The sequence below is a fragment of the uncultured Lactobacillus sp. genome (genome assembly GCF_946477725.1).
Taxonomy (GTDB): Bacteria; Bacillota; Bacilli; order Lactobacillales; family Lactobacillaceae; genus Lactobacillus.
Window position 1 is genome coordinate 230,045 of record NZ_CAMKZC010000001.1, and the last position, 41,417, is coordinate 271,461.

At 36.3% G+C, this 41,417-nt stretch carries 32 protein-coding genes and 1 CRISPR repeat array (1 of these 33 cut by a window edge); of the genes, 27 read left to right on the forward strand and 5 right to left on the reverse strand.

The window, feature by feature from the left end; translation table 11 throughout:
* Positions 1–408: the beginning of an aldo/keto reductase family oxidoreductase gene (locus Q0R51_RS01145; protein ID WP_294756100.1), read on the reverse strand. It extends 534 nt beyond the left edge of the window; only the first 408 of its 942 coding nucleotides appear in the window; it begins with the start codon at positions 406–408; the stop codon falls past the left edge of the window.
* A 193-nt stretch (positions 409–601) separates the two neighbouring features.
* On the opposite strand from Q0R51_RS01145, the gene Q0R51_RS01150 reads away from it, so the two are divergent.
* The 6 genes from Q0R51_RS01150 to Q0R51_RS01175 all read left to right on the forward strand — a co-directional run bounded on the left by Q0R51_RS01150 (position 602) and on the right by Q0R51_RS01175 (position 11,970).
* Complete coding sequence (locus Q0R51_RS01150) at positions 602–1,510, forward strand: L-lactate dehydrogenase (RefSeq protein WP_294756101.1); 909 nt, start codon at positions 602–604, stop codon at positions 1,508–1,510.
* A 167-nt stretch (positions 1,511–1,677) separates the two neighbouring features.
* Entirely contained in the window at positions 1,678–5,865 is a 4,188-nt protein-coding gene (cas9, locus tag Q0R51_RS01155) for a type II CRISPR RNA-guided endonuclease Cas9 (protein ID WP_294756102.1), read from the forward strand.
* 224 nt (positions 5,866–6,089) lie between these two features.
* Complete coding sequence (gene cas1 / locus Q0R51_RS01160) at positions 6,090–7,001, forward strand: type II CRISPR-associated endonuclease Cas1 (protein ID WP_294756103.1); 912 nt, start codon at positions 6,090–6,092, stop codon at positions 6,999–7,001.
* Entirely contained in the window at positions 6,979–7,284 is a 306-nt protein-coding gene (gene cas2, locus Q0R51_RS01165; protein ID WP_110445604.1) for a CRISPR-associated endonuclease Cas2, read from the forward strand. Before cas1 ends, cas2 begins: the two co-directional genes overlap by 23 nt.
* A complete protein-coding gene (gene csn2, locus Q0R51_RS01170; protein ID WP_294756104.1) occupies positions 7,281–7,949 on the forward strand; it encodes a type II-A CRISPR-associated protein Csn2 in 669 nt (222 codons plus the stop codon). Before cas2 ends, csn2 begins: the two co-directional genes overlap by 4 nt.
* A gap of 32 nt (positions 7,950–7,981) precedes the next feature.
* Positions 7,982–10,129: direct repeats of the CRISPR family, unit length 36 nt; unit sequence GTTTTAGATGATTGTTAGATCAATGATGATTAGAAC.
* A 605-nt stretch (positions 10,130–10,734) separates the two neighbouring features.
* The gene (locus Q0R51_RS01175; RefSeq protein ID WP_294756105.1) at positions 10,735–11,970 is read left to right on the forward strand and encodes an MFS transporter; all 1,236 of its coding nucleotides are present in this window, start codon (positions 10,735–10,737) and stop codon (positions 11,968–11,970) included.
* Positions 11,971–12,067: 97 nt separating this feature from the next.
* Here the strand turns inward: Q0R51_RS01175 and Q0R51_RS01180 are convergent, their stop codons facing one another.
* Both Q0R51_RS01180 and Q0R51_RS01185 read right to left on the reverse strand, forming a co-directional pair.
* Positions 12,068–13,315, reverse strand: a complete 1,248-nt coding sequence (locus tag Q0R51_RS01180; RefSeq protein ID WP_294756107.1) for a glycosyltransferase family 2 protein — start codon at positions 13,313–13,315, stop codon at positions 12,068–12,070.
* Between the two features lie 459 nt (positions 13,316–13,774).
* On the reverse strand, positions 13,775–14,689 hold the full coding sequence (locus tag Q0R51_RS01185) for a proline-specific peptidase family protein (RefSeq protein WP_294756108.1): 915 nt from the start codon (positions 14,687–14,689) through the stop codon (positions 13,775–13,777).
* A 164-nt stretch (positions 14,690–14,853) separates the two neighbouring features.
* Between Q0R51_RS01185 and Q0R51_RS01190 the strand changes: the two genes are divergently transcribed.
* From Q0R51_RS01190 to Q0R51_RS01275, 18 genes are all read left to right on the forward strand, one after another.
* Positions 14,854–15,606: a PAS domain-containing protein gene (locus tag Q0R51_RS01190; RefSeq protein WP_294756110.1), complete on the forward strand. Its 753-nt coding sequence runs from the start codon at positions 14,854–14,856 to the stop codon at positions 15,604–15,606.
* A 225-nt stretch (positions 15,607–15,831) separates the two neighbouring features.
* Complete coding sequence (locus Q0R51_RS01195; RefSeq protein ID WP_294756111.1) at positions 15,832–16,281, forward strand: DUF3290 domain-containing protein; 450 nt, start codon at positions 15,832–15,834, stop codon at positions 16,279–16,281.
* A gap of 12 nt (positions 16,282–16,293) precedes the next feature.
* Entirely contained in the window at positions 16,294–16,929 is a 636-nt protein-coding gene (locus tag Q0R51_RS01200) for a DUF421 domain-containing protein (RefSeq protein WP_294756113.1), read from the forward strand.
* A 13-nt stretch (positions 16,930–16,942) separates the two neighbouring features.
* Positions 16,943–17,764: a Sir2 family NAD-dependent protein deacetylase gene (locus Q0R51_RS01205; protein WP_294756114.1), complete on the forward strand. Its 822-nt coding sequence runs from the start codon at positions 16,943–16,945 to the stop codon at positions 17,762–17,764.
* A gap of 10 nt (positions 17,765–17,774) precedes the next feature.
* Positions 17,775–18,728 (forward strand): exonuclease domain-containing protein, encoded by a 954-nt coding sequence (locus tag Q0R51_RS01210; RefSeq protein WP_294756115.1) that lies wholly within the window; start codon positions 17,775–17,777, stop codon positions 18,726–18,728.
* A 105-nt stretch (positions 18,729–18,833) separates the two neighbouring features.
* Positions 18,834–19,706 carry a DNA/RNA non-specific endonuclease gene (locus Q0R51_RS01215; protein ID WP_294756116.1) on the forward strand — a complete coding sequence of 291 codons (873 nt, stop codon included), beginning with the start codon at positions 18,834–18,836 and terminating at the stop codon, positions 19,704–19,706.
* Between the two features lie 332 nt (positions 19,707–20,038).
* The gene (locus tag Q0R51_RS01220) at positions 20,039–21,124 is read left to right on the forward strand and encodes an ABC transporter ATP-binding protein (RefSeq protein WP_294756117.1); all 1,086 of its coding nucleotides are present in this window, start codon (positions 20,039–20,041) and stop codon (positions 21,122–21,124) included.
* Positions 21,124–21,990, forward strand: a complete 867-nt coding sequence (locus Q0R51_RS01225) for a carbohydrate ABC transporter permease (protein WP_046324309.1) — start codon at positions 21,124–21,126, stop codon at positions 21,988–21,990. The genes Q0R51_RS01220 and Q0R51_RS01225 overlap by 1 nt, the downstream gene beginning before the upstream one ends.
* Entirely contained in the window at positions 21,990–22,814 is an 825-nt protein-coding gene (locus Q0R51_RS01230) for a carbohydrate ABC transporter permease (protein ID WP_294756119.1), read from the forward strand. Before Q0R51_RS01225 ends, Q0R51_RS01230 begins: the two co-directional genes overlap by 1 nt.
* Complete coding sequence (locus Q0R51_RS01235; RefSeq protein WP_294756121.1) at positions 22,798–24,093, forward strand: MBL fold metallo-hydrolase; 1,296 nt, start codon at positions 22,798–22,800, stop codon at positions 24,091–24,093. The genes Q0R51_RS01230 and Q0R51_RS01235 overlap by 17 nt, the downstream gene beginning before the upstream one ends.
* 50 nt (positions 24,094–24,143) lie before the next feature.
* Positions 24,144–25,454, forward strand: coding sequence for an extracellular solute-binding protein (locus Q0R51_RS01240; RefSeq protein WP_294756123.1), 1,311 nt, complete (start codon positions 24,144–24,146; stop codon positions 25,452–25,454).
* Positions 25,455–25,720: 266 nt separating this feature from the next.
* Entirely contained in the window at positions 25,721–27,025 is a 1,305-nt protein-coding gene (locus Q0R51_RS01245; protein WP_294756124.1) for an extracellular solute-binding protein, read from the forward strand.
* Positions 27,026–27,161: 136 nt separating this feature from the next.
* Positions 27,162–28,079, forward strand: a complete 918-nt coding sequence (locus tag Q0R51_RS01250) for a magnesium transporter CorA family protein (RefSeq protein WP_294756125.1) — start codon at positions 27,162–27,164, stop codon at positions 28,077–28,079.
* 14 nt (positions 28,080–28,093) lie between these two features.
* Positions 28,094–29,017: a serine hydrolase gene (locus Q0R51_RS01255; protein WP_294756126.1), complete on the forward strand. Its 924-nt coding sequence runs from the start codon at positions 28,094–28,096 to the stop codon at positions 29,015–29,017.
* A gap of 161 nt (positions 29,018–29,178) precedes the next feature.
* Positions 29,179–29,766 (forward strand): TetR/AcrR family transcriptional regulator, encoded by a 588-nt coding sequence (locus Q0R51_RS01260; protein WP_294756127.1) that lies wholly within the window; start codon positions 29,179–29,181, stop codon positions 29,764–29,766.
* Positions 29,759–32,791: an MMPL family transporter gene (locus Q0R51_RS01265; RefSeq protein WP_294756130.1), complete on the forward strand. Its 3,033-nt coding sequence runs from the start codon at positions 29,759–29,761 to the stop codon at positions 32,789–32,791. Before Q0R51_RS01260 ends, Q0R51_RS01265 begins: the two co-directional genes overlap by 8 nt.
* A 293-nt stretch (positions 32,792–33,084) precedes the next feature.
* Positions 33,085–34,644 (forward strand): ATP-binding cassette domain-containing protein, encoded by a 1,560-nt coding sequence (locus tag Q0R51_RS01270; RefSeq protein ID WP_294756131.1) that lies wholly within the window; start codon positions 33,085–33,087, stop codon positions 34,642–34,644.
* Positions 34,645–34,742: 98 nt separating this feature from the next.
* Positions 34,743–35,753 (forward strand): zinc ribbon domain-containing protein, encoded by a 1,011-nt coding sequence (locus Q0R51_RS01275; RefSeq protein WP_294756132.1) that lies wholly within the window; start codon positions 34,743–34,745, stop codon positions 35,751–35,753.
* A gap of 83 nt (positions 35,754–35,836) precedes the next feature.
* Here the strand turns inward: Q0R51_RS01275 and Q0R51_RS01280 are convergent, their stop codons facing one another.
* Complete coding sequence (locus Q0R51_RS01280) at positions 35,837–37,213, reverse strand: NAD-dependent succinate-semialdehyde dehydrogenase (protein WP_294756133.1); 1,377 nt, start codon at positions 37,211–37,213, stop codon at positions 35,837–35,839.
* A gap of 119 nt (positions 37,214–37,332) precedes the next feature.
* Entirely contained in the window at positions 37,333–38,112 is a 780-nt protein-coding gene (locus tag Q0R51_RS01285; protein WP_294756134.1) for an alpha/beta hydrolase, read from the reverse strand.
* Between the two features lie 195 nt (positions 38,113–38,307).
* On the opposite strand from Q0R51_RS01285, the gene Q0R51_RS01290 reads away from it, so the two are divergent.
* The 3 genes from Q0R51_RS01290 (at position 38,308) to serS (ending at position 41,085) form a co-directional block, all read left to right on the forward strand.
* A complete protein-coding gene (locus tag Q0R51_RS01290; protein WP_110445626.1) occupies positions 38,308–38,913 on the forward strand; it encodes a TVP38/TMEM64 family protein in 606 nt (201 codons plus the stop codon).
* Positions 38,913–39,455: a GNAT family N-acetyltransferase gene (locus tag Q0R51_RS01295; protein ID WP_294756135.1), complete on the forward strand. Its 543-nt coding sequence runs from the start codon at positions 38,913–38,915 to the stop codon at positions 39,453–39,455. Before Q0R51_RS01290 ends, Q0R51_RS01295 begins: the two co-directional genes overlap by 1 nt.
* Before the next feature lie 322 nt (positions 39,456–39,777).
* Positions 39,778–41,085 carry a serine--tRNA ligase gene (serS, locus tag Q0R51_RS01300; protein ID WP_294756136.1) on the forward strand — a complete coding sequence of 436 codons (1,308 nt, stop codon included), beginning with the start codon at positions 39,778–39,780 and terminating at the stop codon, positions 41,083–41,085.
* The last annotated feature ends 332 nt before the right edge of the window (positions 41,086–41,417 follow it).

A 41,417-nucleotide genomic window follows, 5' to 3' on the forward strand; every position in this document is an offset into this window, starting at 1 on the left:
AACTTCAGCTGGATCCATTAAAGCATCTGGTCTGTGGAGCAGCAAGCTGTCTAAATAGTCAATTTTCATCCGGGAAAGAATACCATCTACGGCGTTAATCAAATACTTTTTAGAAAAATCATACCTGGTAGTCTTGTAGTCCAATTTAGGATTTTCATAAATACCGGTCTTAGATTGAATATAAAAATCGTCTCGAGTTAACGCTGACTTTTGAAAGGCAGCTCCGAAGATTTCTTCAGATTTGCCATGACCATAAATATCAGCTGAATCGATATAATTAATTCCTGCTTCGTGAGCAGTTTCCAACGTTTTAGCAGCTTCATCAACGCTCAGTTTGTTCATGCGCATAATTCCCAATGCAATGGCCGAACCGGTGAAATTAGTATTACCTATTTTAATTTGTCTCATAATGTACCTCCTTTCTTTAGTATACGCTTTCTTTACCTATAATTATCAAAAAGTGTGGTTTTAATTTACGTTTAGCTATGATAACTAAAAACTAATATTTTTTTAAAAAATATTTTATTTTTATCATAATTTTGTATATAATAGATATTACATAATTTTTTAATATCTTTAAAAACAGTAGGAGGGAAAAATTATGAGTAATAAGATTGGAATTATCGGAGATGGCCACGTTGGCAGTACGGTAGCGCAACAGCTGATATTAACGGGATTGGTTGATGATCTTGTTATGATTGATGTTAATGAAGCAAAAGTTAGAGCAGATCAGCTTGATTTTCAAGATGCCATGGCAAATTTGAAGCACCACACTACCATTACTATCAATGATTATTCGGCCCTCAAAGATGCAGACATTGTAATTAGTGCTTTTGGAAATATTGAGTTGGAAGCAGGCGGTGAACGGTTTGCGGAATTGAACTATAACCGTGAGCGGATTGGAGCTATTGCGGAGGCAATTAAGAAGAGTGGCTTCAACGGTATCTTGCTCGCCATTACCAATCCAGTAGATGCAATTACTAATATGTATCAGGAATTAACTGGCTTGCCGCGTAAGCATGTCATTGGCACCGGTACTCTTTTAGACACAGCCCGCATGAAACGTGCTGTTGGTGAACTCATGAATGTCGATCCTCGTTCAGTGGAAGGCTTTAACTTGGGCGAACATGGCAATTCACAATTTACTGCTTGGTCAACAGTCAAAGTTTTAGAAAAACCAGTTACCGAAGTAGCTGAAGCAAAGCACTTAAAGCTTGAAGACTTAAATGATGAGATTAAGTTTGGTGGTCAAACAGTATATAAGGGTAAGCAATATACTAACTATGGAATTTCAGCGGCTGTGACTCGTTTGGTAGAAACCATTCAAAGCGATGCCCATACTGAAATGCCAGTTTCAAATTATCAAGAAAAATATGGTACTTACCTGTCTTATCCTGCAATTGTTGGTCGTGACGGTATTATCCAAACTGTTGAATTGACACTGACAGATGAGGAAGAAAAGAAGTTACAGGCTTCTGCTGCAACAATTAAAGAAAAAGCCAATAAATAATGAAATAAGTCCCAGGGATTACATATCTTCTGGGACTATTTTTGATTTATTTATTAAAAATTATGGTCAAAATAGTCAACATTTTTATATTATTTTAAAAATTGTAGTGAATTCTGTGGTTATAAGGGGTATTCTTATAGTAATGAAAAGATTTAAGGAGAAAGAATATGACGAAAAGAATAGATGATTATATTCTGGGTCTCGATATCGGGACCAATTCTTGCGGCTGGGCCGTGACAGATAAGAAAAATAACTTATTAAAACTTAGGGGAAAAACTGCAATAGGTTCACACTTATTTGAGGAAGGACATACTGCGGCTGATCGTCGCGGTTTTAGAACTACCAGAAGACGCCTTAAGCGCAGAAAGTGGCGCTTAAGACTTTTGGAAGAGATTTTTGCGGAGCCGATGGCTGAAGTGGATCCAGGCTTTTTCGTGCGCCTGCACCAATCATGGGTGTCACCATTAGATAAAAGCAGAAAAAAATACCAGGCAATTGTATTTCCAACAGCTAAGGCAGATCAGGAATTTTATGAAAAATATCCGACTATCTATCATTTGCGTGACGCACTGATGAAGGAAGACCGTCAATTTGATTTACGTGAAATATTTTTAGCTATCCACCACATCGTTAAGTATCGTGGTAATTTTTTGCAGGATACACCTGTTAAAGACTTTGAAGCTTCCAAAATTGAAGTAGGTCCTATATTAACAAATATCAACAACGCTTTTGCGGAAAAGATAGTTGAAGAGCAAGTTCCGATTGAATTAAATGTCGCAAACGCTGCCGAGATCGAGGCTGTTATACGCGGTAAAGATGCAGAAAAGACCGTTTATAAGATGGACAAGGTCAAAAAAATTGCCAAGTTATTAACCGATTCAACTGCTAAGGAAGAGAAAAATGTAGCCAAGCAGATTGCTAACGCTATTATGGGCTATAAAACGCAATTTGAAACTATCTTAGGCAAAGAAATCGATAAAAGTGATAAGGCACAATGGGAATTCAAACTTTCGGATGCAGATGCAGATGATAAGCTGGATGCCTTATTACCGGATCTTGATGAAAGTGATCAGACTGTTGTCGCTGAAGTCGAAAAATTGTTTAGCGCGATTACCTTAAGTACTATTGTTGATGAAAATAAGAGTTTATCACAATCTATGGTAGAAAAATATAATAAACACCATCAAGACTATAAGTTGTTAAAAGCTTATATTGAAAGCTTACCAGATCGCGCTCAGGCCAAGAAATTGCTTTTAGCCTATGATCTATACGTTAATAATCGTCATGGACGTTTGCTGGAAGCCAAAACCGAATTTAAGCAGGATGGCACTTTAACTAAAGAAGATTTTTATAAAACGGTTAAAGATAACCTTAATGATTCTGAGCTAGCTCGCAAGATTGCGCAAGAAATAGCTGCAGATAACTTTATGCCTAAACAGCGGACGAATAGTAATGGCGTAATTCCGTTTCAACTGCATCAAATTGAGCTGGATAAGATTATTGCTAATCAAAGTAAGTATTACCCCTTCTTAGCTGCAGAAAACCCGGTAGAAGATCATCGTAAACAAGCACCGTACAAATTAGATGAACTGGTCAGATTCAGAGTGCCTTATTATGTGGGACCGATGATTACAGCTGATGAACAGGAAAAAACATCCGGTAAGAACTTTGCTTGGATGGTCAGAAAAGAAGATGGTCAAATCACCCCGTGGAATTTTGAACAAAAAGTAGACCGCCAAGAATCTGCCAACAAGTTTATTAAGCGGATGACTATCAAGGATACCTACCTATTAGGTGAAGATGTTTTGCCTGCTAATAGTTTGCTTTATCAAAAATACGAAGTATTAAATGAGCTTAATAATATTAAGGTTAATGGTGGAAAAATCAGCATAGGCCTCAAGCAACGAATTTTTAACGATCTTTTTAAAAAAAATAAAAACGTTAAAAGTGATCAATTAATCAATTATTTAAAGGATAATAGGCATTTACCGACTGTGGAACTTAAGGGATTAGCAGATCCAACCAAATTTAATTCAAGTCTGTCGAGTTATTATCATCTCAAAAACTTACATGTGTTTGATAAGGAATTAGCAGATCCCCAATATCAAAAAGATTTTGAAAAAATAATTGAATATTCATCTATTTTTGAGGATAAAAAGATTTTTCAAGAAAAATTAAGGGACGAATTTAAGTGGCTAACTCCTAAGCAGTTTAAAGCAATTTCAACGTGGCGCTTGCAAGGTTGGGGCAGATTATCGCGTAAGCTCCTAGTTGAATTACATGACACAAAAGGTCATAATATTATGAATAAACTATGGACTAGCCAAAAGAATTTTATGCAAATTGTGACGGAGCCCGAGTTTAAAGAAGCAATTGCTAAAGAAAACCAGGACGTTACTCAGGAAAATGGTGTTGAGGCAATTTTGGCAGATGCCTATACTTCTCCTGCTAATAAAAAGGCGATTAGACAGGTAATTAAGGTTGTTAACGATATTGTTAAAGCTGCTGGCGGAAAGACTCCAGACCAATTTGCAATTGAATTTACACGAGAACCACAGAGAAATTTAAAGCTATCTCATATACGTGGCACTAAGTTGCTTAAAATCTATGAAGAAACTGCTAGCGAATTGGTAGACCAGAATCTAACTGACAAATTAGAAGAATATACAGTTAACCGTAAATTACTTAAAGATGAATATTTCTTATATTTCATGCAGGCAGGTAGAGATGCATATTCAGGTGAAAAAATAGATATAGATGATATTCCTAAAAATTATCAAATAGATCATATCTTGCCACAGACAATTATTAAAGATGATTCATTTAATAATCGTGTACTAACTAGAACTCAATTAAATCAAGAAAAAGGTAACCGGTATGCTCTTAAAGTGTTTGGAACTAAAGTTGCAGTTGGTTCAAAAATGCTTATTCCAGAAATGTGGAAAATGTGGTATGCAGACGGACTAATTAATGAACAAAAATTAAATAATTTGCTATTTAATCCAGGAAAGGATATTGATAAGCAGAAAAAACATTTTATTAATAGGCAGCTGGTAGAAACAAGTCAAATTATTAAGTTAGTATCAGTTATTCTACAGAATAAATATCCAGATGCAGAAATTATTACGGTTAAAGCTGGTGACAACTCCGCTCTGCGTCAGCGCCTAGATTTATATAAGAGTCGTGAAGTTAATGATTATCATCATGCTATTGATGCCTATTTAACTATAGTTTGTGGGAATTTTTTATATCAGGTGTATCCTAAACTTCGGCCGTATTTTGTATATGGTCAGTTTAAAAAATTTAGTCAAGACAAAAATTTGGAAAAAGATATTCTTACAAATCTAAAGTTACAAAATTTCTTGTGGCCTTTACTGCAAAAAGATAATTCTGAGCGTAAAGCCCTAGAAGAAATTAGGGAAAATGTTACTCATCAGATAGTCTTTTACAAGCATCCAGACATTTTTGACAAATTACGTAAAGCATATAATTATAAATACATGCTAGTCTCAAGAGAAACTACGACTGAAGATAGTAGTATGTTTAACATGACTGTTTATCCTCGCGGGGAGCGTGATCGTAAGAAAACTAGAAAGCTAATTCCTAAAGGTAATCGGCTCGATACCAAAATTTATGGTGGCTATAGCGGCAACACTGATGCATATATGGTAATTGTCAAGATTGAGAAAGCAAAAGAATCTATCTATAAAGTTATTGGAATCCCGATGCGCGTTCTTGCAAGCTTAAACCAGGCCAAAAAGCAAGGAAATTATCAGGAAGAACTTCGCAAAGTGCTAGAACCCCAGATTATGTTTGATAAAAATGGTAAACCTAAGCGGGGAGTTAAAGGTTTCAGAATAGTAAAAGACCATGTTCACTTTAAGCAAGTCGTCTTGGACGGCGATAAAAAATTTATGTTGTACTCTGCGCGTTATTTTGCCAATGCTAAGCAATTAACACTTTCTCATAAAACTATGAAAGTAGTGACTGATAATCTAAAAAAGGAGGATTATAAAGATGAAAAACAACTTCTTATAAATGCTTATGATGAGATATTACAAAAAGTCGATCAATATTTGCCATTGTTTGATGCCAATAAGTTTAGAGCAAGCCTTCATAATGGTAGAACTAAATTTATTGATTTGACTGTTAAGGATAAAAAAATTGTTTTAAGTAAAGTATTAGATGGGTTACATGATAATATGGTTAATCCAGATTTGAAGAACTTGGGAATTAAAACTCCATTTGGTAAAATGCAATCGTCTTCTGGTATAACTTTGTCACCCAATGCAGTATTAATTTTTCAGTCACCAACAGGACTTTTTGAAAAACGGGTTAGGATAGCCGATTTGTAAACTAAAATAGGGAAGCGCAATAATCCGATTCCCTATTTTTGTGCATAAAAAAACCTCCGCTATAGAGCTGAGGCAGGACGGTAATAACCGCGTTGAAACTTAGTATCTCAAAGATACATTGTTTGATTTTAAATCTGGTTGTTAGATCAATAATGATTAGATCGTTGGTAGCTAACCAACAACTATAGTATAACATTTATTTTTAAAAATACAAGGAGGAAAATATGGGATGGAGATCAGTAATCATCACGCAGCATGCGAAATTAACATATTCAATGCAAATGATGATTGTCCAAACTCGTGATGGCATTAATCAGATTCCAATTGAGGATATTAATCTGTTGCTTGTCTCAACTACACAGGCAGTGATTACCAGCGCACTCATTAGTAAATTGGCGCAAAATCAAACCAAAGTTATATTTGTTGATGAAAAGGACAATCCGGTGGTTGAAACGGCTGTTTATTATCCGGGAGCCAGAAATATGGCCAAGCTAAAAAAGCAGTTTAATTGGGATGAACATTTAAAAGAAGTATTGTGGACAAGAATTGTTAGTCAAAAGATCAAAAATCAGATTGCGGTTTTAGCTAATTATCATTTGAATAAAGATGAGGTTCAAAGTGAACTGGACCAGCTAGAAATTAATGATGAAAGCAATCGAGAAGCAATTGCGGCCCGTAAATATTTTATGCTTTTATTCGATAAGAATTTTGTTAGACGTGATACTAGCGCCATTAATGCAGCACTAGATTATGGTTATGCCATTTTGCTTTCAAGCTTTAATAGAGAAATTGTAATGAATGGCTATTTGACTTATTTTGGTATTCATCATTGCTCACAGGAAAATCAATTTAACTTGGCTTCGGATTTAATGGAACCATTTCGACCGTTTGTAGATTATTGGGTTAAGGCCCACGAAAAGATTAAGGAATTAACGCCTGATATTAAGTATGGCTTAGTTGAACTTTTAAGCTTGGAAATAAAGTTTAACGGTAAAAAGACACTTTTAACAAATGCCATTACAGTTTACGTACGAGAATGTTTAAAATTTCTTAGTGGAGAAAGTAAAAAATTACCAGAAATGGAGATGAGTTTGACAAATGAGGTACCGAATAATGCGCTTAATGATAATGTTTGATTTGCCAACGGAAACAGCTGAAGAACGAAAAGAATATCGCCAATTTCATAAAAAGTTGATTAATGAAGGTTTTTTAATGGTGCAATTTTCAGTATATGTGCGAGTCTGTGTTACTAGACAAACGGCTAAGTTTTTGGAAAATCGTATCAGAAAATTCTTGCCTCGCGGAGGCCTAGTCCAGTCATTAATGGTTACTGAAAAGCAATATAATGACATGCATTTTTTACTTGGCAAGCCAATTGATGATGTGCGTAATACTTCAGATAGGACGATTATCTTATGATTTTAACTTATACAACTCATAAAAAATGGGTGTTCAAAGATCCTGGTATAAAAATCATTGGCTTGCAAAGTCCAATAGCTTACTGTGATATAATTCAAGGATTTCAAGGAAAAAATAAAATGTTGCTTTGCTCAGAGGATGATTATAATCCTCTTGATATCGGCAAGACGTTTGATTTCATTGGCGATCCATTACTTAGTGGCGATATCACTAAAAAGTATATGCCGCACATTGTAAATAGCTATTTGACAAATTTAGACGAAGAAAATCGTAACAAGATGATTAAATCATTTTATAGTTTAGAGACGATTTTACAGGATTCACTTTTATTTGAAGATTTACCTTTAGCAATTAATTTTGATGAAGATTTAAAGAAGCTACTTAAATTGACAGAGATACATTTGGATAAATCAATGTTGCTTAGTCCGTATGGTATAATAGAAACAGTTTTAAAAATTCACCAAACGTGTAATTTAAAAACTATTCCTGTTATTTGTAATGTAGCTCATTACTTGGAAGAACGGGAGTGGCAAGAGTTAGCTAGTCTTGTCACAGAAATGAATTTGATTTTGGTTGTAATTGAATTCACCACAAAAGAAAATTTGGCAATATCTAAAGACATACCTTTTTACTATATTGATAAGGATCTAATCGATTGGTACTAGCAACAATATTAAAATCGGATTATAAAATATCAGTTTTAGATGATTGTTAGATCAATGATGATTAGAACGCCGCCCCGACCGATCACGATCAGGTATTTGTTTTAGATGATTGTTAGATCAATGATGATTAGAACTACACAGCTTCTAATTGTACCGTTAGTTTTGTTTTAGATGATTGTTAGATCAATGATGATTAGAACTTAGTTTTATTTTAGAAAGTGTGAACATAAGTTTTAGATGATTGTTAGATCAATGATGATTAGAACAAAAGAACTTAACAGAAAGTGCTAATGACAGTTTTAGATGATTGTTAGATCAATGATGATTAGAACAGATTAATTCAGAAAGTAGGTTTCGAACCAGTTTTAGATGATTGTTAGATCAATGATGATTAGAACGAATACCGCCAAATTCAGTTGCGACAGTTAGTTTTAGATGATTGTTAGATCAATGATGATTAGAACTGGAACAAGTTGATTTGAAAATTCCGATAAGTTTTAGATGATTGTTAGATCAATGATGATTAGAACATTGTAATAAGCCAAAGTTTGAATGGACGAGTTTTAGATGATTGTTAGATCAATGATGATTAGAACCATTGATAATGTTTGAATAGCATTAGCTTCGTTTTAGATGATTGTTAGATCAATGATGATTAGAACTTTCTTATTATAAATGTTGTCTAATTGTGCGTTTTAGATGATTGTTAGATCAATGATGATTAGAACACCAAAGGCTGGCAAAAGAACAAGCCACCTGTTTTAGATGATTGTTAGATCAATGATGATTAGAACTTGGATATTTTGCAGGGTATCCAACTTCAAGTTTTAGATGATTGTTAGATCAATGATGATTAGAACGAAAAGAAAAAAGAATCGGTTACAGATCAAGTTTTAGATGATTGTTAGATCAATGATGATTAGAACTGGGGAAACTTATAAGCGTAATGCGGAAACGTTTTAGATGATTGTTAGATCAATGATGATTAGAACATACTGTAATTGGGAAGACAGGTATTCATCGTTTTAGATGATTGTTAGATCAATGATGATTAGAACTAGGCAGGCACAATGGGGATGCACTATGTCGTTTTAGATGATTGTTAGATCAATGATGATTAGAACTATTTTCTGTATTGTCTATCGTCTCTCTGTGTTTTAGATGATTGTTAGATCAATGATGATTAGAACGGCACCTTCATCATCAAAAACATTACCGGCGTTTTAGATGATTGTTAGATCAATGATGATTAGAACTTGAGATTAGTAAAAACGCAAAAAAAGTTGGTTTTAGATGATTGTTAGATCAATGATGATTAGAACCAAAAGACGTAACGGTAAGCTTCCCTTTTGGTTTTAGATGATTGTTAGATCAATGATGATTAGAACTTATGGCTACAAAAAAATCAGAAAATGTTAGTTTTAGATGATTGTTAGATCAATGATGATTAGAACTATGGCAGTTGCAGTTCAACTAGTATACGGGTTTTAGATGATTGTTAGATCAATGATGATTAGAACGTCCTATACATCATGAGCACCTAGTTTACTGTTTTAGATGATTGTTAGATCAATGATGATTAGAACACCTCTGGCCAGAAATGTTTAGGATTATCAGTTTTAGATGATTGTTAGATCAATGATGATTAGAACTAATTAGTGGTGAAGAAGATGGTTTAGTTGGTTTTAGATGATTGTTAGATCAATGATGATTAGAACTTGTCACCGCCGTTTAGATTATCAGGATTGGTTTTAGATGATTGTTAGATCAATGATGATTAGAACAGCTGATAAAGTCTGCATCTCTCTTACCTTGTTTTAGATGATTGTTAGATCAATGATGATTAGAACTACAAAAACCTAAAAAAAGTAACGTTAAACGTTTTAGATGATTGTTAGATCAATGATGATTAGAACTTGTCACCGCCGTTTAGATTATCAGGATTGGTTTTAGATGATTGTTAGATCAATGATGATTAGAACATGAGGGCGATAAGATTGTCATTGGTGATAGTTTTAGATGATTGTTAGATCAATGATGATTAGAACGGTGGGATGATCCGGATGGAGAATGGTGGTGTTTTAGATGATTGTTAGATCAATGATGATTAGAACCTATCTTTTAAATAAACAATGTTATTAACTGTTTTAGATGATTGTTAGACCAATGACAGCCCAAGTATTTACTACCACTATGAATGCAGCTATATAAAAATGGATAAAATAACAAGCATTTTCTCATAGACTATTTTATAAAGATGGCAGAAGCTTATTGTCAGTAAACCTAGTCTTTATTATTTGAACTAGAATGAAATTTATATATTTTTCTGCTTGTATCAAATCAAGGCAAGATTAACAATCATCTAGTTGGCTATTACTACAAATCAAAAGAGCCACCATATTCCAAAAAATGATTTGGTAGCTCAAATAGCCTGCGTTAACCATTTAAATCGTACAATCATGCATTTGGTTCACACAAATCAAAGCTATGATTATCAACAAGCTGTACGTCAATAAAGGTTAACTGTTAAACAAATATTTAACTTGCAAAAAGGCGCTTTTTTGAAGTATCTTTAGTATACCCATTTTTAAATCTTTTTAATACTTGAAATTCTATAAGAAATCATATTGATAATGAAAAGATAAGTATTAACAGACAGTAAATCTGCTAATTAATCACACATGATAATAGCGACAAAATAGACAGGTATATTTTATTTCCTTATATGTGACTTCCACTATGCAGATATAAACTAAACTCCGATTAAAAAGGTAAGCTTATTCACATGAAAAACATACTAAAAAGTAGAAACAACAGACTATATCTTTTGTCAGTAATTACTGATAACTTCGGCAGTGCGTTAATGGCATTTGTATTACCATTGATGGTACTTGATATCACTAAAAATGGCATTCATTTGTCAATAATCTCTGTAATTCAAACCCTGCCCTTTTTGGTTCTTGGCCTGCCTGCAGGTGCGCTCACAGATAAATTCGATGTCAAAAAAATTCTAATTTTTAGTGATTTAATTCGACTTATCAGTTATCTAGTTTTTGCTACCGCGATTGCATTGCATTTAACAATAGATTGCACGATTTTTATTATCTATGCAGTTTCACTCTTTGTCAGCGTCACCAATACACTTAATACAGTATCAGAAATTACCTTTGTTTCTTTTTTGGTTGAAAAGAAAGATTTCTCTGAATTAAACAGTCTGGTTTATGGCATACAATATGCAGCTAATTTCTCACTGCCTATCGTAGGCGGCGTCTTATATCAATTTGTTTCGCACAGTATTTTAATTCTTATTTGTGCCGTTTTCTATTTAATTAGTCTTTTACTGGAAAAAATGATAAATCTGCGCTCCCAGAACACTTCCTTTACTGGACTAGCAGACCTGAAGCCAGCACTTAAAACAGTAAAAATGGATATAAAAGAGGGCTTGAATTATACTCTTAGTCTTCACTCTGTTTTATATCCATTAATACTGGCCGCATTAGTTAATATTGCTTCAGCAAATTTTGATAACGATAGTCTCATAATATTACGCACGCAAATAGGCCTTTCCTCTGGAAATATCGGAATTGTTTCCGCAATTGCAGCTATTAGTGCCTTAATAGGTACTTTGGTTGTTAATTGGTTAAATAAACGAGTTAGTTTTAATTTGTTGTTTACACTGTTAATTTTTACAGGCGCTCTTGTTCGTGCTGTTTTTGCCTTGTCTAAGAACGTATTGGTATTAGTTTTAGCTATTGCAGTTATTGCAATTATTGAATCCATCATCAATATTAGTATAATCACGAATAGGCAACAGCAAGTTGAGCAAAGATATCTTGGACGGGTAACAAGTATCTATAAAACAGTATTAATCGGAGTAAATTCTTTAGGCTATCTTTTAGGAGGGCTTATTGCTAAGAAAATAGGCTCAAGATGTGGCGTAGGCGTTTCTGCAGTTGCACTCTTGGCAGTCACAGCGATTAGTGCTTGTCTGCTTGCGCTTAAAAAGAAACGTAATGAGTAAAACTTAATAAGAAACTGTTAAGCAGTTCTTTTGAGCTAATTATATCAACAAAGAGAATGTAATCATTCGCAGTTAGGACAAATTACTAGGATAAATATTAATCATGAGCAGTTTTTGACCATGATTCATCTCCAGACATAGCCCGTATTATAGCTTTATACGGTACTATTGCCAGAGACCATCTATAGACATCAAACATGATAATGATTCTGAGCAAATAAGAGAATCTTAATGGGAAGTCAAGTCTAGCTTGTCGCCATTGTTTTATAATTAACAAAAAGTTTGTCAAGACTTCAATGAAAAGCAAACCGCCAATAACTGCTAAACTAGCCCAGACGTTAGTTTTCATATAAATTAGTAATATTATTAGTGAAATTCCTGCGGCTGGCGTAACTAAAAGGGAAATTGCGGGAATAGTCAAAAACGCTATTACAAAGACTTTAAACATTGATGGAATGGCAGATGATTTAATTATCTGCTTGCCATATTTGTTCAAGCATTGAAATCCGCCCTGGCACCAACGTGTGCGCTGGCGAACTAACTTCTTATATCCAGTAACGCCTTCTTGTGCAATACTTACTTTATTTATAAAAGTACCACGATAGCCTTTAAATAGACCTTTTATTGAAAATTCGCAATCTTCGAGTAGTGATGATGACCAACCAACGTCATTAGTCATTTTTAAAGTCATAAATTGGCCATTACCTGAAGCTAAAGATGAGCCCCAGCTAGTTCTTGCCATTTGTAAAAGAGAATTATAAACAGTGAATTCAAAATTTTGCATCACCGCAATATTTTGTTGCAAATTGTAAATATTCACGCGTGTTTGCACTAAATCATAGTGGGAATGATTAAAGGCATATACAACTTCCTTTAAGTACTTTTTTCCTGGAATACTGTCAGCATCGATAACACCAATAATTGTTTTGTCTTCGGGGTAGTTCATCTTAGCAATGCGCTTGACTGTATATTCTAGTGCTGGCCCCTTTCCTTGTTGCGCATTAGGTTTAGTGCGATGTACAACCATGACATCAGGATGGTAGGCATACTTTTGCAGTAGAGTAGTGGTCCCATCGCTTGAATCATCATCAATAAATACCAGCTTAAGTTTGATAAAATCGTCACATTGTTTTTGTACATCTAATAATTTTGGTATATTTTTGCTTAGAGTTTGAAATTCATTCATCGCAGGGATTAACAAAAACATAGTATCAAAATCGCGGCAGCGCTCGCCATACCTATCCTGTCGAACACGACTGCTAAATGTCAGACACAGCGTCCAGATTAAATCAAGAATGTATGAACAACCACCTATAATTAGTATGATGGCTATCAATAATTTCATTTTATTATCCTCCAGTTATTTTTTTGATACTATCAATAACTATAAGTTTATAATAACATGAATTGGTCTATACTTAAAATATTATTTTTATATGTTTGTTAAAAATAATATATTTATAAAGCAATACGTATACCTTTATTATAAAAGCCCATGGTTAAAGCTTTTAGCTTAATTAAAATAAAAATTTAGTTATTATTTTTTTGTCTAATTACTTTCCCTAATCAACTTATTAATAATAATATAATAAGTGGATTAGACAATTGTATTGTTATTTAAAAATATATTTTTTCTTTACATTGTTATTTTATTTTAATTATAAGCATAATGAAATGAATCGCTAAAATTTTCAAAACATGATTTTTTAAAATTAATGTAATTTAAATTTTTATTGCTGCATGTAAAAAGCAAGCAGTCATTTGCTTGCTTTTTTGTGTTTATTCTTGATTCGGGAAAATAATATTATTCTCCTTTAAAGGTGTTTTCTTCTACTTGACGAATAAAGTCAGCTAAATGTTTGTAATAAACAGCAGGATTATCAACCATATGGTGATGACCGCTATCAGGAGTTGTTACTAGGCGAGAATTAGGAATCTCTTTTTGCATAATTTTGGCGGTGGCAATCGGCATTGTTTCATTTTCACCAAAGGTTAGCAGTGTCGGCACCTTAATATTTTTAAGTTGATCCCTAAAATGCCAGTCTTTTAGTTTTCCAGTAATGACAAATTCATTGTCACCTTGAAATGCCTGGTAAACGGCAGTACCGCCAATATCTTTTAGATGGTATAGCTTAGAAGGTTGTTTACGATCAACGAAGTTAATGTTTAGAATATTAACGTCTTCTTGATAGCGTTCATTGTCGTAATCATTATTCTTTTCGCATTCATGCATAAAGTCAATTTCGGTTTGGGGCAAAACCTCTTGGCGCCGGCGATTAACGGCCTTAACGTAGTCATCAATATCATCAACCATTGAAGAAATAATTGCGCCTTTTAAGTGTTGACCGTATTTAACGGCATATTCTTGTACCAAAAGTCCGCCCCAGCTTTGACCGATGAGGTAAAAATTGTCTAAACCTAGCTTTTGCCGTACCTCATCAACTTCATCTAGGAAATACTCATAAGTCAAATATTTTTTAGCAATAGCAGGGTCAGAATAATCCGGTTGATCGGAATAAAGAGAACCCAGTTGATCATACATGGTTACTTGTACGTCCAATCCCTGTTTTTTCAGTTGTTCAGCAGTATCCTCCCAGTATTCATGGTTACCTCCGGGGCCACCGTGTAAAGCTAATAAATGGATATTTCCGTGGCCTTGAGTGTTCGTCCACAAATGATATCCATTATCTAATGTAATAATCTTTGTGCCAGTTTTCATATTTCTCTCCTTTAAACTTTATCTATTACTATCTATTTTAGCTCATTATGATAGAAAGAAAAATAAATCTCAGATAAAGGATAATTTAAAAAGATGCCTAAAAATAAGCGCTTCCGTGATACAATTGGTTTACTATTGTAAATAATGATAAAGGAGAATGAAAAATGGCTGAACCCAAATGGTTAAAAGATATGAACTCTGATGAATATTTAAAAGAAGACTTTGCTGCTACAGGCAAAAGCCGTTATACAGTAGAGGGGCTTAAAAAAGAAGATCCAGATTGGCTTGATAAAGCAGCAGAAAAGACTCATGCTGCCACAGGAGACGATTATGTTAAGCTTGACAGTGGATTATTAACAGTCAATCAAATTAACTGGATGTTGCGTAACACAATTGGCGAACTAACTTTTGTAGATGATAATAACCAATTCTTATGGTATAACCGTCCGGTTGATCCTAACGCCAAGATGAAGGCTAAGAGAGTTCCCGCACAAGTAGGAAATACCATGGGAGAAGTTCATCCTGATGTTCGCGATGTCATTCCCGAAGCTAAAAAAGTCGTTCATGCTTTGCGAACCAAAGAAGGCGGACACGACGCTGTTTATATGCCTGTACCAACGGGAAACCTTAAGCAACTTGTTTTACATTATTACAAGCGTGTTGAAGATGATGAAGGTAACTATGCCGGTATTTATGAATGGGTACAGGATCTATACCCACTAGTAAAATATTTCTGTGAAACAACCGGACAAAAGTTGGTAGTTGATCCGGATGCTACAACGGGAGCTACATACAGGCGTAATTCTGATCCTGATGCTCAAACTGGAGCTTCAACTAAAGCTGAAGCAGCCGCTGCAGAAGAAAAGGTCAAAAAAGACACTGAGCCGGATACAGCAACAGGTGCATCCCAAAACTAAGTTTAAATTAAATATTTATAAGTAGTAGTTAGACAGGTTCTAACTACTTTTTTGTTATACTGATAATATATAGGCTTATAAACACAGTTTAAGTAAGCTGACAGGGAGGAAGCGAACACTTTTAGCTATATTTGGTAATGTTTAATTTAGTTAATATGTGATTTTGCTATTGCTATTAACTTATAAAAACTAGAATAAATTATTTTTGATAGAGGTAATTATGTTATGACTTTTTACACACTTAAATATATTGAGCAAAATCAAAATACTAGTAAAACCATTCTCTACATCCTGATTGCAGTTGCGGCTTTAACAATGATCGCGTTCACAGTTTTGTATCTCAGGCACAGATTCGATACCCGCTACCGGGATTTAGGGATCATTGCACTTTTATTTTTACTTTTATTTATGGGCACACAATACGAAAAATACGTGCAAACAAACGTAGTGAAATCTCAGTCTGAGCAAATTGCACCATTTATAAAATCAGTTGCTAAAGATCACAAAGTACCGGTTTCAGATGTGATGGTCAGTTCTACTACACTGCAAAACGGTTTAATCGTCAGGGTTGACTCAAAAGATGTTGACTATCAGCTGGAATTAAATGATGACAACAATTCATATTCTTTAAAGCAGGCTCATGTGATTAACCACACGGTCGACGTCAAGAATTAGGAGGAAATAATAATGAATTATACGCAGCTTTTTATTAAATTCGTATTAGGTGTGTTAACTTTAATTTTTCAAATAAATGTGTTTGGCAAAAGCAACATCGCTCCCACGACTGCTTTGGATCAACTGCAAAACTATGTTCTAGGTGGTATTATCGGCGGCGTTATTTACAATGCCAACATTTCCGTCTTGCAATTTCTGCTCGTTTTGATCGTTTGGACTCTGGTTGTCTTTATCTTGAAATTTGCGCGGGAGCACAGCAACTTTATTCGCGGCCTGATTGATGGCAAACCAATTCAAATAGTTAAAAACGGTCAGGTTTTACCACGTAATTGCTTGTCTGCCGGGCTGTCAGCTAATGAATTAATGTTCAAGTTACGCAGTCAAGGCATTTATTCTGTTGATCAGGTGAAAAACTGTATCTTTGAAAAGAACGGTCAACTAACGGTTATTAAAAAAGATGAGAAAAATGTCCGTTTTCCTTTAATTAATGATGGTCAAATTAACCAAGATGTGCTTGAATCTATTAATAAGGATGAAAATTGGTTAAAAGAGCAGCTCAAACAAGCCGGCTATAATGACCCTAGTGATGTTTTCTTAGGAGAATTTGAGGATGGCCAGGTTTCGTTTACTGGCTATAGTCAAAAATAGGAAAGAGAATTAAATGGAAAATTTGAATAAGGCAAAGCAGTTAGTCCAAGAGGCGGAGGCTGTGGTTGTAGTTGCTGGTAATGGTTTGGCAAAAGTTGAGGGACTTGATCTTTTAGGTCAAGCAGATTTTGAACGTGATTTTCCCAGCATTGTCCAAAAATACGATGTTCATTCAGTCGGATATGCACTGGATCAACATATTCCTTCATGGTCTGAAAAATGGCAACTGTGGTCAAGCCTTATTCAAAAATACTCCTTTGATTACCGCCCAAGTAGTACATTAAAAAATCTGTTGCAACTAATTAGTCATAGACAGTATTTTGTTGCTACCTCAGCATTTGGTCACTTTTTCGAAACTGCCGGCTTTGACGAAAACCGCATTTTTAATGTATTTGGCGATTGGACTAAAGCACAATGTGCGAGTGGGATCAATCATGGCCTTGCAAGCATTCAGACTGTCGCTGAAAAAATTATAACGGCCAAGCCAGGTACTGATCTTGCAAAATTAGTACCAAAATGTGAGCTATGTGGTCAGCCATTGGAAATTCATCTGCCGCTTAATGACCATTTTTATCCCGACACTGTTGCCAATTCCCGTTTTCGCTGGTTTTTAACAGGCAATGAAGAGAAAAAGACTGTCTTTTTGGAACTGGGAGTTGATGAAACCAGTCCGCAACTGCGCGAACCAATTGAACATCTGGTTGCAGAATACCCGCAATGGTCTTATGTCGCTGCAGATTATCCGCAGGAGACATTGTTACCGGAAATTCAGGAGCGCAGTGCCGGTACAAATGCAGATACAGTTAGTTTAATTAATCATCTTGTAACGGAGTAACTGATTCTCAATGAGTATTTATGTAAAAAATGGCGTGCTCCATGTTTCTGGCGTTCAGAATAAAATACGGGGCAAAGGTCAGGAATGGCCTGACTTTATTTCCGACTACACTATGCTGGATATTGAAACCACAGGCTTAAATCCCTACCGTGATCATGTAACTGAACTTGGCGCAGTTAAAGTCCGTAATAACAAAGTAGTGGCTGAGTTTAGCCAATTGGTTGTTTATCCGCGGTCGAACCGGGTACCCAGTTTTATCACCAAGTTAAATGGCATTACTGAAGAGCTGCTTCTTAAAGAGGGAATACCGGTAAAAGAAGCAATGACTGCTTTTCGCTCATTTATTGGCACGGATACTATCATTGGCTATAACGTCAATTTTGACTTAAATTTCTTGTATGATTTGGCCAAAAAGTTTCATTTACCAGAATTAAATAACGACTATGTCGATGTGTTGCGTCTGGCTCGAGTTTACTACCCCATGCAACATAATCGACTACTTGACTGCATTCAGCGAGCTGGTATTGCACAAATTGAACAGCACCACGGCTTAGATGATTCCCTTGATACTAAAAAGGTTTATGATGATTTTCGTCAGCATTTTACACCTGCGCTTTTGCAAGAAGCACAAGGCAAGCTCAAAAACCTGGATTTACTGCATGCGGAACTGGAAGCCTGGGAATTGGGCTTTCATAATCCGGTAAATAACAAAAAAATTGCCTTCGCTCCTGAAGTAGAGATGAATAGCGTAGAAGCCGCGCAAATGGTAAATAATATGAACGGAATAGCCCAAACTGGTGTTAAGCCTGATACAGATTATTTAATTATGAGCGATGACGGCTTTTTTAGTAAAAGTAATCCGGAAACTCTGAAGGCCAAAGAATATAACCATGCTGGCAGCAAGATTAAGCGGCTGTCTGAAAGTTATTTTTTAAATATGCTTGATGAATGGGCCCGAAGTTAGAATTTAAGCAAGGAAATGGTTCAACCATGCTTTTTTATTGTTCCCTATTGCAAACAACAGTTCGATTAGCTATACTTAATTATTATTAACTAAGGAGCAATGTGAATGGCACGCAGGAGGAGCAGACGAAATACCAAGACAGCTAACGCGGATTTTTGGGCAATTGTCATTATTATCTTGTTTTTATTCTGGTTTGTTTCAACTAGAGGTGGATCAGATCCGAGTGGCCAGCAAACTAGGGATAGAATAACTCGCAATGACCAGCAAAAGGATAACAAAATAGAAAAGGCCAGGCCCGCTGCAAAAGTTTATGGTGGCTTATCACATGAGGACTATCAAAAATTGGCTGATTTAGATTTTAAAAGCGGCAGTTCTTCTTATATTACTGTTAATAATGACCATTCAACCTTAATTAAAAATGCCTGGCGTGTTAACCGGGTAATATATTCTGACTTGGACAGCTTAAACCGTACTTCCCACTCCAATACGGCTTTTTTGCAAAAGCGTAATGTGGCCAATGACAGTTTAAGAGAGCGGCAGTTTATCGAGCCTACGGGTTGGCATTATAACAGGCGTAATGGTACCCAAATTTATAATCGCGGCCACCTCATAGCTTATTCTGTTTCGGCAGGTATTGATCTTGATGGCAATTTTAACCCGCGTAATCTTTCTGGTGACCAAAATAACCCTAAAAATCTGTTCACTCAGTCTGCTTTTTCAAATCAGAGGATTCAGACGATGTTTGAAAGCCGTATTCGTGTGGCGCTAAGGCAGAATAAAAAAGTAATTTACCAGGCCACGCCCATCTTTCGCGGCAATGAATTAATGGCACGGGGTATTAATTTACAGGCTGTGTCAACTGATGGCACACTGGATTTTAACGTTTATTTATTTAACGTCCAGCCAGGTTATTCCTTTAACTATAATAATGGTCGGGCTAAAGTCAATCATGAAATTTATGTGAAAGAAAACTATTAATTTAGCTTTCAAGGCAAAATTTCCCCACTAAAAATAGCCAAATGTTCGGATAAATTAATAATTAATATATACAGAGATTAACTAAAGCGGCAGCAAGATTTACTGCCGCTTATTCTGTCTTGAGCAAAGTTATTAAAAGAGAACAATAAAAGCTATTTGTTAATAATAATTAGTAATTTGTGCAATAATTACGAATATTTAGCTCTTATGCGGTGGTATGATAAGAAAATTACGAATTTTAATCAAGCAAATTAGGTTGTGTTCTCAAGCTTTTTATCTTAAAATTAGGAGAGTAGTAAAAGAAAAAATGAAGATGATAGTGGTGCGAGTTAATGGATAACAATAAATTTGTTGAAGTGAAAAACCTGCGGAAAGTTTATGACAACGGTCATGAAGCGATTAAAAATGTTAGTTTTTCTGTTAAAAAGGGCGATTTGGTGTGTCTGTTAGGACCATCTGGGTGTGGTAAAACAACTATTTTAAATATCTTGGCCGGTTTACTAAATCCCACAGAGGGAGATATTTTATTTAACGGTAAGTCGGTTGTCAAAGTAGCACCTAAGGACCGCCATATTGGCTATGTTTTTCAAAACTATGCATTATATCCTCATATGACTGTTTTACAAAACGTCATGTTTCCGCTAATTGTAGGAGCTAATAAAAAGCCTAAGGCGGAAGCCAAAAAGATTGCTACCAAATATATGGAGTTAACCCAAATTACTGAATTAGCTGATCAAAAACCGGGTAATTTATCTGGTGGTCAGCAGCAGCGTGTGGCAATTGCACGTGCTTTGGTACAAGAACCTCAAATTTTACTGATGGACGAACCACTGAGCAATTTGGATGCCAGATTGCGCCTTAAAATTCGCGAAGAAATTCGTTCTTTAGTTAAGTCTGTTGGTATTACTACCTTATTTGTTACCCATGATCAGGAAGAAGCATTATCTATCGGAGATAAAATCATTCTCTTTAATGACGGTGTTATTCAACAAGATGATTTAGGGCAAAACTTTTACTTGGAGCCTAATAATTATTTTGTAGCCAATTTTGTTGGCAATCCTGTGATTGATAACTTTAAAATAACTAAAACTGCAAATGAAATAAAGTCAAGCCAATTTACGATTAATCTTGCTGATCTGGAACAGTCCCGCTTTAAACGCGAAATTCCAGACGGTGAGTATATCTTGTCTGTGCGACCCGAAAATATTGTGCCCGACCCTGATGGTCTATTTGAGACCAAGGTCGACGATATTGAATTAATTGGACGTGAACGTATTTTGAAATTTACATTTGATAATCAGCAAGTCCGTTCACTAATTAATCTGGAGACTCCAATTAAGAGGGGCGATCAAATTAAACTCAAAATGCGGTTTAATAGGATATTTCTATTTACGCCTGAAGGAGAGCGAGTTTACTAATGAAGACTAATCAAAAGAAGGCTTGGCTTTTTTTAGCACCAACTATTATCTTTGTCACGTTATTTAGTATTTATCCCATTTTGCGCGCTTTTGGGATGAGCTTTCAGAGTGGTTCGCTAATTGACCTGCGCTGGAATGGCTTTAGCAACTATCAATATATTTTTAAAGACCCGGAGTTCTGGTTAGCGATTAAAAATACTGTGCTCTATGCCATTATTTCTGTACCAGTTGGTCTAGCTATTTCGATCATGCTGGCGTGGATTATTTTTGACAAAGTAAAACATAAATCATTCTTTGAAACTACGTTTTTTATGCCTTATGTCACCTCGACTATTGCCATTGGGATAGTTTTTCGCTATATCTTTAACGGTGATTACGGTATGTTGAACTTCGTGCTCAGATGTCTGCATTTACCAGCTCCAGACTGGATTGATGATCCGGCAATGTCGTTAACGACCATCATTATCTTTGGTATTTGGTCATCTTTAGCTTTTAATATCGTCATATTAATGGGAGCGTTGCGTAATATTGATCCTAATTTTTACACCATAGCGGATATGTTTGGCGCCAGTGGTCGTGACAAATTTTGGCGGATTACCATGCCCGAGCTTGTTCCAACAATAGCTTTTTTGTTAACAATGAATGTTATTGGAGCCTTTAAGATTTATACTTCTGTCTATGCCCTCTTTAACGGTCAGGCCGGAGTAGGTAATTCGGGAACGACTGCAGTGTTCTATATTTACAATAAGTTCCAAATTGTCGGTACTCCTGGTGTTGCGATGGCGGCAACAGTAATCTTATTCCTGATAATTCTGTTTGCGACATTCCTGCAACGCAAGATGATGAAGAAGATAGGAGAATATTAATGAAACGAATTCGTATTGGGGTTTTATTCAGTTACATTATTTTATTTATCTTTGCCATCATTACCGTTTTTCCTTTTATTTATATGATTTTGGGTGGCTTAATGAGTTTTCAGGAAACCACTTCGATTCCGCCAACTTTAATTCCACACCATTTTGAATGGTCCAACTACGTCAAAGTTTTTGCACGTGCCCCATTTGGGCGCTACTTTTTCAACACGGTTTTAACAGCCAGCGTGACCACGATTGTTAGTTTGTTTAACTCTTTACTGGGAGCTTTTGCCATGGTCAATCTGCGCTTTAAAGGTAAAGGTTTAATTCAACTGGTGCTATTGTCTTTATTGATGGTACCAGGTGAAGCAATTATTTTTACTAACTACAACACAATTGCTCATATGGGTTTACTCAACACTTATGTAGGATTGGTTTTGCCATTCTTGACTTCCATTTTCTACATGTATTACTTGCAGAGCTACTTTGGTTCAATTTCGGATACGATTTATAAAGCAGCCATGATTGACGGTGCCAGCGACTGGGACTACATTTGGAAAATTTTAGTCCCGATGTCAAAGGGCGGTTTGTTTACCGTCGGCTTACTTAGCTTTATTTCTGGCTGGAATTCATTTCTCTGGCCATTGCTGGTTACCAATGAAGATACGATGCGCCTTCTAAATAATGGTTTGTCAGCCTTTGCTTCTGACGCCGGCAGTGAAACGCAATTGCAATTAGCTGCTGCAACTTTAACTGTTTTACCAATTTTAATCTTGTACTTAATCTTTAGAAAGCAAATCATCAAGGGGGTAGTGCGCAATGACCTTAAAGGCTAAAACCACCATCACTTTTTACAACGGTTTAAATACCATTGGCGGACCAATGATTGAAGTAGCTTATAACAAGTCTCATGTCCTGTTTGACTTGGGTGAAGTCTACAGACCGGAATTGAATCTACCTGATGAAAAATACCAGACTTTAGTTGATAACCAGTTAATTGGGGCTGTGCCTAATTTTTATGATCCTGAGCTAACTGGTAAGCCGCTTGATCATGAACGTTGGGAACACGCGGCTGCTTATATTTCGCACCTTCATCTGGATCACAGCAAGGCCATGAATTTTTTGGCACCAGAAATACCTTTATATGCTGGACCGCTGACCGCTAAGATGCTGCCGGCTTTAGACGAAAACGGGGACTTTCTGCTCCCAGCTGCTGGTCATGAGCCGAGCTACACGCGGCCAATTATTGCAGCACAATTTCAAAAGCCAATAGTAGTAGGTGATATTACGATGACTGTTTGGCCCAGTGACCATGATGCTTATGGTGCCACTGGCCTTATTGTTAAGACACCGGATATAGCAATTGCTTATACCGGTGACATCCGCTTGCATGGTTATCATCCTGACTGGGTCAAAGAATTCTTGACAGCTGCAAAGAACTGCGATGTTTTGATTACTGAGGCAACCGGCTTTTCCTGGCCGGAAGAAAAGCACGATGAAAATAGTGAAGAATTCACTGGTCCTAAAAATGAGGATGAGTTAACCGCAAAATTTGTTCAGTTGCAAAAAGATAATCCTAACCGGCAAATTACTTTCAATACTTATCCGACCAATGTAGAGCGATTATTACGCATTATCTCTGATTCACCGCGCCGAGTAATTTTACATGCCGCAAGAGCTCATTTGCTCAAGGAAAGCATTAATCAGGATTTGCCGTATTACTACTTGCCAGGGGAGCAAAAATTCGCTGATCTGAAACCAGAATTGGCTGTTCAGTATGAAGATCTGCTAAATGATGATCACGAATTCCTCTGGCAGGCAGTTGCTGATTTTGAACATTTGCAAAAAGGAGGCTTGTATATTCATTCAAATGCTGAGCCATTAGGAGATTTTGATCCAGCCTATCAGCCATTTTTGCAAAAGTTGGAGAAGCAAAATATTGAAGTTCAAATGTTGCGTTGTTCTGGTCACGCTGACGAAAAAGAACTAAGACAAATTATTGATTGGGTTCAACCACCAACACTGATTCCCGTGCACACATTGCATCCGGAGCTGGTAGAGAACCCTTATGGTAACAGGATTTTACCAAAGCGCAATCAAACAGTTACGCTTTGATTAATCATAAAAATGTTGTTTAGTTTTTATATTTGGGAGGTTTTAACCAAATGAAGTTTAGTAAAAAGTTGGCCGCTGCATTTGCTATTGGCTTAACTCTTGTTGGTACTGCAGCTTGTTCAAATGGCGGAAGAAATTCTAATTCTTCCTCATCTTCAAGTTCAGAAAAAATTGCTAAAGTTAAAAAGACAACTAATATTGTCTTTTGGCATGGTATGCCTGGTGTGCAACAAACTACATTAAAGAAGTTGACACGTGAATTTGAAAGCAAATATCCTAAGATCAAGGTTAAATTGGAAAGTCAAGGTGCTTATAACGACTTACAAGCTAAAATTAATTCAACTTTGCAGTCACCTAATAACTTGCCCACCATTACTCAGGCCTATCCTGACTGGCTCTTTAATGCTGCCAACAAAAACATGCTGGTTGATTTAACGCCATACATTAATAGTAAAGAAGTTGGCTGGGGCAGCAGCAAGGCCTCAGATATTAAATCTACACTTCTTGATGGTGCTAAGATTAATGGTAAACAATATGGTATTCCTTTCAACAAGTCAATTGAAGTTTTGACCTATAACGCTGATTTGCTTAAGAAATATGGTATTAAAAAAGCCCCAGCCACTATGGATGAATTGAAGAAAGATTCACAAATCATCTACAAAAAGAGTAATCATAAAGTCGTTGGTGCTGGTTTTGACTCATTATCAAACTACTATACTTTAGGTATGAAGAATGAAGGCGTTGACTTCTCAAGTAAAATTGACTTTGCTGGCGACACTTCAAAGAAAGTTATTAATTTTTATGCAGATGGCATCAAAGATGGCTACTTCAGAGTTGCTGGTTCAGAGCACTATTTATCCGGACCATTTGCTAACCAAAAGGTAGCAATGTACATTGGTACTTCTGCTGGTGAAGGCTTTGTTAAACAAGGAGTAGGCAATAAGTTTACTTATGATGTTGCTCCTCGTCCTGGTAAATACACCATGTCACAAGGTACTGACATTTACATGTTTAAGCATGCTTCAGCTGACCAAAAATCTGCTGCATTTACCTACATCAAGTTCTTAACTTCAAAAGCTAGTCAACTTACATGGGCTAATGCAACTGGCTATGTTCCAGTTAATCAAGCTGCTGCCGATTCTGCCGAGTACAAGGACTCTAAGAGGCTTAAGCTGCCAGCTAAACTTGAAGATGCAATGGCTAACCTGTACAGTGTGCCAATTATCAAGGATGCCGGTGCAGCTTACGGTAGCTTAAATCCAATTATGCAAAACATTTTAGCTGCTGCACAAAAGAAGCAAAACGTTAATGATGCAATTAAAGCAGGTAAAACAAAATTTGATGCTGCTTGGAAACAATAAAAACTAAATAGCAATTTTTATCATAAAGCTTGTCTTTTTAAGGCAAGCTTTTTTTGTCCGCAATAAAAGCAAGAGAGTAACTACCTGATAAATGTTCGTAATGTAGTGAACTATATAATTAAATAAAGTAAAATATACAAATAAAGCCGAATTTTTTTGGTTAATTTATTGTAATTAATCTATATTTGCTATACAATTAATGGGAATTAATGCTCACAGTATCACTAGTGAGCGCGTAAAAATGTTCTGGAGGAAAAAATAATATTATGAATTTCGGTAAAAAGCTGGCGGCTCTAGCAGTCGCGGGCTTGGCTTTAGTTGGAACTGCTGCTTGTTCGAATAACAGTAATTCGTCGTCATCAAGTTCAAGCAAAATTCCTAAAGTAACTAAGAAAACCACAGTTGTCTTTTGGCACGGGATGCAGGGTGCTCAGGAAAAAACTCTGAAAAGTTTAGCTCAGGACTTTGAGAATAAAAATCCTAAAATTAAGATTAAGCTTGAGCAACAAGGTGATTATGATAATCTGCAATCAAAAATTACTTCAACTTTACAATCACCTAAGAATTTGCCAACGATCACTCAGGCATATCCGGGTTGGCTTGAAAGTGCAGCCAAGAATAAGATGCTGGTAGACCTTAAGCCATACATTAATAATAAAGATGTCGGTTGGGGCAGCGTTGCCGCATCAGGCATTAAACAGGATATGTTGAACAGTGCCCAAATTAAAGGCACCCAATATGGTATTCCGTTTAACAAGTCAATTGAAGTTTTAATTTATAACCCCAAGATGTTTAAGGAGTATGGTATCGCCAAAGTGCCTACAACTATGATTGAGGTTAAAAAGGCAGCGCAAACTATTTACCAAAAGAGTAATCACAAGGTAGTTGGTGCCGGCTTTGATGACTTAGACAACTACTACGTTTTAGGAATGAAAAATCAAGGTGAGAATTTCTCCAGTAAAATTGATTTTACCGGTACTAAATCAAGAAAGTTGCTTAACTACTTTATAAATGGAGAAAAAGCGGGCTACTTCAGAATGCCTGGTTCAGATAAATATCTTTATATTCCATTTACCAACCAAAAATTGGCTATGTTTGTGACCTCTTCTTCAACAGAGACTTGGATTAAACAAGCGGCTAAGAAGGGCTTCACTTATGAAGTTGCAGCTCGTCCAAGTAAATACACCATGTCGCAAGGAACCGATATTTATATGTTCAGCCACGCCAGTGCTATGCAAAAGGCAGCTGCTTTCAAATTTATGAAATACTTGTCTTCTAAAGACGGACAGATTAAATGGGCAAAAGAAACTGGTTATATTCCAGTTAATGAAGCTGCTACTAAGTCTGACGACTATAAGGCAAACAAGGACTTTAAGCTGCCGGCAAAATTAGAGGATATTCTCAACTCCAATTCACTCTACAGCGTTCCTGTAATCAAGGATTCCAGTGCTACATATAGTCAATTGACTCCTATTATGCAATCGATTTTGTCAGCTGCACAAAAGAACCGTAATGTAGAAAAAGCTATTACAACAGGTAAAAACAAATTTGATGCTGCGTGGAAACAATAGTTAAGTGCTAAAATATTAAAAAAACGGGCCGAGGCCTGTTTTTTTATTTGTCGTTTTTCACTTGAATGGTAAGATAATAATGGCATAAGAAAGCTGGTAGTAATATCAACTAAATATAGCGGCCAGGGGTGAAAAAGTGATTAGAGAGCAAAAGTTTCCGGTGGAAACCAATTACAAATGGTATGACATCAGTAATTTGAGTGAAGAGGACAGCAACAAGCTACAAGTGGATTTTAATTTCACTCCTGATATGATTACATATATTTCAGACAGACATGAACGGCCGCACTATGACTATGATACACACACGCATATTAATTTGCTTGTTTACGATGTACCTATTTGGCCTACTAAAGCGATTAAGCATTTTACAGCACATCCTGTAACTTTTTTAATATCTGGGCAGAACATCTTTACTTTTCATACGCAATCAACCAGCTATGTCTTTGATGAATTCAATGACACGACAACAAGACGGGAATTATCACTTGCACAAGATGTCACGGAATTATTAATGAAGTTTTTGTTGTATTTATCACAGTATTTTCAACGGGCGGTTACGCAGCTTGATACGGAACGCAACAGTTTGGACCAAAAGCTATCTGGTGATATTAACAATAAAGATTTAGTGGAGTTGTCCAATATTGAAAAAAGTCTGGTGTATTTATCTAGCTCAATTCAGACCAATTTGATGATGTTGCACAGTTTAAAAATGTCTAAACTAGATTTTACTAAGCCCAGTCGTGAACGTCTTGATGATGTCCTGATTGAATCGAATCAGTCAGCAGAAATGGTGAAAATTTCGCAACAGGTTACGCAAACCTTATCAGCAACTTCCAATAATATGATGAACAATAACTTGAATGATACTATGAAGTTCCTAACTGTTTGGTCTTTGGTTCTAACTGTGCCCACTATCTTAACTGGTTTTTACGGTATGAATGTCAGTCTGCCAGTTGGTCATAGTTCATCTGACTGGATTGCAATCACCGTGATCACAATTTTTCTGATGGTCTGGCTAATTGTATTAATGAAACGACATCATTTCTTTTAAACTGAGGCATTTATATGAAAAACAAAGTTTTGTTAGGCTCATTAATTTCGGCTTTAATTGCTTTTATGTTATATTCTGCTAACCTCAAAAGAGTGGAGAATAGCAGCTTAAAAATTGTGGGCGAAAAGCAAGAACAAGTTGTGAGAAATAAAAAAGGGCAAAAGTCAGTTCGTGAACCCAAAGTTGCTAACGTTGAATATCCTAATCATATTAAAATTGCTTCTGGTAGTGAGAAAAAATGGGCAGAAAGTATTGCCCAGGTAATGGGAAAAGAACAGAGTTATCAGGTTTGCGTTCAAGATCTAACTAATAACAAGTTTGCCCGCGTTTCTAATACTACTCAACATCATGGGGTAAATTCTATTAGCCGTTTATTTTTGCTGATTGCAATGACTTATCAAGAACAACACGGCAAGTCTATTGCCAATAAAGCCATCAAAATAAAAAAAGCTGATCGCGTTAAAGGAGAGAAACTCTTGCAAAAGGGAATTGCTTACAATGCGACTTATTTAAAGCAATTAATGATGCAAGGCGACCAAACAGCCGCTAATGCCCTTCTTCGTACTGTTAACTCCAAAAAGGTAAATGCAGTTATTAAGAAAACAGGTATTAAGGATACAGTAATAAAAAATAAATATTCTAAGTCACCGGCTGCTTTAACTACTGCCAATGATTTAAATAAAGTCATGGTGAGTCTTTATCATGATCAAATTTTAAGCAGACAATATTCCAATCAGGTTTTGGGGACGCTAAACGCTGCTAAAATTAAGCCCAAGATTGTCCGTGATCATAAAGGTCTGATATATGCCATCGGTGACAGTAAAGCAAACGTAGCGCTGGTCCAATCTAATGGCAATGCCTACTGCGTCAGTGTGTGGAGTAGTAATGACCATAATTTTGTTAAATTAGGTAAAGTAGTTAATAACTTTTTTAAATAACAATATTGCCGCGAGCTTTACTAAATCTTTAACTTTTAAGTCCCGTTAACTAAAGGTTTGGGGGCTTTTTTAATAATATAAAATAATTTACAGCTTGTAGATTGTATTCTTCACATTGTAGTGCTATATTATTCACTATGCTGTCAAAAGGAGGGGTGAAATTGGTTAAAAAAAGAAGCCTTGATTTGGATAAGGTAATTGCGAAGGCGACGGAGCTGATTGGACGAAAGGGACTTTCCGCGACCACTCTGCCGAACCTAGCTAAGGAGTTAGGCGTTCGTTCGCAGTCACTCTATCACTATGTTTCAGGCCGAAAGCAATTGTTGTCGCTTGTAGGTGCAAGCAGAATTAAAATTTTAGGTAAAAAATTAGTTGATAATTTGATTGGAATTTCAGGTGAAGAGGCTTTACTTAAATTTGCTGATATTGTCCGCGACTTTATTCTGGACGATCCCGCATTAATTAGTATTCTTTATCATTTGAACGAATACAAGAAAGACGATGCTATTACTCAAGAAATTTTAAAGATAATAGCTTTGGCTGACAAACTAAATTTAAGAAGTGACAGCACGGTTTCGCTCCATTCCTTAATTGGGGCAGTATTAGGATACGTTTTCTTAGATGTATCAGATTCTTTTACAGAAGAAACTAGTGAAGAGGCTGACCAGGGTTATCATGAATTAATTATTCAATTGGTTCAGCCCAATAAATTATTGCAAAAAAATAGAAAGGAAAATCAGAGTGCATAAACTAGTAAAAAATCATATTTTTTCGTTAATTGCATGGATTTTAATTTTAATCATTTCTGTTGTGGCTTTGCCGGACGTTACAGGGTTAACCCGTGAGCACTCAAATATTTCCTTACCATCAGATGTTCAAAGTGAAGTTGCAAAGTCAATTCAAAATGACTGGGGTCCTAAACAAAAGGATACCTATCAAATTGCCGTAGTCTTTAATAAGCAAAAAGGCAAATTGACTGCTGATGATAAAGATGCTATTAACGAAACGGTTAGCCGATTAAAAGATGATAAGGATCAGTATGGTATCAAAATGGTATTGGGTCCAGACGATAATATTGCTACTAAGAAAAAGCTGCAATCAAAGGATAATACTACTTGGATTATGCAGTTAAACGTGGCCAAAAAGCACGGACCGATTAATGATGTTGAATCACAGCTAACTAAAGCAGTTAAAACAGCTGGTATTAGAACTTATGTCACTGGTGCAGATGTTTTACAAAATGCCTTTTCAAATGCAATTCAAGAAGGAATCAAGAAAACTGAAGTAATAACAGTTATCTTTATTTTCATCGTGTTAGTGATTGTCTTCAGGTCACCAATTGTGCCTTTGATCTCATTACTAACAGTCGGCGTTTCCTTTATTACATCATTTGCGATTGTTACTAACTTGGTTAAATACCAGAACTTCCCATTTTCTAACTTTACACAGGTCTTTATGATTATTGTCCTGTTCGGTATTGGAACAGACTATAACATTCTCTTGTATGATAAATTTAAAGAAGATCTGGGTAAGGGAATGGGTCGCTACGAAGCGATGAACAGTGCCTTGAAGGTGGCTGGTAAAACAATTCTTTATTCCGGTTCTTCCATTTTAATTGGTTTCTCAGCGCTAAGCCTGGCTAACTTTTCAATTTACCAATCAGCTGTGGGCGTTGCAGTCGGCGTTGCTGTTTTATTAATAGTACTCCTGACACTCAACCCGTTCTTCATGGCTGTTTTGGGCGAAAAAATGTTCTGGCCGGTAAAGAAATTTACTGGTGAGCATGAAGACAAATTGTGGCATGGCATTTCAAAAGGTACACTTGCCCACCCAATTATTTACTTAATTGTGTTAGCAGTAGTTGTCCTTCCTTTTGGTCTGATGTACACCGGTCATTTGAATTATGATGATACGGATGAGATTGATAACAGTGTGCCGGCTAAAGCGGGGATGCTCGTTGTTGAAGATCACTTTTCAAAAGGAATGGCAGAACCATCAACTCTTTATATTAAGAGTGATCACAAACTTGATAATGAAGCCGACCTACGTCTAATTGATCAATTAACCAGACAGCTTCAGGCATCAGACGATGTAGCATTTGTTACCTCTGTTACTCAGCCTTATGGTGAAAGCATTGATCAACTTTACGTTAAAAATCAGCTGGATACTGTCAATCAAGGAGTTGATCAGGCACGTGCCGGTTTAGGCAAATTAAGCAGTGCAAGTAAGAAACTTACTGCAGGTGCAAGTAAATTAGCTGATGGTACTAGTCAACTGCAAAGTGGTACTGGCAAGTTAGCTGACGGTGCCAGTCAATTACAAAGCGGAACTGGCAGACTGCAAAATGGAGCCAGCCAATTGCAAAATGGTACTGGTCAATTGCAAGGTGGTGCCAGTCGCTTGCAAAACGGTACAGAGCAAATGACTAGTGGCTTAAAACAATTAAATTCTCAGCTTAAAAGTGGTAGTGCCGGTATTGCAAATGCGCAGAAAAATACCAAGGCTGCTTTAGAAAAGAGTTATAAAGCTAATTTAGCAAAGAGTATTGGTAGTATTCCGGGCTTAACCCAGCAGCAGAAGATGGCCGCAATGCAAGCTGCAGGAGCTGCTTTAGAAAAATCTTGGGCAGAAGCTTCTGCTTCAATGCCAGATGTATCTGGTCAAATGGGTCAGCTGCAATCCAGCGTCGGCAGATTAGCCACTGCTTCTGGCCAGTTAAACAATGGGGCTGCTACTTTGAATGGCGGCATTGGTCAGCTTAATTCCAGCGCAGGTCAATTAAGTTCGGGTATTGGTCAAGTTAATTCCAGTACAGGCCAATTGAGTTCTGGTATCGGCCAGCTGAATTCTAGCGTTGGTCAACTGAACTCTGGCGCTGGCAAGTTGGCTTCAAGCACACCTAAGATTACTGATGGTGTGGATCAAGTAAATAACGGACTTGGTCAAGGAGCCGCTTACCTTAATGGCTTAGCAAGTTCTTCAGCGGCAGATACTTTCTATATCCCACAAGAATTTATTAAAAACGATACTTTCCAAACTTCGATTAAGAATTATTTGAGTCCTGACAAGAAGTCAGCCATGCTCATGATTGTCTTCAAATCAAACCCAAGTAGTCTTAAAGCAACTAAGAAGGCGCAGGATCTGAGCTTAATGGCTAAAAAGTCTTTTGCAGGTACTCGTCTTAAAAAAGCTACGGTAGCAATGGGCGGCGAAAGTTCTAACATCGCTGACATTAAGGATATTGCCAACAGAGACTTTATTAGAACTGCTGCCATAATGCTGATTGGTATTGGTATTGCCCTGATTTTTGTAACTCGTTCACTTTTGCAACCCGTTTACATCTTGGGTACGCTTTTAATTGCTTACTTCTGCTCATTGTCAATTACAGAGTGGGTAGTCAAAGCTACTTTAGGCAAAACTATGCTAACCTGGAACACACCGTTCTTCGGTTTTATCATGTTAATTGCCTTGGGTGTTGATTACAGTATCTTCTTAATGACGCGTTATCGTGAACTTGAAGGCGGCAGCCCGAGTCAAAGGATGCTTAAAGCGTGTGGCATAATTGGAACTGTGGTAGTTTCAGCTGCCATTATTTTAGGTGGTACATTTGCCGCGCTAATTCCTTCAGGAATTCCGACTTTGATTGAAGTGGCTTTGGCAGTGATTATTGGTCTGCTAATTTTAGTATTTATTATGCCGATCACTTTGTCAGCTGCAGTCAAGTTGACTTATGAAGGTGTTCATTGGCGCAAGAATAAACGTGCTAAAAATTAAGCAAAATTAATTAAAAGGTTGAAATTCTCAGTTAGAGCGTTTCAGCCTTTTTTATTCCATTTACAAATGTTAATTAGTTATAGTATACTGTTTTTAATTAAATTTTAAGTAGAAGGTAAGGAATACTGGCATGTCAAGACAAGTAAATAATCAATAAGCTCTAGTTGTAGTTTTAAAGCAATAACCACTTCTTTAACTCAACGTAGAGCAATTCACTTTAACAGGAAAAATAATTTAGCAACTTAATATTGCAACTTATTTTATGAATTACGCGTACACATTGAGGTCTTATAGTGGAATTAATTAAAATAGATTATTTACAAATTGGCGTGGCAGGTACTAAACTGCTGACGGTCTCAAATTTGAGCATCAATTCTGGGCAAAAAATTGGTTTGATTGGCAATAATGGTGTTGGTAAAACCACTTTAATACGAATACTTGCTCAAGAAAAATTAACAGATATATTTACCATTAAAGGTGGAATTACTAGAAACTGTAATTTTGCTTATGTCCCGCAATTACTTGATGCCGGTGATAAGAGTGGTGGTCAAAGAGAAAAGTTAGCTCTCAGAGAAGCAATTGCTAAATTAAAAAATATGCCTAAGGGCTTGCTGCTTTTGGATGAACCCACATCCAATTTGGATATTACGCAGCAACAATGGCTAATAAAGTTAATAAACAAAAGCAAAATTGCCTGTTTAATTGTCAGCCATGACCAGAACTTTTTGAATAGTGTCTGTAATTCAATCTGGTATATTCAAAATCAAGAACTGCACAATTACTCAGGAACATATGAAGAGTTTCGCAGTTTTAGGCAAGATGAACAAAAACGAGCAGAAACGATTTATGAGCAAAAGGAAAAGCACCTTGAGCAGTTAAAGAGAAGTTATAATCAGCATTTTAATCAGGTCAGAACTTTTGCTCGTAACAAAAAAGGACTTTCTTCATCTGATTGGCGCTCAAAGTCGCTGGGCAAGCAAAAAACTGCAAATAATGTTATCAGAGCCAGTAAAAGTCTCACTAACCGCATCAATAAGGAAAAAGGAGAACTAAAAAAACCGCAAGTTCATCATGCAATTACCCTGAAAAATGGCAATAATGAGATAACTGACCTATCTATTTCTCCCAAAAGCAAAGCTTTACGAATAGAGCAACAACCGGTTAATGCTTATGGACGAAAGCTCTTTTCCATTGAGCAACAAGTTAACCTCAATTATAGGGCGAAAGTTGTTTTAACTGGACAAAATGGGGTCGGTAAATCTGTTTTTCTGGAAAAAATCAAGAACAAACAACTGGCTGGTTTTTATAATCCTAAAATTAAAATAGGGTATTTTAACCAAAACATTATGACAAGCCAAACTGATGAAAGTTTATTTGCTTCTCTTTTTGCTACCAGTATGTTTGATCATAGTTCAACTATGCAAGTTTTAGGCGATTTGCATTTACGTCAGTATGGCGAGCACAAAATAAGTGCTCTTAGTGGCGGTCAGCTCGTCTGTTTCAACCTAGCTAAAATAATTACTGGACAATATAATTTATTGCTGCTCGATGAACCGACTAATTTTTTAGATATTTTATCGATTAATGCGCTGGCGAAATTTGTTGTTGCCTATCCATTTGCTATGATACTGGTATCACATGATCAGGCATTTATTAGACAACTCAAAGTAAAAAAATGGCAAATCAAAAACGGACGTTTAATAACTTCCGCAGCACAGAAAAAGAAACCTGCAAGTAGCAATAATAATGAATTAGAATTGCTCAAATTTAAATTGGATCGATTAATGCTTGATTCGCAGGCTTCAATTGCTCAGATAAAGCAGGTTAAAGAGCAGATTCAAAAATTACAGTAAAAAAATATTGTATTAAAATAACGATAAAGACCTTTTCCTTATCGCTATTTTTGTTTTATGATTAACTTATTATAATTATTGATTAAAGGAAGTTTCTTATGACTACTTGTCCAAACTGTGGTCGTCCCGTCACTGATGAGGATGTTACCTGTCCTAATTGCCACTTTGATTTACAAAAATATCGTGAAACTTTTTTCACAGACCAACACGAAGAAGCTCATTTTGAAGACGAAAAAACCGCTAAAAAAATTGCCAGTCGTAAAGTCTATCGGCAAGAATTTTATCCGGAAAAACAAAATTCAGTTATTGAGCGCATGCTGCAATGGATTCATGTTAACAGCATGATTGTTTTTCTGCTGGGAATTGCACTTTTAATTATCATGAGTTTTTCCCGTAGTTTTGGCTGGATTTGCTTTTTTGCGTTGCTCGTTTGGCTCTACTTTGTTTGTAGTCGCGCAGAAAAGATTGAGCGCTATACTGTGGATCTGCGGCTAACACAAAAAGTAAATCAACTTGGGTCTAATATGTTTAATAATGTGGCTGAGTCTAAAGAAAAAGTTAAAGCCAAAAGCAGATTGGCCCAGAAGGGTAATAGATATAAGGAGAACATTCAGGTAAACAAGCATTTTACCTTTGTCCAGCTTTTAGTCGTTTTACTAGCAGTTATCAACTTGATAGTTTTATTTACCGGATCGGGTGCATCTGTCTTAGATATGACTTACGGTCAAAAAATGTCAATTACACGTGTCACTTTCGGGCTTGCCGGCAGGCTTTTTTCTTCCAATGCCACATTACTTTCTGGAGTTGCGCTTTGTGTAATTTGGCTAGTCATGGTTCTGATTCCGCTATTTATTATTTACAATACTATGAGGGATACTAAAAAGAACAGGACAATTGCATTTATCCTTTCGCTAATTGAAACTATTTTTCTAATTTACCTTATTTATAGAATGTCTAATAGTACACTGTCAAATCGGGGAATTTTACATAGCATCACCAGTCAACTACTCTTATATGCGGTATCAGTTGGTGCGTCAACCTATTTCTTGATTTTGGCCAGTGTAATGACCACGGGACTAACGGGCTACAATCTGTTACGTCACCGTTAAAAAATGACAACAAAAAAGCTGATGAATTAACGTCTAATATAAACGCTACTCATCAGCTTTTATAATTTATGCTCTTATACTAATTATTTGGTCGGCATAGAAATTACTAAATGCTGGTTGACGAAAGCCATCAAACCTAGGTCACTAAGTTCACGACCATAGCCTGATTTCTTGACACCACCGAATGGTAACTCAGCGGAACTGATCCATGTGCCGTTAATTACTGTCATACCAGTTTCAATTTGTGCAGCTACGTTTTGTGCACGTTTAATGTCGGAACTGATAACAGAAGAACCTAGACCGTAACTGGAATCGTTAGCTAAAGCAATAGCAGCATCTTCATCTTCTACTTCGTAAACGATAGCAACTGGACCAAAAAACTCTTGGTCAAATGCAGGATTGTCACGATCAACATTGGTTAAAATAGTTGGACGGAAGAAAGCACCAGCTGAATCAATTTCAGGATATTGGTAGAACACTTTTGCTCCTGCTGCAATAGCGTCATTTACTTGCTTAGTCAATTTTTCCTTAGCGGCTTGTGAATTCATTGGTGGTAAGGTAGTGGCTGGATCAAGCGGATCTCCTGCTTTTAAGCTAGAAAAGACCTGCTTTAATTCTTGCAATGTTTCTTCATAACGTGACTTAACAACAATAATCCGTTTGGAAGAAGTACATACCTGTCCGTCGTTATAGGTTCTGGCTGAACTAAGAGCCTGCTTCAAAACTTCAGGATCAGCATCGTCAAGAATGATGAAGGCATCGTTACCTCCAAGTTCCATAGTCGATTTCTTCAGATTTTTACCCGCATTTTCTGCAACAGAAGAACCACCACGTTCTGAACCGGTTAGAGCTACTCCTTGAATTCTTGGATCTGCAATCATTTGATCAAGTTGATCATAACTTGGATACATATTAATTAGACTGCCTTCAGGTGCCCCAGCCTGTTTAATAATTTTAGCAATCAAAGCTGCAGAACCGGGAACATTGTGAGCGTGCTTCAGAATAATAGGATTACCAACGATAAAGTTAGGTGCAAATACTCTGATTACTTGATAAAGTGGGAAATTCCACGGCTCACATGCCATTACAACGCCAGTAGCCTGCTTTAGGTAATATGCATCACCTAATTGAGAATCAATTGGTTCAGGTTTTAGCAATTCGGGACCCTTATCAGCAAAATAATCACAAATAGAGGCGCAAAGATCAACTTCACCTTCAGATTCGCCAATCATTTTACCCATTTCACGGGTCATGATTTCAGCCATTTCTTTTTTATGCTCGCGCAAACCATCAGCAATTTTGTGCAATGTTGCTGTTCGGGTTTCGGGCTCTTCATGACGCCATTTTTGATAAAGTGCGTTAGTTAAATTTAGTGCATCTTCTATTTGTTCAGCTGTTGGGTTGTCGTAGCTGGCAAAATTTTCATTAGTGTAAGGATTAATAGATTGATATTTAGCCATAATGTTATCTCCTTAAAAATATTTGTAGGATAAGCTTATCAAAAATATAAAACGTTTTCATCAATTATTATAGCACATACAGAATATTTTACTAATAATTAGTAAGTAAATAATAAAAATTATTTTATTGCTTGCAAAAGATAATTTAATGAATATTCTAAATATTGATTAGCGTAAGACATCGCGTGTTTGGTGCCAGATATTATTTTTAAGTCAACCGCGTGATTATTTTGTGCTAAATAATTAACAAAATCGAGTAAATATGGCGTAGGCGATAGCTCATCGGCAGAATTAATCATTAATAACTGGTGTAAATTAGTGTAATCATAAGATTTAGCATCCATCTTTTTTAATGTTTCTTCATTTTCCGAGCCGGCATAAGCCAACGTAAAATATTTATAAAAAGCATTATTGATATCGTGTAAATCAGATAAGCCCAGTTCTTTGCGACCATCAACTGCAGCGGTGACATCTTGATGGTCTTTCATCCAGGCTGAATAACTAACAGGAGCCGACCAAGTAACAGTAGGGAAGCCATATTTACCTGCAATATTAAGTGCCATTGTGCCGCCACTGCTGGCGCCAATTTGGGTAATGTGGGGCTTTTTATTATTTACAAAGTCAGTTTTTAACAGCCATTCAACAAAGTTAATGCTGTCTTGGTGCGCAAGCGGAAAAAGATGTTGCGGTGCAAGGGAATAATTAGGTGCAAAAACTGTAAAGCCTCGGTCAGCCATTTTACTGCATAAGTCGTTGAAGCTGCTTTTGTCTCCCCGAAACCAGCCTCCTCCATGCCAAAACAACAAGATATCATTCGAATTACTGTTATCTGGTTGGTAAATATCTGTTTGCAATTTTCTTTGTTTATCATAAGTAACGTCAGTGCTAATTTGGGTCATTAAGTTTTCCTCCAAAAATTATATTATTAATACCTATTATACTTTAACTGAAAGCTGAACTTGCTTTAAAACCAGCTTCCTTTTATTTTTAGAAGCGAAATATTTAAATTATTTAAATATTAGTATTTAATGAATTAAAAACTAATCACGCTGCATATTTTTTGGTAAAATGAGGCTTAACATTGGAGGTAAGTTATGCATCTGTCTGCTAAAGCTAGTCGAAGATTAATCAATATTCTGACCGTTGTCAGTGGGATTATCATTATCCTTTTGTGTATTTATTGGTACAAAATAGGAATATTTACTAGTCAAGCTAAAATGAAAGCATATTTGGCTAATAAGAGAATAATTGGACCAATTATTTTTGTTTTGATTCAAATAATTCAGGTTGTTATTCCTATTATTCCTGGTGGGGTCTCACTTCTGGGAGGAGTTATCTTCTTTGGACCAGTAGCCGGATTTATTTATAACTACGTGGGAATCTGTGTTGGTTCGATTATTAACTTCTTTTTAGCGCGCTTTTATGGCAGACCGTTTATTCTCCATATTGTTTCTGAAAAAACTCTTGATAAATATATGAAGTGGACTAAAAATCAGCGTAAATTTAACTGGTTTTTTGCGATCTGTATTGTTGCACCAATGGCGCCAGATGATGTTCTCTGTCTTTTAGCTGGTTTAACCGATATGAAGTTCTGGACTTATTTTTGGATAATTATTTTAGGTAAGCCTTGGACTATTCTTGCTTATAGCTTCGCACTTGATTTCGGCATGGACTGGTTGCTCAAACTGGTTGGTCACTAATGGTCAGTCGCGTTTATTTACGGCCATTTAATCTAGCCGATGCACCAACTTTACTTAAATGGGGCCAAGATGAATATTATCAGCGTCTAGCCGGCTTTGGTCATTATCAAAATTTAGCAGAAGCTGAAGTTGCTGCAGGACAGTATGCTGCTAGAAAATATAGCTATGGCATTTGTTTGAGCAATTCGCAGCAGTTAATCGGCTTAGTTGAACTATATAATAGGGGAACTAACGAAGAAGAACTGCTGCATACTAAAGAAGTTGGCTTTTTGCTTGATAAAGATTTTTCCGGTCACGGGTATATGACGGAATCTTTAAAAATACTTTTTGACTATGCATTCAAAAAGCTTGATCAGTCGGAAATTTGGGCTGGGACTTATCAAAATAATACCCGTTCACAAAATTTACTTGCTCGTTTAGGCTTTAAGCTGGTTTATTCGGTTGATCTGAGTAAAGTAAGTAGTCTTTTTAAATATCAAGAGGATTTTTTCTTGTTGAAAAAATCAGGTTGGCTTGATCTTGAGCAAAAACTTAAATTTTGAAAGAAACCTTTTTACTAAAAAATTGTAAAAAACATTAAAACTTATTTGCTAAAAAATGCATAATAGCTTAAAATAATATCCAAACACGGAATCCTAAGACTGATTAAGAGAGTTCGCATAGTGGTGCAAGCGAATAAAAGTCGTTTCCAGATTCCATTTATGTGGGTAATTAATAGTTACACGGCACGCGGCATCGTTATCGCCGACTCTTAATGAAGTGCAGCTTAATTTAGCTGAAACTGGGTGGTACCGCGAAGCCATGTATGAGCCAATTCGTCCCAATTTGATGGGATGAGTTGGCTTTTTTTGTGGAGGTAAAAAGATGCTGGATATTAAGGTGATTCGCGAGAATCTTGCTTGGGCCAAGGATAAACTTGGTAGACGTGGCGTTAAGCCGGAAGAATTGGATCAATTAGTCAAAATTGACGCTGACCGGCGTGAAGAGTTGAACCGCAGCGAGCAGTTAAAAGCGGAACGTAATACTGTTTCAAAAGAAATTGCTGCAATAAAAAGGAATAAAGAAGATACTTCTGCTGCAGTTCAAAAAATGCGTGAAGTTGGACAGGAAATTAAGGAACTTGATGATAAGGTTGCCAAATTAACTGAAAAGCAAAATTATATTTTGTTGCGGCTGCCTAACTTTCCCGATGATTCTGACCCAATCGGACCCGATGAAAGTTATAATGAAGAAGTTCGTAAATGGCATGAGCCAACTAAATTAGACTTTAAGCCTAAAGCACACTGGGATATTGGTACAGATTTAGATATCTTGGACTGGGACAGAGGTGCTAAAGTTTCAGGTGCCCGCTTTGTCTATTATAAGGGTGCCGGTGCTTTACTTGAACGAGCTGTATTTAACTTCTTCCTTGATGAAAACACAAAGGAAGGGTATACCGAAATCATTCCGCCATATCTTGTTAATGATGAATCAATGCAAGGTACAGGACAATTCCCTAAGTTCCGCGAAGATGTTTATACCATCGTTGACAATGATAATCCGGACAAGCCCAGGGATTTAACTTTGATTCCAACTGCTGAAGTACCTCTTGTTAATTACTTCCGCGATGAAATTATTCATGGTGATAAGTTACCGATCAATGTTACTGCATTATCTCCAGCATTTAGAAGTGAAGCTGGTTCAGCTGGACGTGATACTCGTGGCTTAATTAGAATGCACGAGTTTAGAAAAGTCGAAATGGTTAAGATTTGTAAGCAGGAAGATTCATGGGATGAATTAGAAAAACTGACTCATAACGCTGAACATTTACTGCAAAAACTAGATTTGCCATACCATGTAGTTGCTTTATCTACTGGGGATGCCAGTTTTACAAGTGCTAAAACTTATGATCTGGAAGTTTGGATGCCAGCACAAGATAAATATCGTGAAATTTCTAGTTGTTCGAACTGTACTGACTTTCAGGCTCGTCGTGCACAAATTCGTTACCGCGATGAAGATGGCAAATTGCATTTAGCACATACTCTTAACGGCTCAGGTTTGGCTGTTGGCAGAACTGTTGCCGCAATTTTAGAAAACTATCAAAATGAAGATGGCACAGTCACTGTACCAGAAGTTTTGGTTCCTTATATGAACGGAATGACAAAAATTACTAAAGAAGAAACTTTAATTTAGAGAAACAATTATTTTTTGCGTGAGTTTAATAAACTTGCGCTTTTTTTTGTAAAAAATTTTTGCTGTCATATCTATTAAAAATGATTAAATTACGAATAATTAGCAAATTGGTCTAGTTATAAAAACGAAAAATTGCAATATCAGATATTAGACAAAACTAATTTGATTGCGAATTTACTTAAATAACGAACAAAATGATTAATTTGACGAATGAAGATAAAAAGAGTAAGGTATTACTTGTGTTTGAGCGAGTTACAACAAATAACAAGTTCAAAACAAATCAAGCAAAAGCAGTTGACAAAAGACAATTGTTTTAGTAAGATAATAAACGC

Excerpts from the sequence above, each read along its gene's own strand:
- Q0R51_RS01150 (WP_294756101.1), top strand. The coding sequence starts at position 602 with ATGAGTAATAAGATTGGAATTATCGGAGATGGCCACGTTGGCAGTACG.
- cas9 (WP_294756102.1), top strand. The coding sequence starts at position 1,678 with ATGACGAAAAGAATAGATGATTATATTCTGGGTCTCGATATCGGGACC.
- cas1 (WP_294756103.1), top strand. The coding sequence starts at position 6,090 with ATGGGATGGAGATCAGTAATCATCACGCAGCATGCGAAATTAACATAT.
- cas2 (WP_110445604.1), top strand. The coding sequence starts at position 6,979 with ATGCGCTTAATGATAATGTTTGATTTGCCAACGGAAACAGCTGAAGAA.
- csn2 (WP_294756104.1), top strand. The coding sequence starts at position 7,281 with ATGATTTTAACTTATACAACTCATAAAAAATGGGTGTTCAAAGATCCT.
- Q0R51_RS01175 (WP_294756105.1), top strand. The coding sequence starts at position 10,735 with ATGAAAAACATACTAAAAAGTAGAAACAACAGACTATATCTTTTGTCA.
- Q0R51_RS01180 (WP_294756107.1), bottom strand. The coding sequence starts at position 13,315 with ATGAAATTATTGATAGCCATCATACTAATTATAGGTGGTTGTTCATAC.
- Q0R51_RS01185 (WP_294756108.1), bottom strand. The coding sequence starts at position 14,689 with ATGAAAACTGGCACAAAGATTATTACATTAGATAATGGATATCATTTG.
- Q0R51_RS01190 (WP_294756110.1), top strand. The coding sequence starts at position 14,854 with ATGGCTGAACCCAAATGGTTAAAAGATATGAACTCTGATGAATATTTA.
- Q0R51_RS01195 (WP_294756111.1), top strand. The coding sequence starts at position 15,832 with ATGACTTTTTACACACTTAAATATATTGAGCAAAATCAAAATACTAGT.
- Q0R51_RS01200 (WP_294756113.1), top strand. The coding sequence starts at position 16,294 with ATGAATTATACGCAGCTTTTTATTAAATTCGTATTAGGTGTGTTAACT.
- Q0R51_RS01205 (WP_294756114.1), top strand. The coding sequence starts at position 16,943 with ATGGAAAATTTGAATAAGGCAAAGCAGTTAGTCCAAGAGGCGGAGGCT.
- Q0R51_RS01210 (WP_294756115.1), top strand. The coding sequence starts at position 17,775 with ATGAGTATTTATGTAAAAAATGGCGTGCTCCATGTTTCTGGCGTTCAG.
- Q0R51_RS01215 (WP_294756116.1), top strand. The coding sequence starts at position 18,834 with ATGGCACGCAGGAGGAGCAGACGAAATACCAAGACAGCTAACGCGGAT.
- Q0R51_RS01220 (WP_294756117.1), top strand. The coding sequence starts at position 20,039 with ATGGATAACAATAAATTTGTTGAAGTGAAAAACCTGCGGAAAGTTTAT.
- Q0R51_RS01225 (WP_046324309.1), top strand. The coding sequence starts at position 21,124 with ATGAAGACTAATCAAAAGAAGGCTTGGCTTTTTTTAGCACCAACTATT.
- Q0R51_RS01230 (WP_294756119.1), top strand. The coding sequence starts at position 21,990 with ATGAAACGAATTCGTATTGGGGTTTTATTCAGTTACATTATTTTATTT.
- Q0R51_RS01235 (WP_294756121.1), top strand. The coding sequence starts at position 22,798 with ATGACCTTAAAGGCTAAAACCACCATCACTTTTTACAACGGTTTAAAT.
- Q0R51_RS01240 (WP_294756123.1), top strand. The coding sequence starts at position 24,144 with ATGAAGTTTAGTAAAAAGTTGGCCGCTGCATTTGCTATTGGCTTAACT.
- Q0R51_RS01245 (WP_294756124.1), top strand. The coding sequence starts at position 25,721 with ATGAATTTCGGTAAAAAGCTGGCGGCTCTAGCAGTCGCGGGCTTGGCT.
- Q0R51_RS01255 (WP_294756126.1), top strand. The coding sequence starts at position 28,094 with ATGAAAAACAAAGTTTTGTTAGGCTCATTAATTTCGGCTTTAATTGCT.
- Q0R51_RS01275 (WP_294756132.1), top strand. The coding sequence starts at position 34,743 with ATGACTACTTGTCCAAACTGTGGTCGTCCCGTCACTGATGAGGATGTT.
- Q0R51_RS01280 (WP_294756133.1), bottom strand. The coding sequence starts at position 37,213 with ATGGCTAAATATCAATCTATTAATCCTTACACTAATGAAAATTTTGCC.
- Q0R51_RS01285 (WP_294756134.1), bottom strand. The coding sequence starts at position 38,112 with ATGACCCAAATTAGCACTGACGTTACTTATGATAAACAAAGAAAATTG.
- Q0R51_RS01290 (WP_110445626.1), top strand. The coding sequence starts at position 38,308 with ATGCATCTGTCTGCTAAAGCTAGTCGAAGATTAATCAATATTCTGACC.
- Q0R51_RS01295 (WP_294756135.1), top strand. The coding sequence starts at position 38,913 with ATGGTCAGTCGCGTTTATTTACGGCCATTTAATCTAGCCGATGCACCA.
- serS (WP_294756136.1), top strand. The coding sequence starts at position 39,778 with ATGCTGGATATTAAGGTGATTCGCGAGAATCTTGCTTGGGCCAAGGAT.